The organism is Paralteromonas sediminis, assembly GCF_003820355.1.
Lineage (GTDB): Bacteria > Pseudomonadota > Gammaproteobacteria > Enterobacterales > Alteromonadaceae > Alteromonas_F > Alteromonas_F sediminis.
The window spans coordinates 634,386-692,056 of the sequence record NZ_RPOK01000001.1; the positions used below are offsets into that span (position 1 = coordinate 634,386).

Sequence of the window (57,671 nt, forward strand, 5' to 3'; positions counted from 1 at the left end):
GAGGGGATCATTCATGCTCGCCCGCTTGTTGGCATTGAGCAAAAAATATTGATCGATTACTTGCATACCAACAACATAGATTATATCGAAGACCCGTCAAACAGTGACCAGACCTTTGACCGCAATTTTGTGCGTCATTCTGTTGTGCCTTTATTGACCGAACGCTGGCCCGCTATCCGCCACACTGTGGCTCGCTCAGCAAGACTGTGTGCTCAGCAAGACAGCATGATTCAGGCACAAGTCGAACATTGGTTACAGACACATCTTACGCCGTTGGGATGTATTCCCATGGAGCCCTTAAGCCAGCAACCTCTGAGCTGGCAAAAAGAAATCGTCAGGCACTGGTGTCAATCTATTAGCAATCAGCTGCCTTCTGAAGCACAGCTTGAAACCTTTTTTAATGCGCTTAGTGCGGCGGATGACAAGCAGCCAGAGCTGCGTTTTGCAAAAGTGGCGTTGAGAAAATACAAAGCGCATTTGTATTTAATTTCAAACTACGCGACAGACCGCAAAGACGTGTCTGACTGTCAAACAGTAGACAAAGACATCGCGATCAAGTCGCTTAAACTGACGTTACAGAGGCGTGCGCGTGCGGCGGATGACAGCCCTTTGTTCACGTTACCACTTGAAGCTGATAGCCAGGTTACTGTGAAGGCGGTGCCCAAAAACGCTCGGATCACACTGCTTAATCAAACGCAGCCTCGGTCCCTTTCTCGCTATTTAAAAGACTGGGGCATTCCGCCCTGGACACGTGATGATTGTTACCTTTTATGTAAGGACGGCGAAGCTATGGCGTTATTGGCCTATGGCCAATGCGAGCCGCTTAAACGGGTTGATCACAGCAAGTGTGACCAACCTACAATCGCATGGATAAGTGTATCGCTGTTAACTGACTGACGGCTCCAATAGCGTTAGCGTTTGCGCATCAGCATTCAGCTCTGCTCGCAGGCCAACCGGCACAACCGTCTGGTCTTCGACATGTCCAATCATAAGTCCACGAACAGTAGGCACACCCATAGGCGTGAGCCTGTCTGTGAGGACTTTCTCCACACTAAAGCTGTTACCGCTTGACTTAGCACCGGTGAATTTTCCTAAAACGAAGCCTGCGCATTTTTGTAGCGCGCCCGCTAACCACATATGTGTGAGCATGCGGTCAATTCTGTAGGGGGATTCATCAACATCTTCTAAAAAGAGAATGGCGCCACTAAAATCGGGTTCGTAAGGGGTCCCCAGCATAGTCACTAACAGCGATAAATTCCCTCCGATTAATTTACCGCTAGCTTTACCGCCCACAAAGGTCGTTAAACGGTTCTTTTTCTCTACATAGCCTTCGCGACAGTCTTCACACGCTGGAGGCTGACCAATTTGCATTGATGACTTAGGGTTGACCAAAACGTTTTTAAATTGTGAAAGTGTGTAATCGGTGAAGTTCTGACCGGCAATAGGACCGTGATAGCAAATAAGCCCAGTTTCTTTATAAATAGCGTTGAGTAGAGCGGTGATGTCGCTGTAGCCCAACAAAACTTTGGGGTTTTTCGCAATCGTATCGTAATCGATATAAGGCAAAATTCTGGGTGTACCATAACCGCCTCGCAAACAGAAAATAGCATCTACCTCTTTATCTGCGAACAGCGTATTGATGTCATTAGCCCTTTCTTCGTCGGTACCTGCCAAGTATTGGTTGCGCTCAAAAAGGTGAGGCGCGGTTTTGACTTTAAAGCCCAATGAACGGACTACATCCATAGCAAAGCGAATATCTTCATTTTCAGCCATGTTACTTGCCGGCGCGACCAAACCTATGGTCATTCCTTTTACAAGGCGTTTGGGTAATAGTGTGCCACCGCTAGAGGCTACTGCTGAGGCGGGTAACAGGGTCATTGCACTCAGGGCAGCTAAGCTTTTCAGGGTTTCTCGTCGAGAGATATTCATGCTGTTTCCTTATTCTTATTTATTTGTAGTCATTATGCGGGGTACGCGAGGTCCAACACGGGTGACCAGTTCATAGCCAATCGTACTGCAGTGTTTGGCAATAGTCTCTACGGCAAGTTGCTTGCCCCATAGTTCCGCCTTGTCGCCGATTTTAATGGTTGTTAAGGCAGTGACGTCAACACTGATCATATCCATGGACACCCGGCCTGCCAATGGACATTCAACGCCGTTTATCAATACGGGCGTACCACTGGGTGCATGGCGTGGATAGCCATCTGCATAACCGATGGCAAGTGTGGCAATACACGATGGCTTTTGCGCTTGCCAGGTGCCGCCATAACCCACGCTTTCGCCCGTTTTGATCTTTCTGAGTGATATGACGGGGGCTTGTAAGGTCATCACTGGACTGAGCCCTTTAGGTTTTGCAACGTCGATATTAGGCGCTACCCCGTACAAGGCGATTCCCGCCCGATTCCACTCTACATGACTTTGCGGCCAAAATGTGATTGCGGGCGAGTTGGCCAGGCTAGCCTGGCACTGGAACTGTCGTTGCCAATCTAAAAACTGCGTCATTTGTGAAGGCGTGACAGGACAGTCAGCGTCATCAGCATCGCTAAAATGTCCACACAACACCGGTTTCACTGGGTGTAATGTGCACAAGGTTTGCCATGCTGTCGGGATGTCGTCAGACATAAAACCTAAACGATGCATACCTACATCAATTTTCATCCAGCAAGGTGGACGCATGGACGCGTCCAAGCGCTGATACTCGATAATTTGTTCGATACAGTGGATGACAGGGATAAAGCCGCCCTCATAACAGGCCTCAAAACCTGCTTTACAAAAAGCGCCTTCTAGTATCACTATGGGCTGAGTAACACCGGCAGCACGTAATTCTAACGCTTCTTCCACAATCGCCACGGCAAATTGAGCTGCCGAGGGTAATGCCTTGGCCACCGCTACGGCACCATGTCCATAACCATTCGCTTTGACAACAGGCATGATCTGGCCACAAGAAAGATAATCTGAGAGAGAAACAAAGTTATTGCGCAAAGCGGTGACATCAATAATGGCGGAAGTAGTGCGAAAAGCAGTCAGCGTCGTATCTCCTGTTTGTGTGATTTCAATAGCTTACCATTTTATGACGGCAGGCCAAGCTAAGAAAAAAAGATGAATTTATGGTCAAAACATGTACATTTTATATTTATGCCTATAATCAATTAGATAAATATAAGCGCATTACCCAGTGCGTTGTTGTAATTCTATCCAGAGGAAAAAACATAATGAGTGAAGATATCCGTATTCCCCGAGACGCCAATAATGATCACACCAACGAAATGGCGAAAAAGCGACGCGAGTTCTTAAAAGAAAAAACCGGGGTAGATTTAAAATACACGGGGGAATACACCATAGATCCAGCAGTATTGCCGGGCAATATCGAGAATTTTACCGGTATCGTGCAAATGCCAGTGGGGATTGCGGGTCCTGTTCAGATTAATGGCGAGCACGCTGATGGTTTGTTCTATGTACCCTTAGCAACCACAGAAGGTACTTTGGTTGCTAGCTATAGCCGAGGCATGCGAGTCATCAACGAATGCGGAGGTGTAAAAACCACGGTTGTTGAGGGCTTCATGCAACGTGCACCCGCATTCATTTTTCAGGATGCGCGGGAAGCGAGGGAGTTTGGTACCTGGGTCACCGAAAACTTTGATGGCATAAAAGCCGCCGCGGAAACCACCACATCGATAGGTAAACTTGAACATATTCATCAGTGGTCCGTATCGAAAACTCGCTATTTGCGTTTTAACTACACAACCGGTGACGCCGCAGGGCAGAACATGGTGGGTAAGGCGACGTTAGCAGCGTGTGAATGGATTAAGGCGAATTATCCGGTGCCTTGCCAGTATTTGCTCTCGGGTAACATGGATACTGATAAAAAGCATTCTCACCTCAATATGCTGCATTCTAGGGGTAAACGCGTTATTGCAGAAATTGTACTGAAAAAAGAAGTACTAGCACGCGTGATGAAAGTGGATACGCGGGTACTTGCAGGCGCAACCGTATTGGCAAATACAGGTGCTTTGATGGCTGGTGCAGCTTATAATGGACCGCATTCTGCAAATGGTATTGCGTCATTGTATATTGCCACAGGGCAGGACGAAGCAAACGTGGTTGAGTCTCACGCGGGTCTGCTTTCGCATCAACTTTTGGAAAATGGCGACTTTTATCTTTCGGTCACCTTGCCCTCTCTAATAGTCGCGACATACGGCGGCGGTACAGGTTTGCCCAGTCAAAGAGAATGTCTGGAATTATTAGGGTGTTATGGCAAAGGCAAAGCAAACAAGTTTGCTGAAATTGTCGCTGCCACGGTACTGGCAGGCGATATTTCTCTAGCCTGTGCGGTGATCGCAGGCCATTGGGTAAGCAGTCACGACCAAATGGGCCGCAACCGACCTTAATAAACAATTCCTATTAATAATTTTTTAACAGAATAAGGTATTCAGATTGAATACCTTGTTCTGTCAGTGTAAGGTCAAAGACATGTGTAATTACTGACGTTGTTTGTCGTTTATGTCTTGGATCTCCATCATTCCTCCCTTACTTGCCATTGCCGTTGTTTTATGGAAAAGGGAAGTCATTAGTGCGTTGCTTGTCGCACTGGTCGCCTCTGAATTTTTACTTTTGCTGGGGTCTGGCGATTCTCTGTGGATGACCTTTATTCACTCAACCGAACGCGTGGTAGATGTAGCCGCACAACCAGGCAATATGCGAATTCTGTTGTTCAGCCTGTTAATTGGTGCACTGCTGGCATTTATCAGAGATTCAGGCGGAGTGAGTGCCACAGTCAGTAAACTCATTTCAACAGGGGTTGCAAAAACATCAAGAAGAGCCAGTGGTCTCACTATGTTCACTGGTGTCGCCGTTTTTGTTGAGTCTAATCTCAGTGTACTCACATCAGGTATTTTGGCCCGGGGCTTGTTTGATAAGTTTGGCATGAGTCGCGCCAGGCTGGCCTACATTATTGACAGTACCAGTGCGCCTATTTGTATATTAATTTTGCTGAACGGGTGGGGCGCGTTTATTTTGGCCTTGCTGAGCAACTATGAATTGCCCGACTCTGCAGTATCCATTTTGTGGGGCTCAGTCGGATTTAACTTTTATGCCATCATTACGTTGTTGTTGGTCTTGTATACCGTCATTTCTGGAAAGGTATTTGGGCCAATGCGCGCTACTGAGTCCAGCGCAAACAGCGAGCAAAGCACAGAAGAGTTACCAGTAGCGCCAACGAAAGCGCGTTTTATGCTTGTTCCACTGTTCACGCTAATCGGTTCTATGATTGGTTTTATGTTGTGGACAGGCGATGGCTCACTGTCTCAGGGAAGTGGGTCTAAATCCGTATTGTATGCCACTATCTTAAGTGTGCTAGTGTCTTATGTGATGGCCGTAATGTCTGGCCGATACGATACCAGGCAGTTTGTAGATTTGTCGTTCAAAGGTGTAGGCGAACTCGTTCCCTTGGTAACCATCGTCTTACTTTCTTTGTGTTTAGGAGCAAGTTTAAAAGTACTGGGTACCGGTGCCTATGTGGCGGGACTGGTTGACAGTCATCTACCGGTATTTGCCGTCGTGCCTATGCTCTTTGTGGCTGGTGCGATCATGTCATTCACCACAGGTACTTCATGGGGAACGTTTGCCATTCTCATACCGATTGCTGTGCCTTTAATTGGAAGTACGGGATTACCGCCTGCGTTCGTCATTTCAGCTGTTCTGGGCGGCGGAATTTTTGGTGATCACTGTTCACCGATTTCAGATACCACTGCCGTGTCGGCGTTGGCATCAGGGTGTGATTTACTTGAACACGTAAGAACTCAGCTGCCTTATGCCCTGGTTGCCGGTGTATTGACGTTGCTGGTATATACTGCGTTGGGCCTGTTTTTCTCATAGTGGCTGCGATAAGAGAACGGCGCTTAGTGCTATACTGTTAGTCTTAATAAGTGGTGAGCAATAACTTATGAAGGTGTATTGCACTCTCATGATGCTGTTCTTGTGTGGTGCCTGTTTGGCGCAGGAGACTGTCTTGCCTGAAGAATGTGCATCGCCGCTCAAACTGTCACTCACCACTGATTGGTACCCCTATGTGCATTCTCAAAGTGATGCACCCACATCGGGCATTGATGTGACGCTTTTACGCCGTGTATTGTCGGATATGGGGTGCGAGCTTGAGATTATCCACTTTCCAGAAAGACGTACTCTGTTTGAACTTGAGTTGGGAGCATTTGATGTGGGTTTGGGTGCTAGTCGTGTAGCTGAGCGAGAGCTTTTGTTCCATTATTCCATACCCTATAGACAAGAAATCAATCGCTTTGCCTTTCGAGCAGAAGATCAAGATATCGCAGCATTTACGCGATTCCAACAGTTGATAGAAAACGACAATGTCATATTGATCAATCTTGCGGGTTGGTATGGCGAAGAAATTGAAAAAGCGAAACGTGAATTTAATGGCTTCGTGTTCTCAGATACTGTGGTTAAACGGCTTAAGATGTTGTCGTTAAATCGGGTTGATGCCGTTGTCGATGACGAGCTGGTTTTATGCAGTGAAATAGCGCGTGGCAACTATAAAGATATCCGCTTACACCCTATGCAGTTATCCACCGCAGACATTCATTTTATTTTTAACAAGCAGAGTATCTCTGCCCGTTTTGTTTCAGTATTCGACAGAGCGCTGAAAGAGGCCATAGAATCCGGGGTAAAATCCGCCCTTTATGCTCGCTACCTCAAGCCAGAGTGTTCGGCCGGAACGTCGGCTAGGGAATAATCGTCCAACAAAATAGCGAAAGAATGATAGATAAGTGCTTGGTTTTGCGTTGTTCTGTTATACTCATTATTGATAGGTTCATGTTCTTATCAAAACATGGCGTGTTTTACGAGCCCCATTGTGTTTCCATCACACTAATCGATTCTGGTCAATGAAAGCATTTCTTCAAAAAGCAAACGTTTTGTGCCTCACCTCATTACTCTATATTACGAGTTTATATAGTTATGCAGAAGAAGCAGACGCCCGTTTCGACGAGCTATTGGCGATGGATTTGGGTAACCTGCTTCAGGTGAAAATTGCTACAGGTACCGCAGTATCAGTTAAAAAAGCGCCTGCCATTGCTACAGTGATCACTGCAAGTGATATCGAGGCGATGGGTGCGAATGATTTAATTGATGTGTTGAATACTATACCTGGGCTACATATGTCTCGTACCTCTCAAGGAGGGGCTCCGAGTATTAATTTTCGAGGCATTGTGTCTGTTTTTGGACCCCATTCACTATTGATGGTAGACGGTGTTCCACTAAAAAGTGTTGTGAGAGGTGACAGTCTTATTCCATGGGGTGGGTTCCCCGTTCAATCAATAGAAAGGATTGAGGTGATCCGCGGGCCTGGCTCAGCGTTGCTTGGTGCCGATGCATTCTCAGGGGCCGTTAATATTGTCACAAAATCGGCAACGGACAGGGTTAAAAATACGGTCGGTGCAGCCGTGGGGAGTTTTAATACGCGAAACCTGTGGGGCAATTTATTTCATCGCATCGGTGACTGGTCGCTGGCACTTAACGTTGAATGGGTTGAATCCGACGGGTACAGCGGTTTCATTGAGCGAGATGAGCAAACCAATCTGGATGAACTGGGCGATGCCTTATTTGAATCCGGTGTGTTACCTTTTAATCCAGATGATGCTTCCAACGCGCCTGGTTACCAAAGCACGGGCTTTGAAGCTATTGATCTTTGGGCTAATGCTGAAAATGACAGCGTTAAGTTATCGTTGGGCGTTCAGGAAAGGAACGATTTGGGTGTTCATCAAGGCATTTTAGGGGCTCTCGATCCCACAGGAAGGCTGGGCGGATACAGACATATTTTGAAGGCGCAATTAAAACCACTACCACTTAGCCATGACCTCACCATTGAAGGAAATGTTAGCTTGTACCGAATGTCTCAGGAAGTCGACAGTGATTTGTTTTTATTTCCTAGCGGCGCGCTCTTTGGGGCATTTCCTAATGGACTCATTGGCAATCCCGAATGGGAAGAGGAAACCACAAGGGTAGAGGCCAAAGCGCTATATTCAGGTTTTAAAAACAATACCATAGTCCTTGGCGGTGGCTATATTCGTCAGAATCTTTATGAAGTCAGAGAAAGCAAAAATTTCAATGCAGATTTAAGTCCCAATCCACTTGGATTAGTTGATGTGACAGATACAGCTGATGTGTTTATTCCGGAAAAAGACAGGGAAAACGTCTACCTTTTTGTTCAAAATGTATTGGCAATAACCGATGCGGTATCAATAACCGCGGGAGCCCGACTCGATGATTACTCTGATTTTGGACAAACTATCAATCCTAGAGTGGCTGCAGTGTGGCTAGCGAATGAAGATCTCACCTTAAAAGCACTTTATGGTAGGGCTTTTAGAGCGCCGGCGTTTGCTGAAACCTCAGTCGTAAACAATCCGCTTGCCTTGGGTAACCCTAACTTAAATCCTGAAACGATTGACACTGTAGAGTTGGCTTTAGCCTATTCTCCAGATGAGAGAAGTCATATCGATATGAACGTTTTCTATTACAAAATAGACGATTTCATTACGTTTGTTCCTGACAGTGGCGCGACAACATCAACAGCACAAAACCTGGGTAAACGAACAGGATACGGTATGGAGGCGCAGTGGCGCTATGCATTGTCTGAACAATGGACAGGCCTGGTCAATATGGCTTATGTGAAAGCAAATGACGAGGTAGCGCATGATGATGTGGGTGAATACCCTGAATTGACAGGTTATCTTCGTATTAATTACACAGTAAATGATCAAGTTGATACGTCTTTGCAGTGGTTTTATGTGGGCGAGCAAAATCGTATTCCAGGCGACATTCGTGCGAATGTAAATAGCTATAACCGGTTGGACGCGGCTGTCACTTATACCTTTACACACTACCCCACGGTATTGGCCCTTAAGGTTGAGAATGCATTAAATGACGATATTCGCGAGCCCAGCAATGGTACGGCAGATAATGGAATAACCCCAGTTGCAATACCCAACGACCTTCCTCAGCCCGGCCGCGTATTGCGCTTAGAAGTCTCAACGCATTTTTAAAGGGGTAGATAAACTGTAGTGGCTCATATTTAACCTGACTCTTTTAAACGCGGGTTGAAACCTCATCTGATAGACCGCTCAAGACAAATCGCAGCCGTTCATCTACATTCAAAACACAACGTCTTGTTTAATCAGAATAAAGTGAAAACTTCTGTTAGAAAATGAGGCGGTAAGACTGAATTAATTCGGGTACCTACTCGAGTAATATTTCAAAGCCCTAAAAAGCCAATAGTATGCCCCCAGCTATTGGCTTTCTGCGTTTTAAGACTTTACAAATTTTATCTGGTTCCAATTTTTGATCACTGTTTGATAACAAATAATTAAAGCTTAAATTTATATATCTATCAGTCCTTTAAATGCATTTTGAAATTTTACATGCAACATGATGTTTACATTTTAAACAGTGACTGATATCGTTTACTTAATCGATTAAGAAAGTGTTTGAACAGATACATCTATATTCCATACTTTTCCTGTAGTCGGTAGAAATGTATGGAGCACACTGAAGCGTGGAGAATACTATGTTGGAAACTTACAAAATGAAAACCCTAGCAATTGCTATTGCCTGTGGACTTGGAACTACTGCTTTAGCGCAAGAGGAAACCGATGTTGACAAGCAGGTGTATGAACAAATTGTCGTAACTGCGTCACCTTCAGGAGCTACTGCACAAGAAGCGAGTGTATCGGTAAGTTCATTGAATGACATTGCTATACAGAAGCTGGCACCGCGCTCAACGGCAGAGGTGTTTCGCGCACTACCTGGAATTCGCGCAGAATCATCCGGTGGTGGTGGTAACGCCAATATCACTATTCGCGGTATTCCACTTGCGACCGGTGGTTCAAAGTTTATGCAGATTCACGAAGATGGGTTACCCGTACTAGAGTTCGGTGATATCAACTTTGGTAACACGGATAACTTCTTGCGTTATGACTGGTCTGTCGGCACTGTTGAAGCTGTGCGTGGTGGCTCAGCTTCGACCTTTGCCAGTAACTCACCTGGCGGCGTTATCAACTTGATCAGTAAAACTGGCGAAAGTGGCGGTGGTGCAATTGGCACATCTTTTGGTGTGGACTATGATGAATTCCGCTTAGACTTCTCTTATGGTGGTGAAATCAACAATGACTTGTATTTCCACATCGGCGGTTTCGCTCGCGGTGGTGAAGGTACGCGTGATACTGGTTTCAACGGCGACCAAGGTGGTCAAGTAAAATTCAATATGACGCAGTTGCTCGACAAAGGCCATGTGCGTTTCTATTTCAAACATTTAGACGACCGCGTAACAACTTATCTACCTGCACCAGTTTTAGTTAACAGCAATGGTGACTATGGCCCTGTACCTAATTTTGACGCCAGCAGCGAGACGTTGCACTCGGCTTATACCACTAATGTCTCTACGTTCGACTCATTTGGTAACCCGCGCAATCGCGACCTGACTGACGGGATTGAATCCCAAGTGACCTCGTTCGGTTTTGAGGCGGACTTAGAAGTTGCGCCAGATACTGTATTACTCAACAGATTTAGAATTTCTGATGTATCGGGCGGATTTATTTCGCCATTTACTGATACCTTTGGCGCGTTCGGTCCACAGGGAGCACAACAAATGGCTGGCGCAATTTGTGATTCGGCACTCGACGGCGATGGCAACCCGTTTAACTGTGCCAGCACTTCAGTGACTTTGGCCAATGGTCCCAATGCCGGTAGCGAGTACACAGGCCTAGCCTTCCTAAATCTGTTGTTCGACACGTCAATTAATGATTTGGGGAATATGATCAATGACCTCAATGTTCGCAAAGAATTCGACAATGGTATGTCACTAACGGTTGGTTACTACTACTCAAAACAAGATATCGCGACCAGTTGGAACAGCTGGAATACCTTTATTCAAACCGTAGATGGTACCGATTCTCAATATCTGCACATCACTGATGCTGACGGTAATGCTCTGGTAAACAACGGCTTATGGGCACCGAGTTTCTTGTCCTGGGAGTGGGATCTAAACTACACCACAACAGCGCCATATATTAACTTTGGTTTCGAAGTGGGTGACGACTGGTTATTCGATATCAGTGCGCGTCGCGATAGCGTCGATGCTAATGGCGAGCTCATTAGCGCTTGTTGTGGTGGTAATACCGATTTTGACTTAAATGGCAATGGCGTTATTGACGGCAACTCTGAAGATGCATCGGCGTCAAATGGCTTCGGATTCGGTGGTGGTGTAATCAACCTGAACCGTGCTGGTACCGGCAGCCAAATCATCAATTACGACGCGAGTAATACCTCATTCTCTTTGGGGGGCTCATATCTGTACAGTGACGAAATGACATTCTTTGCTCGTTACAGTGAAGGTGGCCGTGCCATCGCTGATCGCTTGTTACAAATCGCGGGAACCTTAAATGGTGATGGCAGTTTAACCAGCACAACGTCGGGTTTTGATGAAACTGATCAATTTGAATTGGGCTTAAAATACGGTACACCGGATTTACAGTTCAATGCCACATTCTTCAATACCGTTACTCAAGATACCCAAGCCGAATTAACCAGTGGCTTAACCTTTATCCGTGAGTACGAAGCAACGGGTATCGAGCTTGAAGGGCGTTATGACATTGGTAGCGGGTTCTCAGTTACCGGTAACGCCACTTGGACCGATGCAGAGATCAGTGAAGACCGCTTTAACCCTGCGTTGGTAGGTAATACACCACGTCGCCAAGCAGACTTGATCTATACTATCGTACCGCAATTCGATACCGACAACTTCACAGTAGGCGCCGCGTTACAAGGCTCAACTGAATACTACGTGCAAGATAGTAACGAATTAAAGCAGGATGCATATATGCTGGTTAATCTATTTGCAACCTATTACATTTCTGATGATTTCTCAGTCAGTTTGAATATCAACAATGCGACTGATGAGTTTGTTATTACCGAATCTGAAGAAGGCAATGCGATGGCGGGCGACATTATCCGCGCCAGACCTTTGAATGGACGCACTAGTTCAATCTCAGTGAAGTACTCGTTCTAATCAAAGCTAGGCAGAGGGGAACCTCTGCCTATTAATCTTCAGGTTTAGTTTTTATGACAACTGCAGCAAATACACGAAATTTGGCGCTGATTCGCTGGCTGACCTATCTGATGTTTATGATGTTTGCAATGACATCAGATTCGGTTGGCGAGATCATTAAAGAGGTCAAAATCGAATTTGGCGTAAACAATACTCAGGCCAGTCTGATGCACTCACTTTTTATGGTGGGCATCGCATTTTCAGGCTTGTTTCTTGGCTTTTTAGCCGATCGTTTTGGGCGTAAACCTTCGTTAATTCTTGGGCTTGGCCTATTTGCAGCTTCTTGTTACTTATTTTTGGTCGGTGAAACCTTTGAGTTTATTTTGGGGCTAATCACATTGTCTGGTTTGGCTGTTGGTATCTTTAAAACTGCAGCGCTTGCGCTAATCGGTGATATATCAACCTCGACCAAGCAGCACACCGGAACCATGAATGGTGCCGAAGCATTCTTCGGGGTTGGTGCCATTATTGGGCCGCTTCTGGTTGCCTATTTAATTCGCTCTGGTGTGCACTGGATGTGGTTGTACGTAATCGCTGGTGGTCTGTGTACGATTTTGATCGTCATGGCATTGCTAGTGAAGTACCCCGAGTATCAAAAACCTAAAACGCGCGGGTCGGCCAGCTTGCACGAAAGCTTGAAACTTCTTAAAGACCCTTATGCTATGGGATTTTCAATAGGTGCATTTTTATATGTTGCCGCTGAAAGTGCGATTTATGTGTGGATGCCAAGTTATTTGATTTGTAACGCTGGCACAGTTGAGGACGTCTTCGCATGTTACAGCAACGATACAAACAAAGTGCTCGCCATGTATGCAGTGTCGATTTTCTTCTCACTGCGTGCGCTGGGCCGCTTTGTCGGGATTTGGATGATGCAGCGATTCGAGTGGAGCACCGTGCTAGTGCTGTTCAGCTTTTGCATTTTGGTCTGTTTTGTTGGCGGTTTGTGGGGCGGTAAATCGGTTGCTCTGTATTTATTCCCGCTAAGCGGCATCTTTATGTCGGTGATTTATCCGACGTTCAACTCTAAGGGAATTAGCTGTTTTCCCAAGTATCAGCACGGCGCTGTGGCCGGTGTGATTTTATGCTTTACCGCCGCTGGCGCGGCAGTTGGGCCGTTGGTCATGGGTATCGTCAGTGACATGTATGGCGGCGATGCCAAGTATGGCTTTATCGTTGCCACCGGGTTTGCTGCTTTGTTGTTCTTAGGTTTGGTATACAACTACCTGAAACGACCAACAGAAGCTCGTTTGGCACAGGTTGAAAAGTCCGAATACAATGTCTCCGGAGAGCCCGCATGACCGAATATTATGGCGCTATTGAAGCAGGTGGCACAAAGTTTAACTGTGCAATTTGTGATCCTTCGGGAGCAATTGTTCAGCAAACTCGGATTGCAACTACTACCCCTGATGAGACGCTTGAAAGTGTTGTCCAATGGTTTAGCCAGCAGCGCCAGCGCGGTGTTCTGATGGGCTTAGGTATAGCAAGTTTTGGCCCCTTAGATCTTAATCCTTCCTCAGCACGATACGGTTGGATCACCAACACACCTAAGCCTCATTGGTCCGATACGCCTTTGCTACCAAAGCTGGCATCAGCGTTAAACGTGCCTGTGGTGATCGACACTGACGTTAACGGCGCTGCGCTCGCCGAAGCTACTTTGGGAGCGGGTAAAAACCAACAAGTCGTTATTTACATCACAGTCGGTACGGGTGTGGGTGGTGGCGTCGTGATCAATGGTGCGCCATTGCATGGCACGGTGCACCCTGAGATTGGCCATATGCTAGTACCCGGCCATCCGCAGCTGAAAGGGCAGTGCCCATTTCACGCCAACTGTGTAGAAGGTTTTGCCTCGGGTACTGCGATGGGAAAAATCTGGGGGCAACCTGCAGAGACTCTACCTGATGATCATATTGCTTGGGAGCTTGAAGCGTTAATTCTTGCGCAACTTTGTCACAACTTAATGCTGAATTTTTCACCCAATACCATTGTTATAGGTGGCGGGGTGATGGCAAAGCCTGGACTGTTAACAAATGTCATTGCTCAAACGCGCATCAGTCTTAATGATTATTTAGTACTACCGAGTAATAAATCCTTTGAAGACATCATAGTGGCTCCACAGTTGGGGCAAAACAGCGGATTACTCGGCGCATTTTTACTCGCTAAACAGAGCAATTTACAGCTCGGTGAGTAACTTGAATTTTTTTGGAGAGCTATATGCCAGTTAACAATGGCGTTCAATTAATCACCTACGCAGACCGCTTAGGTAATGGTGCATTGGGTGATTTGCAGTCACTATTAGAGCACGATCTTGCGGGCGTATTTACCGGTATTCATCTGTTGCCGTTTTTCTATCCGTTTGACGGCGAAGACGCGGGCTTTGACCCGATCGATCATACTATTGTCGACCAGCGCTTGGGTAATTGGGATAGCATTAAAATGCTCGGTGAGAGCTTTGATATTATGGCCGACCTTATTGTCAATCACATGTCAGCGCAGAGCGTGCCGTTTAAAGATGTATTGGAGCATGGTAAAGATTCGCAATTTTGGCCTCTATTTCTGACTAAACAATCCGTTTTTAGTGACGATGATGAGGAAGGTATTGCTAAAGTTTTTCGGCCGCGACCAACACCATTTTTTACCGATTACACCTTAGCCAATAACGAAACGGTGCCATTTTGGACGACCTTTACCGCCAATCAAATCGACATCGACGTTGAGTCGCAGCCTGGCCAGCATTATCTCACTTCGATACTGGATACCTTTGCTGATAACAAAGTTGACCTGATTCGACTTGATGCTGCGGGTTATGCAATCAAACGTGCCGGAACCAATTGTTTTATGCTAGAGGAGACCTTTGCCTTTATCGAACAGTTGAGCCAACGGGCACGCGATTTAAATATGCAGTGTTTGGTCGAAATTCACAGTCATTACGAAACGCAGATCGAAATCGCTAAGCGCTGTGATAGTGTTTATGACTTCGCATTACCGCCTTTGGTTTTACACACGTTGTTTAGTCGCGATGCCACCGCATTGGCAGAGTGGTTGGAGATTTCACCGCGCAACTGTTTTACGGTGCTTGATACGCATGATGGCATCGGAATTGTCGATGTTGGGCCTTCGGGTGATAAACCAGGATTGTTAAATGCCGCTGAAATAGATGGTTTGGTGGAAACCATTCACAGCAATTCAAATGGCCAGTCTCGCCTCGCAACAGGTGCTGCGGCGAGTAACGTTGACCTCTATCAAATCAACTGTACTTTCTACAACGCCTTGGGTGGAGATGATGAGGCCTATTTGTTAGCACGTGCGATACAATTTTTCTGCCCTGGGATCCCTCAGGTGTATTATGCGGGGTTACTCGCCGTCGAAAACGATATGGAGCTGTTGGCGCGCAGTAATGTTGGGCGGGATATCAATCGGCCTTATCTAGATAAGGCGGCAGTCAGACACCACTTACAAAAACCTGTGGTACAAGGTCTATTGAAACTTATCAAGTTTCGCAACAATACGCCTGCCTTTGGTGGCGACTTTAGTGCCAATTATCAACAACAAAGACTTGTATTGTCATGGCAAAATGACGATTCAAGCGCAGAGTTAGCGATAGATTTGGATACTCTACAAGCGACGATAACCGTTCACGATGCTACACAAAGCCAATCCTTTGCTATTAACAGCTTATTAGAATGATTGATCTTTTCCCGCCATGCGGTAGTGTGGCGGTATGAGCAATATCAAACTAACAATAAAAGAAGTTGCCCGTCGCTTAGATGTTTCTACAGCGACTATTTCCAACGCCTTTAATCGTCCGGACCAACTCTCCGCCAAGAAACGTGCTGAGGTATTAGCCGCATGTCAGGAAATGGGTTATGCCGGACCGAATAAAGCTGCACGCTCACTGCGTCGCGGAAAAACCAATATTATTGGTCTGGTCTTGCCCGATAGCTTGGAATATATGGTAACTGACCCAGTGGCCAGTCAATTAATGCAAGGGGTAGCCAGAGTCACTAGAGAATCAGAGGCCAATTTATTGTTGTTCTCGGGTAACAATGATTCGGTCAATGAGGTCGTCGACTTTGTCGATGGCTTTATTTGTTATGGCTCACCGCGTAGTCAAGTGTTGTTACGACAATTAAGTCAAATCAATAAACGCGTCGTAACCATCGATTTCGATATTGAGAACGCTCCCTCAGTTAATATTGACAATACCCAAGCGGCATACCAATCAGCGCTTTTGGCACTCGATAAAGCGGCTAAAAATCCAGTGATTTTAGGCTTGCGCTTGGTCGATGATGTGCACACTTGTGTGGTGGGTGATAATCAGCTGTTCGACAGTGAATACTCAATTTCTCACCGGCGTTTGGATGGTTATTTAAAAGCCATTGAGCATGTGGGTCTTAGCATAAGTAATAATGCTATTTGGCACATACCTGAAAGTACGCACGAGTGCGCGATTATTGCTGTTCAGAACGTGTTGAATGCACCACATCGCCCCGATGTTTTGCTCTGTATGAGTGACATCATTGCTCTCACTGCTATGCAAGAGGCATTACGATTAGGCATGCGGATCCCTCAGGATATTCGGGTGGTTGGTTTTGATGGTATTGATATTGCTAAACGTTATCACCCAACCCTTACAACAGTTCAACAGTTCAGCGCCAAAAAAGGTGAGATTGCAACGCGTATGTTTCTCAACGGTGATACACAAAGCCAAATGCTCGACTTTGAATTGGTCACGGGCGGCAGTACTTTACGTTCGTAGCGATTGTGTTAGCGATGTCTGAGGAAATAGAGGCATCAAACCGTTGAACATCCCTTCGGTACAATAAACAATGGGCAGATGGCAACCAACTACTGACAAAACCACTTAAACATGTGAAAACAAAAGTGAGTCTGCATATCTTGGCTTATAACTTCAAAAGAATGATGAATATTATAGGTGTTAACGGACTAATAACCGCATGGAAGACGTGAGCGTTACGGCAACACTCAGTCAAAAATTATAGAGGCCCAAAATTCACTGCGTCGAGCAATTGAAAACGTCATTGATAAAAGCGAGTTTTCACACAACCTGTGTACACAAGGGACTATCACTTCTAAACGCGCTATGCGTTTAAAAATGTTAAATTAAATGGTGCTTAGTTCAGATAAACGTCCGTTGGAATTGAAGCAAATGGGCATTTCCGGTACTATCCTCGCTCTTTTTTATTGATCATAAAGCGCTCGTCAACACTATGTTTGAAGTTAATCCCGTCGTAAACGCTATCGCTGATATTCGCTCTCGTGCTGATGCACTTAGGGGGTATCTTTGACTACGATGTCAAAGTAGAACGGTTAGAAGAAGTCAGCAGAGAATTAGAAAGCCCCGATGTTTGGAATGAGCCCGAAAGAGCACAGGCGTTGGGTAAAGAGAAAGTCAGTCTGGAGCAGGTTGTAGAAACCATTCAACAGCTCGTTCAAGGCGCTGAGGATGTCGAAGGATTGGTCGAGCTCGCCGTAGAGGCTGAAGACGAAGATACCTTCAATGAAGCACAGGCTGAGTTAGAAGAGCTTCTGGGCAAACTAGAACTTCTCGAGTTTCGTCGTATGTTCTCCGGTCCAAACGATACCTGCGATTGCTACATTGATATACAGTCAGGCTCGGGTGGCACAGAAGCGCAGGATTGGGCTAATATGCTGCTGCGCATGTACTTGCGATGGGGTGAAGCAAACGGATTTAAGACCGAGCTCATCGAAGTCTCCGACGGTGATGTTGCAGGTATTAAAAGTGCCACCATTCGCTTTCAGGGCGAGTACGCATTTGGCTGGTTGAGAACGGAAACCGGTGTACATCGTTTGGTAAGAAAGTCGCCATTTGATTCGGGTAATCGCAGACATACCTCTTTTGCTTCAGCGTTTATCTATCCCGAAATCGATGATGATATTGATATTGAAATTAACCCGGCTGACTTGCGAATAGATACTTATCGGGCGTCTGGTGCAGGTGGACAACACGTTAACCGAACCGATTCCGCTGTGCGTATCACACACGAACCAAGCGGCATAGTGGTGCAATGTCAAAACGACCGTTCACAACATAAAAATAAAGATCAGGCCATGAAGCAGTTAAAAGCAAAGCTTTATGAGTTTGAATTGCAAAAACAAAATGCGGAAAAACAAGCACTGGAAGAGAGCAAGTCAGACATAGGATGGGGAAGTCAGATACGTTCGTACGTATTAGATGACTCGCGCATTAAGGACTTGCGTACTGGTGTTGAAACCAGAAACACTCAGGCCGTATTAGACGGTGATTTAAACAAATTTATTGAAGCCAGCCTAAAGTCTGGCCTCTAACCGCTAGGATCATGCATAGATGAGCGAACACAACCAAGACGAAAATAAATTGATTGCAGAGCGCCGCGCCAAATTAGTGAGTATTCGCGAAAACTGCAAAGCGAATGGCTTCCCTAATGATTTTAGGCGTGACGATTATGCACAGGATCTGCAAGATAAATTCGGCGAATTAGATAAAGAGACGCTCGCTGAGCAAGGCAATGCAGTGAGTATTGCGGGTCGAATCATGGCAAAGCGTGGCCCATTTTTGTTGCTTCAGGACATGACAGGACGCATACAGGCGTATGCTGACAAAGACACACAAAAAGCCCTGAAAGCACAATACGGTCAATTAGATATTGGTGATATTATTGGGGTTGCTGGTGCGTTGCATAAATCAGGTAAGGGTGACTTATATGTCAATATGGAGAAGTATGCGCTCCTGACTAAGTCCCTCAGGCCGCTCCCTGAAAAGTTTCACGGCCTAGCAGATCAGGAAACCAAATACCGTCAGCGTTATGTGGATTTGATCACCAATGAAGCGTCTCGCAAAAATTTCAAAATCCGTAGCCAGATTGTCAACGGTATCAGACATTACCTCGCTTCCAGAGATTATATGGAAGTAGAAACGCCTATGTTGCAGGTGATTCCGGGCGGTGCAACGGCAAAGCCTTTTGTCACCCATCACAATGCCTTAGACATCGATATGTACCTGCGAATAGCCCCAGAGTTATACCTGAAGCGATTAGTGGTTGGTGGTTTTGAACGGGTGTTTGAAATTAACCGCAATTTCCGCAATGAAGGCTTGTCCACTCGTCACAACCCAGAATTCACTATGCTTGAATTCTACCAAGCCTACGCTGACTACAAAGACCTGATGGATCTGACTGAAGACATGCTGCGAACGCTTGCCGAGGAGATTTTGGGTACCACCACAATCATCAACACGGTAAAAGATAGCGAGGGCAATGTAACAGAAGAGATTGAGTATGATTTTGGTAAGCCCTTCGACCGCTTAAGCATGGGCGAGGCTATTCTGAAATATTGGCCAGAGGCTAACGAGGCGGCAATACGCGACCCTGAGGCCCATCTTGATGAATTAAAAGCCATGGCTAAGGCGCTGCACATCAAAGAACCAGAAGTTGATGGCATTTGGGGAGCGGGTAAATATCTGTGTGAGATTTTTGAAGCCACCGCTGAAGAAAAGTTGATGCAGCCTACCTTTATCACTGAATACCCATGGGAAGTCTCGCCATTAGCTAGACGCAATGACAACAATCCTTTCATTACTGATCGGTTCGAGTTTTTTGTAGGTGGCCGTGAACTGGCTAATGGGTTTAGCGAGCTTAATGATGCAGAAGACCAGGCTGCGCGCTTCCGCAAGCAAGTGGAAGAGAAAGATGCTGGCGACGATGAAGCCATGCACTTTGATGATGATTACATCAGAGCATTGGAGTACGGCTTGCCGCCTACTGCCGGAGAAGGTATCGGCATCGACCGTCTTGCTATGCTATTTACTGACAGTCCAACAATAAAAGATGTGATTTTGTTCCCGCATATGAAGCCCGAAGAAAGCACAGAGAAAAACGCCGCTGAGTAGTTTTCGCAGTAGTCCCATTGAAAAGCACGGAGTTCCCGTGCTTTTTTTATGCCTGGTGTTATCATTTCAAAGAACACACTCCTATTTCACTTTTTTATACCGTTGGACGTACCTGAATGAAGGCAAAGGTTGCATCGCTAAAAGCGGAAGACGCAGTAAAAATTCAATTGATGAGGCCAGGCATGTGGGTGGATATTCAGGCTGACACCCCAACCGCGACTAAACGAGCCAGAACCGACCTCATCGGTATTGATCAACAAAAAAACGTCTTTATTGTGCGTATGCCAGACGAAAGCAAATATGGCAATTTACGCGATGCCATATACGCCACCAATGACGTCATCATGCGTCTTATTCTCGAAGACGAAACCGGTGACGTAGTGGCGTTTAAAAGCGTGATCCGCAGTGTTATGGCGCAGCCGTTTAACTATGTTGTGGTCGACTTTCCTGAGTTGATGCAAAGCCAGTCCCTGCGAAGCGAAGACCGTTCGCGTATCACCTTGCCCGTGCAAGTGAGTATTGATGGGGTTGAGGGAGAATCTTTTTCCGGCCATATCGTAGACATATCTGCAAACGGTTGTCGCTTGGCCGTGCCTGCGGAGCAAAAAATGGCAGTGATGAAAAACCGCCAATCGATAGCGATGCGCGTTAAACAGGCAGACAACAAAATGGTGACGTTACGGGGCGTGGTAAAAAACCTTAAACAGGCGCCATTACAGCACTTTTATGGTGTTAAGTTTGATGAAGAAAATCAGGACGCGCTAAAGGCCATTTGGTTGCCACTCGCTCTGAAAAGCTGAGTACTGCGCGTTATTGGTTACAGATACTTGGCTTCCATTTGTCGAATTTTCAACATGGCATCTTGATGCGCCGATACATCGACACCCGTTTTTAACCCTTGCTGCACGACATAACCATTGATGAAGTCTATTTCTGTGGGCCGCTTGTGTTTGATATCTTGGTACATAGAAGAGTGATTATTGGCAGTTTGCTCAATAACCGTATATACCGATTGCCTAAGCTGTGAGAGTGAGGCTGTCATCTGCAATGCTTGCATCACATTAAAACATTGCAAAATCAATTGCTCCACAGCAGGTTGATAGACGCTATCCAGTAAACCGCCGTTATTGACCTTATAAATCGCCGTAAGCGGATTAATACAGGCGTTTATCACCAGTTTTTGCCAAAGTATTTGCTCTATATCATGACAATAAGTAACCGGCGGTAAAAGTGCAGAGAGTATGTCTTCGACCTGCTTCCCTCGTTCGATATCCTGTTGTGCTAACGCAGTTGCCGGCCCAAGATAAGTCTGACCATGGCCTGTAACACAAACCTGTTGTTTATCTTTTTTTGCTGCATAGGAAGTGGTGGCATAATAAATGGCGTGATGGGGTAGCAGTTTACTCACCAATGTCTGGCTACCCATGCCATTGTGCATAAGCACGGCTGTGTGGTTGTGTGTAATATGCTTTGCTAAGTCGTTAAGCACGGCCTCAACCTGATAGGCTTTTACAGGCACAACAATAATACAGTGCTGGGGCAGAGGCGTAACACGCAATACCGGGGAGGGCAGGCTAACAATTTGTTGGTCGAGGGTGACAACTGTTTTTGTTACAGACGACGCATTGCGCACGTATGCACTCATGGCCATGTTTTGAAGCTGACCATTGGCCAACATCAGGCTGCCAATCGCTCCATGGCCGATAACGTGAACGGGGGGCATGGTTACTTCGATTCCGACGAAACTTGATTGCCTGGCCATTTCAGCGTTTCAGGGGCCGGTGCGCGTTCCAACCAGGTATCAAAAGACTGCAGCGAAAACAGGTCACCGGCTAAGGGTTTGGCGTAGCAGGTTATCGTTTCGTTTGCATACTCAAAGCGCAAATGCCATGCATGCAGATAGAGTCTGTCTGCCGCGGCACCGCCATACCTGTCATCACCAATAATGGGGCTGCCTAAGCTTTTCATCGCCACCCTGATTTGATGTGTTTTACCTGTGATGGGTTTGACCAGAGCCAGTCTTAACCCCGGTTCGATGGATTCGCTCAAAAACTGAGTCACTGCAGGGTTATCTTTACTGTGGGTAAGTGCACGCTGACCGCTCCTGCGGTTGATCATGTCGCCAATTACACTGCCTTGTTTCTTTTTCGGTTTGTTCGCCAGCAAGGCGATATAGTATTTATCGATTTGATGATAAGAAAACATTCTGGACAGTGTGGCTGCCGCTTTTTTATTGGTAGCGAGGATTAGACACCCTGAAGTAGGGGTGTCAAGACGATGGACTAAATGAAGGTTCGCGATACCCGTTTGTGCGTGGACCTGTTGAACAATACCGCTATCTTTATCATGCATTGGCACACCAACAGGTTTGTTCACAACCAGAAAGTCTTCGTGCTCCAGCAAAACTGAGAGGGTATCAGACATGCCTTTTAGTTAACCAGAATCGCAAGCGCACGATGATAATCTAGCGTGTTAATCGCTTGAGCCAGAGCCTCTTTTTGTGGTTCATCAAGGTCAAGTTCAGCCATGCAGGCTGACAGGTGATCAGGTGCCACAAATTCATTGTTATTCAGTGCTGAGACCAGTTTCTTAAGGTTGTCAGACAGCGGCAGTTTTTGTCCGGCCTCGCCTTCTGAAGAGGACTGTTCAGGCGGTGGAACCTGGCCCGAGGCAATAACTCTGGCCAATAAATCAATAGTCTGTCCAAGTGCGTCGGTGAAGGCTGCTTGGGTGTTCGCTGAAACAGAGCCGTTTTTAATTTCTTCGTCATACTCACGGCTGATTTGATGCAAACGCTGACAGCCTAAATTTCCTGCAACACCTTTGAGTGTATGGATAAGCGTTTTTGCCTCATCCAATTTACCCTCTGCTTGCAGTGTCGAGAGCTGTTGGTCTGCCTCTTTATATTCATCGTGCAAACGTGTGTAGAGCGTAATGAGTAACGCCTGATTACCACTTAACTGTGATAGTCCAAATTCATAATCAATCAGCATGTTTGGTCCCACTCCTTTCATCGTTTATGAGTGTAAGGCAAACTGAGGGTAAATCCCAATTTTGTTACCAACTATCTCATGCAGGTTGACAGTCAGTCGCTACTTTTAAGACACTGCTCGTCTACTCAATTTCAATACAACACGGATTCGCTTTTATGAGCAGTAGAAGGGTGCGACCATATATCATGGCCAGTGTGGGCATGTTGATTTGTACCAGTCTTGTTTCATGCCAAAACGTGTCTCGTCTGTCTTTACACGACGCTTCTGAACCTCAATTACAGCTAGCCCATGAAAAATATCAGCTGGATAACGGACTCACGGTCATTTTACACCAGGACAACTCTGACCCCTTAGTACACGTTGATGTGACCTACCATGTTGGCTCTGCGCGTGAAGTCCCTGGGCGTAGTGGTTTTGCACATTTCTTTGAACATATGATGTTTCAGGGTTCAAAGCACGTGGCCGATGAGCAGCATTTTAAGCTCATTACGGAAGCAGGTGGAGAGCTGAACGGCACAACCAACAGTGACAGAACCAATTACTTTCAGACTGTGCCCGCTAATCACTTGGAACGCGTGTTGTGGTTGGAATCGGACCGTATGGGCTTTTTATTAGATGCGGTGGACCAAAAAAAGTTTGAAATTCAGCGAGAAACAGTGAAAAACGAGCGCGCTGAATTGATAGACAATCAGCCCTATGGCCTGCGCGATGAGCGTATTGCGCAGGCGCTTTATCCGCCAGAACACCCTTATTCATGGCCGACAATTGGCTATGTTGAAGACTTAAATCGGGTTGATGTCAGTGATCTTAAACAATTTTTCCTCCGCTGGTATGGCCCAAACAATGCTGTCTTAACCATTGGGGGTGACATTCACATCGAGCAGACTAAAGCGATAGTTGCTCGTTATTTTTCCGATATTCCGGCGGGTCCTCAAGTGGAAAAAGCAAAGCCTGATGTGGTGTCATTACAAGATGACCGCTACATCACATTGCACGATCAGGTACACCTTCCGTTACTACAAAAAACCTATCCAACGGTTTATGCACGACATCCTGATGAAGCGCCGTTGGATGTGTTGGCAGATATCCTCGGTGGGGGCAAAAATGCATTGCTATACAAAAATTTGGTGAAAACAGGTCAGGCCGTTCAAGCCGTTGTTGCGCATCCGTGTCGAGAGCTCGCCTGTGAGTTTCAAATCATTGTACTGGCCAACCCTGAAATCGTGCCAAACTTAGCGTTAATTGAAAAAGCGATCAAAGAAACGCTTGACGAATTTGAGCAAAGGGGCGTGGTGGCAGACGACCTTAACCGGGTGAAGGCCGGTATAAAGGCCAATGCAGTATTTGAGTTGCAAAGTGTTGAGGGGAAGGTCAGCCTTTTAGCTGCCAATGAGACGTTTTATGGCACACCGGATTTGCTTGATGAAGACGTAAGACGATACCAGAGCGTCACAAAAGATGATGTGATGAGAGTCTTTCATCAATATATTAAAGACAATGCCAGCGTGATTTTAAGTATAGTGCCTGCCGACCAGGATGATATGGCTGCAAGAACAAGTAACTATCGCGTTCCTGACAGAGTCATTAAAGCGCGTGCTTCTGAGAGGCTAACCACACGTAAGACAGTCAGTGAGTTCGACCGCACAACTGTGCCTGAACCCGGCCCAGCCCCAGTGGTCGAGGTACCTCCTTTCTGGCGTTCACAGCTTGCAAATGGCGTTGATGTCATGGGGATTTACTATGATGAAACCCCCACGGTAACCCTGTCTATTGGCTTTGAGGGTGGTGTGTTGCTGGAGCCCATCGAAAAAGCAGGGCTGGCATCATTAACCGCTATGTTGATGAACGAATCGACCCAGCATTTTGGTAATGAAGAAATTGCCAATGAGCTGGAAAAACTCGGAAGTCAGGTGTCGGTAACGGCAAGTGGGCGTTTTATTCAGGTTGAGGTGTCGGCATTGACGCGGCATGTCGAGAAGACCATGGCCTTAGTGGAGGAAAAATTACTCAGACCGGCATTTAATGCCGACGAATTTGAGCGTGTAAAAGCGCAGTTGCTGGAAGGAAAAAGGCAACAAGCTCAGGATGCAAGTGCCATGGCTTTACAGGCCCGGGATACGTTGCTTTTTGGCAGTCATAACAGAGTGAGCTTACCCGATGAAGGCACGATAACGAGCATTCAGTCTATGACGCTGGCAGATGTAAAAAGCTTCTACAAGCGCTACCTGACGACACATAGAGCACATGCGGTAATCGTCGGCAATGTCAGTGAAAGAAAAGCAAAAGATCTCCTTTCATTTCTTGAAGGTCTAAGTGATCAAGCCTATGACATTCCTCAATATCTGGATTTTCCTGAGTATCAGGAACAGGCTATTTATGTGATTGATAATCCTTTGGCCTTGCAAAGTGTGGTGATGCTGGTCAAACGAGATAGGCCCTTTGATGCAACAGGCCCATTTTTTAAGTCTCAATTGATGAACTTTTCTCTGGGCGCTGCGTTTAACAGCAGGATTAATTTAAACTTGCGCGAGGATAAAAGTATTACCTATGGTGCATCGGCTAATTTTATTGGCGGTAAAACATTAGGGTGGTATGAAGTCAGGGCTGATGTGCAGCGACAGAGTACGGCACTTGCTATCAGCGAAATACTGCAGGAAATTAAAACGTTTAGAGAGCAGGGGATAACCGCAGAAGAAATGCGGTTTATGCGTAGCGCCTATTCGCAGTTTGACGCGCTGAATTATGAAACACCGGTGAGCAAGGCATTTTTCTTGAGAAAAATGATGGGTTTTGATTTGCCAGTTGATTACAGGCGTCAGCAACTTGCTATTATTAATTCCATAACAGAAGCAGACATCAATACCATCGCTCAAGTAGGATTGCAGCCTGATGATTTACAAATCATTGTGGTTGGAGACAAACAGCAACTGGCCGCTCAGCTTAACGCCTTGGGCTTGCCTATAAAAACGCTTGAACTTCCTCAGTGAAGGAAAGTTAAGACTAAAACGAGTACATCATTTTGACAAAACCAAATGCAACATTCCAAGAACGACTTGAACGCTTAATTGCACATCAGCCATACCAGGCGTTAAAGGAAATAAAGCACGGGGTCGAACGAGAGGCCCTGCGCATTAATCAAAATGGCTCCCTCGCGTTAACAGGCCACCCTGAAAAGCTCGGCTCGGCACTAGAACACGAATATATCACTACTGACTTTTCAGAGTCTTTGCTTGAGTTTATTACGCCACCTGAGAGCAACACTGATAAAACGTTAGAGCAGCTTGCAGATATCCATAAGTTTGTTAATGAAAATATCGGTGATGAGCGTTTATGGCCGCTGAGCATGCCGTGCTACATTGACGACGAAAACAGTATTCCGCTGGCATTTTATGGTGAGTCGAACATTGCCAAAATGAAGCGTGTGTATCGCGTTGGCTTAAAAAATCGTTACGGCAGTATGATGCAGGTGATTTCCGGTGTGCACTTTAACTTCTCATTGCCAGATACTTTTTGGGCTATTTGGGGGGAGGTGACTGGTCAGCCGGTCGATCAGGATATGGTCTCAGCACAGTATTTTTCGTTACTTAGAAATTACCGTCGATATAGCTGGCTTATCCCATACTTGTATGGGGCTTCACCGGCTATTTGTGGATCTTTCATCAAGGATAAGCCCCATAACTTGCCCTTTGAAAAAGTAGGGGTCGGGTCTTATTACTTGCCCCATGCAACATCGCTCAGGCTCAGTGATTTGGGGTATACCAACAAAGAGCAGGCCAAATTACAGATTTGCTATAACGAGCTGGACAACTATGTAGCCCTGCTTCGTGAAGCCATGTTAACCAAGTCAGAGCGCTTTTCGCAGTTTGCGTCTGGAGAGGAAGGGAACTGGCAACAATTGAGCCCTAATATTCTGCAAATTGAAAATGAGCTGTATTCCTCTATTCGGCCTAAACAGCCAACGCAATCCATGGAAAAACCTACTGATGCGTTGGTGCGCCGTGGCGTTAATTACATCGAGGTGCGAGCACTGGACGTCAACCCGTACTCACCCGTTGGAATAAATAAAACGCAGTTTGCTTTCCTCGATGTATTTTTACTGACCTGTTTGATTAAACCCAGCATGAAACTGGATTCAGCAGGTGTTCAGGAAACACAGGCTAACTTCAAATCAGTGGTATTAGAAGGGCGTCGACCTGGTCTCATCCTGCAAAAAGACGGGCAAAGCTTTGCGATGCAGGTGTGGGCAGAGCAGCTGTTTGAGGAGTTCAGACAAACAGCTTCACTACTGGACACCGCCAATGATACCCGCAGATATACAGAAGCAGTGGACGAGGAGTGGGATAAAGTGCTTGATCCAAGCAAAACCTTCTCTGGACGCTGGTTGAGTAATTTGTTGGCGCACAACAAGGATAATGGTGAACTTGGACTGGATCTGGCAGAGCAATATCGTGCCCAACTAAGGGATCATAACTACGTGCACCTTAACAGTGACATGTTCAAGCAACAGGCTGCCGCATCATTGCAGTCGCAAAGAGAAAAAGAACAGATAGAGGACGTGCCCTTTGATGATTTTATTAAGCAGTATTTTGCTGAAGCGCCGGCAAAAAAAAATGCCTGACTACCACAATCAGGCATTGAAATGTTCCAGGGAAACACACATTTTGCTAGAACTATAAAGTCAGACCGATGATTTGCCGAAAGTTCATCCTGATGCTGCTCATCGTACCAGTTGTTTTGGCGGGCTGTGCCACTGCGCCCCCTAAAAATGTGAGTAACCTTTGTGACATTTTTTACGAAAAGGATGATTGGTATGATGCGGCGGCAGATGCTCGGGACAAATGGGGGGTACCTATTCACGTGCCTATGGCCATGATGTACCAGGAAAGCAGTTTCCGCCATGACGCTAAACCGCCTAAAAAGCGCATTTTTTTCGGGCTTATCCCCTGGGGACGTGTGTCGTCGGCATACGGCTACTCGCAAGCCAAAACGCCCACGTGGCAAGACTACATTCGCGAGACCGGTAACCGCGGCGCTGATCGAGATGATTTCGACGATGCCATCGATTTTATGGGCTGGTTTATTTACAAAACGCACACGGTTAATCGTATCTCTAAATGGGATGCCTATGCTCAGTATTTGAATTACCACGAGGGCTGGGGTGGTTACCGTCGGGCTACATACAACAATAAGGCGTGGCTGAAAAAGGTTGCCCAGCGAGTCAAAGAGCGTTCTTTGCGTTATGCCACACAACTGAAGCGTTGTGAGGATGATTTGCAGAAAGGCTGGTTTAGAAAACTTATCGGTTGGTAATTCGCCCTCAGCTTTGATCCACATCAGGATAGCATTTTCATTTCTTCAGTAACCTGTATACAACAGTTTAAAGAAGGAGAAATACCATGTTATCCCTGTTTGCCGATCCTGTTGTGTGGGGCTCTCTACTGGGTATCTTTATTGTGATAGTGATGGGGGCATATTATACCTATATGTTTGTTCACAATAGTGCAGACCCTGAAAAATAACTCTTTATTGTTCTGTTGAATACTCGAGTAATACCAAGAGTGCGCCGTGGCCACCATATTCCAACGGCGCCTGATGGAATGCCCGCACTGCAGGGTGCTGAACCAAATAATTGGGCAGTGCATGTTTGAGCACGCCCCCGCCAATCCCATGCAGGATGTTCACACAAGCAATATGCGCTTTGTTTGCTGCATGTAGCATGGCCAGCAATTCTTGCTTCATTTGCTCGCGTGTCATGCCATGGCAATCCAGTACCCATTGTGGGGCGTATTCGCCTCGGCGAAGCTGTTTGAGCACATATGTGGGTACATCATCACGGCAGTAGCGAAGTGGGCCTGTTTCATCAAAATGTGCCTGATAAACATCAGAAAAAGCAAAGCTGGCAGCGGCCTGTCTGTCGCCCTGCGCATTTTTTTGTCTGAGCTTTGCCTGCGCAGACTTTTTAGCGTTTGCTTTAAAGGTATGCTTGTCTTGTTCTAATGGTGTAACACCCATGACATGCTGTCTGAACACGTCAGCATCGTCTTCACTCATGTATATTTTGCCCTTGATTATTTTGAGATGTAATTACTACTCGCATTGGGTATGATACCCGCTGTTCGTTCACCTGCACACCTCCAAAATGACAGATAAAATCTACCTAGAAGAAGCCATCGACGATCTGCACTCCGTGCTGGACTTTGTTCGTTGGTCAGTCAGTCGCTTTGTCGACGCTGATCTCTATTTTGGTCATGGCACCGATAACCCTTGGGATGAAGCGGTTTCCCTGGTATTTCATGCACTGCATATTCCCCATCAATTGACGCAAATAACAGGTGACAGCTTGTTTAATGCACGTTTGACCCGCAGTGAAAAACACAAGGTGTCGGAATTGGTGCTTAAACGGGTACAGACACGGTTACCGTTGCCTTATATCACCCACCAAGCTTGGTTTGCTGAGCTGCCATTTTATGTCGATGAACGTGTATTAATTCCCCGTTCACCGTTTGCCGAAATGATCACAGAGAAGTTCTCACCCTATCTCGACCATGAGCCTACGCGTATACTTGATATGTGCACTGGCGGTGGATGTATAGCTATTGCACTGGCGCTTACTTATGACGAGGCTATCGTGGACGCTGCTGATATCAGCCAAGACGCACTGGCTGTAGCCGACATGAATATTCAGGAATACGGATTGAGCGACAGGGTTTTTCCATTACAGTCAGATTTATTTGCTGCGCTAAAGGGGCAGGAGTACGACCTTATCGTTGCTAACCCGCCTTATGTGGATGCTGAAGACATGGCAGATTTGCCGGCGGAATTTCAGCATGAACCTGAACTAGCCTTGGCTTCTGGTGAGGATGGACTCGATTTAGTCTCCCAGCTACTCAAGCAGGCTCACTCTCACCTAGCGCCTGATGGCTGGTTATTTGTTGAAGTGGGCAATAGCCTGGTACATATGGAAAATCGGTTTCCTGGGCTTAACATTGAATGGGTCAATTTACAGCAGGGTGGACACGGTATATTCGCCGTTAGTGCGAAAGATTTATTGCATTATTTTGATGAGTAAGGGTTTTTGAAGTATGGCTGGTAACAGTATTGGGCAACTATTTCGTGTCACGACATTCGGAGAAAGTCACGGTATCGCGATCGGCGGTGTGATTGATGGTTGCCCTCCAGGGCTCGCGCTCCATGAGTCTGACATGCAGGGTGATTTAGACAGACGCAAGCCTGGTACATCTCGATACACCACAGCGCGCAGAGAGGGCGACGAAGTGCAAATACTCTCCGGTGTATTTGAGGGCGTCACTACTGGCACCAGTATTGGTCTGGTCATTCAAAATACAGACCAGCGAAGTCAGGATTATTCTAAAATTGCTGATCGTTTCCGTCCAGGACACGCTGATTATACCTATCAACAAAAGTATGGCACCCGAGATTATCGAGGGGGCGGACGGTCTAGTGCCAGAGAAACGGCGATACGAGTGGCCGCAGGCGCCATCGCTAAAAAATACCTGAAGCAAGAATTTGGCATTGAGATAGTGGGCTATTTATCTCAGCTCGGCCCCATTAGCATGGCACTTGAGGCACCTGACAGTATCAATGACAACCCCTTTTTCTGTCCCGAACCTGGCAAATTAGAAGCTTTAGATGCCTACATGCGGGATTTAAAGAAAAGTGGTGACTCCGTGGGCGCGCAGGTTTCTGTTTACGCAACTAATGTTCCCGTAGGCTTGGGAGAGCCTGTGTTTGATCGCCTTGATGCAGACATTGCACATGCCATGATGGGCATCAATGCAGTTAAAGGGGTGGAAATTGGCGATGGATTTGGTGTCATCGAACAACTTGGCAGTGAGCACAGAGATACCCTGACGCCCGACGGATTTGAAACCAATCACTCTGGCGGCGTGTTAGGGGGAATTTCGACCGGTCAGCCTATCACTGTCAACATGGCACTTAAGCCTACATCAAGTATCTCGGTGCCGGGAAAAACGATTACCGTAGAAGGCAAGGAAACTGATATTGTCACTAAAGGTCGCCACGACCCCTGTGTCGGCATAAGGGCAGTACCCATCGCTGAAGCTATGCTGGCCATTGTACTTATGGATCATTGTTTGCGTCACCGAGCACAAAATGCACAGGTGCAGTCACCAACACCCACTATTCCTGGTCAGGTAGGACAGTCTTAACGTGGCAGGCATACTGCCACGTATTTCCCGACCTTTGATAATCTTATCGCTAACCTATTTATTGTATTTTGGTCAGTTAGGCATTCTGACGCCGTATCTTGGTATTTTTCTCGATGGCCGTGGCTTTAGTTCGGCGGATATCGGTACGCTGTTTGCGCTGATCACGCTTACCCGTATTATTGGCCCCAGTTTATGGGCAGGGGTCGCGGATAAACATGGCAACCCACTTCAGGTCATGCAATTAGGCAGTTTGCTGACCGTGGTGCTGTTTGCTGGCGTGTTTTTTGTGCAGGGATTTTGGTGGCTTACCCTGGTGTTTGCACTGATGATGATGTTCTGGACTGCTGTTCTACCGCAATTAGAAGTCATTACATTGCAGCATCTTAAGCCCACATCGGTGTCCTATGGCAAAATCCGCCTTTGGGGCAGTGTCGGTTTTATTGTATTTGCCGTCATCGTCGGTCAAAGTATTGATGTTTTTGGTAGTGAAACGCCTATCTACGTGAGTACGGCTGTCTTAGCCTTGTTGTTTATTGCAACCTTGTACATAACACCTGTCGACACGCCACAGCAGCATGATGACGTGTCAGGTTCCTGGACGCTAGCACTTAAAAAGCCGTTTGTTGTTTTCATTGTTTCTTCACTGCTTCTGCAAATGAGCTTTGGCACTTTTTATGGCTTTTTTGCCCTGTATATGCGGGATCTCGGATACGATGGCACGCAAACAGGGCTACTGATTGCACTGGGCGTACTGGCAGAAGTGGGTATTTTCCTGGTCGCCTCTAGGATAATAATTCGTTTTGGTGTCAGACTCACACTCTTTATCAGTTTAGCGCTCACTGCTATCAGGTGGTGGGCACTGGGCTTTGCAGGAGAACTCTGGCTGGTAGTTATCGTCACTCAGTTGCTTCATGCTTTGAGTTTTGGCCTGACTCACGCTACCTCGGTCCATTTCATTCATCACTTTTTCCCGCATAAGTTTCAATCGCGCGGGCAAGCCATTTATATCAGTCTTACTTTTGGTATCGGCGGAGCTGTGGGTCATTTTCTTTCTGGCCAGCTCTGGCAAGATGGAGCTGGAGCCGAACTAGCCTTTGGCATGGCAGGGGCATTCGCAATGGCAGGCGCGTTATTGCTGTTCCTTGCGCCCAAAAAGGCATTTGGTTAAATCGGTGTTGCCTTATTCATTATAATTCCGCTAAGCTGATTTTTCAGCATGCAGTCTAAGAACAGGTGATTATGTTTGTTTTTTCCGCCAAATACGAAGAAGAAAAACAAAAAAACGACGCGTTAAATGCCAAAATTGCGCAACTAGAGCAGGACAACGCACAGCTAGAGCAGGAAAATAAAGCGCTACAGCAATCGTTGTCTGAAAGTACTGATAGCGGCACGAATGAGTCACAACTTGTGCGCTGTTTGGTAGAGTCGATGTCACAGGTTGAGGGCATCCGCCAGACCGTCTTTGAATCTTTCCAGCTTATCGAAGAAGAAGCCCGGTCAGTCGCAAAAATGAATGAGTTGTTTACTGTTTCCACTGAATCTCTTGAGCGCATTGTGGGATCCATGAATAACATGGGGGCAAAGATGTCTGGTATGTCGTCGAGTATAAACGGCTTGTCAGAGAAGGCTGACAGTATTAACAAGTTCGTGTCGACGATTACCAACATCTCCGATCAAACCAACTTGCTTGCACTCAATGCTGCTATCGAGGCCGCGCGTGCCGGTGATGCGGGTAGGGGGTTCAGTGTGGTTGCTGACGAGGTGCGTTCTCTGGCTACTGAGACAAATAAATCCGCCAGTGAGGTGGCTGACCTAGTGAATACCATCATAGATTCAACAAAAGGTGCAGTAAGCTCGGTGGATGAGATTAAAGGGAATAACGATCTGCTATCTGAAGGAGTCAACCAGCTTAATGCGCATTATGGGGGGATTATCGAGCGATGTGAGGCGATGAAGCTGACCATAGATGCCTCGTCACACCGGTCGTTTATTCAAACCGTCAAGCTTGACCATATCGTGTGGAAAGGCGACGTTTACGCTGTTCTAATGGGGAAAAGTGCCAAGCGCATTGAAGATTTTGCAGACCACACCATGTGCAGACTGGGGAAATGGTATCAGCAAGATGGTAAAACGAAATTCGCAGGAAATAGTGCTTTTAGAGAACTGGACGGTCCGCACGCAAAAGTCCACAAATACGGTGTGGATGCCATGCGCGCGTTTCAGCAAGGCGACCAGGAAACAGGCATTGCACACCTGCTCGAAATGGAGCAGGCCAGTGAGCGTGTGATGGCGATACTTGACCAGCTGACTGAACTGGCAACCTAGCTAGCGGCCTGTGTAGGTTTTCTGACAGATGCAAACCCTGCTCCTGTCGGCACGTTAGTGAGCGCAATTTCTAAACCAATAGATCCATCATCTAAGGAGTCTCAGCAACAACTGCAATTGCGTTTGTGTTTATCCATTTTACCCACACCGGGATTAAAACGGTTGGTCGGGTCTAGCGAACGATAAAACGCTTTTACCTGAGGCTCTGCATCATACAGGTGCCCCACGTTATGTTCAGCGGGGTACTTAGCCCCTCTGGCGTCAAGCAACGCCAGTATTTCGGCTTTCACGTGGTCGGGATTAACGCCTTTTTTGATAATGTAATCTTGATGAAAGACATGGCAGAAAAAGTGGCCGTAATACAGGCGTTTTTCAATTTTTTCGTGTAATTCTGGCGGTAATGTTTCTACCCAGTGTTGCGTATTTCGGGGCAAGGCGATATCCAGGGCAAGAATATCTCCCACGTGCTGCTCATGTATAATTTGATAACGCATAGCGGCACCTGCCGCTGCGAACCTGTGCAGATAAGCACTACTGGCCTCGCGTTCAGAGCATTCAAAATATTCACCTTTTTCTGCATCGGCAAAAAAAGCAGGCAAAAATGCGTCGGCTTCTTCGATACCGGCATCACTCATTTTTACAATAAGGTGGTGCTCATACTTGCGTTCAAATTCACGTAACCGTTCGGGCAAGTGCTCAGGGAAGAGTTTGGCCCCAAATTGCATGACTTTATCCGTTAGATAATTCGGCAGCCAGGGCGTTCGCTGACAAAATGCATCAATTTTTCCCTTTGCCGCAAACAGCTTTGGCAAACTGTCTGTGCCTAGCTTAGCCACACTCAAAAAGGTGTCTTTGCCGTATTGGTGGGAGATATTAAAAATGTCCCTGTGCATGTATTCACCGACTTCAGGCAGGTGGGTGAAGTTTGATAAAATATGCCGCCTCAGGGTGTTGAGTGTGCCAGCCTTGTTGGTGCCAATATAATACGTTTTGACTTTTTCTGGTTGTTCAAAGGTGTCTAATCTAACGGCAAATACAGCCAGTTTTCCAGCACACCCACTTGCCTCGAAAAGTCTGGATGTATCGGCGTTAAAACGCGCGGGAATCGGAGACTCGATGTCTCTGATGATATCAACATAATCGGTAGCTGATGCTTTTTCTGTGTGAGGTGTAATGCTTTTATCAAACGACCCGTCTTCTAGGTTTTGCAGTATGGCTTCAGGCGAGTCACCTAACTCGATACCCAAGTGATTAACCAGTTGCAGCTCGCCATTTTCATCTACTTTTGCATAGAGTGACAACTCAGTATACGCCGGACCGCGTTTGACCAAGGCACCGCCGGAATTATTGGCGATCCCCCCGACAATGGATGCACCAAGACAAGATGAGCCAATCACAGAGTGTGGCGCGCGCTCGTATCCAGCCAGCGTTTTTTCTAGTTTGTGTAAGGTTGCTCCAGGCAAGCTCACCACTTGCTCGCCTTCTCCCAAAATATGTAAACCGTCCATGGCAAGTGTATTGATCACTACGATATCGCGATCATACCCATGACTGGCTGGCGTAGATCCCTCCGTTAACCCAGTGTTAGCAGCTTGCATAATGATAATGCAGTCAGCCTCCACACACGCTTGCAAGACACGCCAGTACTGCAAAAGTGATTGTGGAAAAACGACAGCCAGTGCATCGCCTTGCCCAGAGCGCCAGCCCTTTACATAATGAGATTTATCCTGAGCGTGAACCGCAACGTTCTGCTCTCCCAACAGGCTAATTAGTGCATCAATAAGCGAATTACGGCTCAAGACTACCGCTCCTTAAACGTGAAAAGTAGATGCCAAAATAGAATAATATATTCTCAGGCTGATGTTTTACACTAATAACTAATCAAATTTGACTTTTTTTCTCAGGCTTTTTTTGTCACCGCGTTTCTTTTTGTCATCAACGCGCCTGCGCTTAGCGGCCCGGCTCGGTGACGTCGCTTTTCGTACCTTTTGCTGCTGGCCAGCGACAGAAATTATGTCAATAAGCCTGTGGAACGCCGCCTGACGATTCATCTCTTGTGTGCGATTAGATTGAGATTTAATGATTAATATGCCGTCTGCTGTGATTCGGCTGTCGTTAGCATCAAGCAATTTCTTTTTCACGTAATCAGGCAATGCTGATGCACGAATGTCAAAACGCAAGTGAATTGCAGATGACACCTTGTTGACATTTTGTCCGCCAGCCCCTTGGGCGCGTATGGCGCTAATGTCGATATAGGGGAGTAGTTGATCAAGGTTCGGCTGATACATACTTTAACCTGAGAGTAACAAAGAGATTTACCTTGTGATAAGTCACTATACCAAGCCTGACTGTGAAAGACATGGTCTAACCACAAAGCACAAGCGAAAACTGCATTTATGGTGTAGCCTGTTCATCTGCATAACAACTTCCGTTTAATGGATGCTATGAAACGATTCTTTGTTTGCCTTGTATACTGGGTGTCTATTCAGACAATGGCACAGCAAACCCAAAATATTTGGCTCATTGATGTGTCGAAAGCGCAGGGTGATGCCATATTAGCCAGCGTAAAAGTGAGCGACAATGCCTCATATTCGAATCAGCCACATTTTGTAGACGGCAAAAATATTCTTTTATATACCCAGTCGTTCACCCAAGGTGAAGCTGACCAAACCGATGCGATGGCCTATGACATTGAGGCAGGCAACACCGTAAATTTAACGCAATCAGCGACGTCTGAGTATTCTCCCACTCCTTACAAGGACGGCTTTAGTACCATTTTGGTTGATTCTGCGGGGAAGCAATGGTTATGGGCTTTTGATGAAAAAGGTGAATCCATTGGCAAATTGAGTCACGCAGAACCCGTTGGGTATCATGTATGGCTAAATGACACCGAGGCACTCGCCTTTATTTTAGGTCAGCCGCATACGTTACAACGCCTCAATTTAGGCGGCTCTGACACAGTAATTGATGAAAATATTGGTGCGAGTCTATGGGCCGTACCGCAGTCAGACAAATTTAGCTATTCGAAACAAGATCAGGGGCAAACGTTGCTAATGGCTTTTAGCCCAGAAACGGGTGATAAAACTCAACTTACGGTGATGCCTGCTGAAACCGTTTATTATGCTTGGTTACCTGACGGCAGTGCAGTGGCAGGAAAAGGCAGCAGTGTGTTGCGTTGGTCACCAAATAGTGCGCAAAAAGAGTGGCAAATCTGGCTAGACTTATCAGAACAGTGTGGTGAGATAAGCCGATTGCATACGAGAGACTTGGACGACAGGATTCAAGTCGCCGTTGTTTGTACTGATATTTAATACGAAGAAGGAAAAAAAATGGACAACAGACCATGGGGTATGGAACAAGGCACTTTTTTAACACTTATGCATTTAAGTCAACTGGCAGGGTATCTTATCCCCTACGCTGGGTTAGCGTTACCGGTTATCATGTGGGCAACCAATAAAGACGACTCTGAATTGATTGATCGTCACGGTAAAGTGATCCTGAACTGGATGATAACCATGATCATCGCGTCCGTGGTGTGTTACATCTTAATGTTCGTGCTGATTGGTTTTTTAGGCTTTGCTATTCTTGCTGTGGTCAATTTGGTGTTTGTTATTGTGGGTGCAGTAAAAGCCAGCCAGGGTGAACTCTGGACTTATCCTTTTAGTCTCAAAATAATAAAATAAGGCCCTCGTTAGGGCCGCGTTCACTCTGATTCATGCTGCTCAAGCAGTTGTTCGCGAGCCAGTGCAAGCGCTTCGATAGCACTCGCTCGTGCTGCAATCATGTCTAGGTGCTCAGTGTTGTGTGTGTCACCCATCTCTAAAAAATATCTTTCCAAGTCCATATAAGGTCATATCGGTTGATTATTTGTAGAGTTATTATACGTGGTTTGACCAGTTCGGGATCGGATAATAGATCTTAACCTGCTTGTTTTTGAACCAATTGGAAAGAAATTGTGCATAGCCGGCACTATTGCTGTTGCACTCAGCCACGAGGCTTTTTATCCTTTAAGCATCATAAAAACGAAAAAAGCATGCCGCCCATGCAGTCTTCAGCACTGAATATACTCAATCAACATTTCGACCATATTTACGTTTTGACACTAAAACAGGCTGAAGCCAGGCAGCATAATATCCGTCGTATTCTCAACGGTTGTAATTGGTCTTTTTTTTACGGGTGTGACAAGCACAACCTGGATCCCGAAAACCTCGAAGCGAAAGGGCTTTATGATGATATAAAGCATAAGGCTACCAAGCGCACAAGCCGTTCTATGAAACTCGGTGAAGTGGCGTGCTCAATTTCTCATAAAATGATGTATCAGGACATGTTGGATAACGGGTATGAGCATGTGCTTATCCTCGAAGATGACGTGTTGCCCTTGCCTGAGAGAATAATGTGTTTAACGCAAGAACTGGAACAGCTGCCGAACGACTGGGAAGTACTTATGCTGGGTTATTATGGAGCAAAGCTGCCGCAGTTAAAATATCGTATCCAGCAGAATGTCTATAGGCTGTTTCGCACCCTTAAGCTATTTAATTGGCATCATGTTTCAAAAGCGTGGATTGACAACATATGCATGCAACCTGTTTCTGAATCCTGGTACGAAATCGGTAAGGTTTTAGGTACCCATGCCTATGCCATTAATCGCAGTGCGGCACAAAAGTTTTTGGATTATCAAAGCCCGGTTATTTTGCAGGCCGACAGAATATTTAATTATTATAAAGCAGCACATCCATTAAAAGCTTATGCACCCAAGCAGGTCTACTTTACGTTGTCTGAGCTCAGTCAGGAGTCCTTTATTCAGTAGCCGCATTGAGCTATTCAAGGTAGAATAAAGGCATGTCAATTATGCAGTGACGCCTGTGTTACCTCGCACGTTTTATTTGTTTTTTTCTCTTCTACTTTCTCCGGCTCGCTGCAAGCCTGCACCCGCATTTTTAACTACATATTGGACCTGTAATGAAAAACATCGTAATCGTAGGTGGAGGTGCTGGCGGCCTTGAGTTAGTCACAACACTGACAAAAACCCTCGGAAAAAAGGGGCGAGCTAATATTATTCTGGTGGATAAGAGCCGCACTCATGTGTGGAAACCACTTCTGCATGAAGTGGCTGCGGGTGTTATCAACAAGAGCAGTGATGGCGTTGATTACCCGATACATGCTGCGCGTTGTGGTTACCAGTTTCAACTTGGCACACTGACTAGCGTTGAACCGACCAGTAAGACTATTCATCTCGCGGAAGTGATGGATGATGAGGGTGAGGTGTTACTACCTGCTCGGACGTTGTCTTATGATATTTTGGTGCTCGCCTTTGGTAGCGTTAGCAACGATTTTGGTACACCTGGTGTGCAAGAACATTGTTATTTACTTGACTCTTTGGTTCAGGCTGAGCGGTTTCACAAAGCACTGTTGAATCAGTTGCTGAAAATCAATCAGATGCCTGAAAGCCGCAGTGCTCTAAACGTCGCCATTGTCGGCGGCGGAGCCACAGGTACTGAGCTGGCCGCGCAGCTGCACCATATTGCAAATCTGGCGCGCCATTACGGTATGCCAGAGATGTCCGCAAAACGCCTGCGGTTGTCTATCATTGAAGCGGGGCCGAGAATTTTGCCGGCGTTACCAGAACGTATCAGCAATTCGGCCCGTCGTGCACTGCATAAACTCGGCATAGATGTACTGGAAAATACGCGTGTCGCTGAAGCGACCGATAAGGGATTTATCACCAGTGATGGTAATCGCATTGAGGCCGATCTTATGGTGTGGGCTGCTGGTGTTAAAGCACCTGACTTCGTACAGCAGTGGGGCGTTTTTGAAATCAATCGCGCGCAACAAATCATCGTGAATCCTCACCTGCAAACATTGCTGACCGACGATATTTACGTGATTGGCGATGCATGCGGTTTTCAGCAGAATGATGGCTCTTGGGTACCGCCTCGCGCGCAATCTGCCCATCAAATGGCCAGTACCGCAGCGAAAAACATCCGCAATCAGCTATTAGGCAAGCCCCTAGAGCGATATCGTTACTTAGATTACGGTTCACTCGTGCATTTGAGTAAATACAGCACAGTAGGCAGCTTAATGGGGAAGCTGACGAACAGTGCCATGTTTATTGAAGGTAAGCTGGCCCGGTTTGTTTATGTGTCGCTTTACAATATGCATCAGTTTGCAGTGCATGGCTGGCTGAAAGGTACATTGGTACTGTTGGGCAGAAAGGTAGGCAATATAGTAGGCCCTAAACTGAAGCTCCACTGAGCCCCAAAAAGGGCTCAGTACCCGCATATTTTTCTATTTGAATTGTTATTAGAATATAAAATTCTTTACAAGAATTTACATTGTGGTAGTTTATTTTTTGGGGTGATAATTTATTTGTACTCAAAATGCCTCTAATTCGAACTACTCAACAAGGTAACAGCAATGACATCTAGGAAAAACATAGGAACTCGTGGCTTAACATGGAGGTGGAGCCTTTATATAGGATTGCTGCTAACAGGCCTTCTATTTGGAATGAAGGCGATGGCACAACAAGTGGGTGAAATCGTAGGTAAGGTTACTGGGGCAAATGGTGCTCCACTTGCAGGTGTAACTGTAGAAGCTAAGGGTGATGTGTTACCGAAAGCACGTGTAGCGACATCACGGGAGAATGGTAGTTTTAGGCTACAGTTATTACCCCCCGGTAATTATGAGGTGACATTTACCTCTACTAATGGTGTAAGTCAGACATTTGCTACGTCTGTTCTTCTCGATCAGAGAACGCCACTTAATGTGCAGTTGGGTGCTTCAGATGTAGAAAAGGTTGTGGTTTACGGCGAAGCGTTAACGACAGCAACCAATGCAGCGTTAGGTAATTCATTGAATGCCGAAGCATTGAATTTACTTCCTACCGCAGTTGAATACAGTTCACTCATTCGATTAATGCCTGGGGTTCAGGTAACGTCTGATAGCGTTCGTGGTCCTAGTGCGGGTGCCAGTGGTCAGGATAATGGCTATAAGTTTGACGGTGCAAACCTGTCAGTTCCTTTGTTCGGAATTTTGGCATCATCACCTTCTACGCACGATGTGGCGCATGTTTCAGTAGAACGTGGTGGCGCAAGAGCGGTCGGTTTTAACCGTAATGCTGGTGTTACATTGAATACTGAAAGTAAATCAGGTACCGATGAATTTAAGGGCGACGTAACCTATCGTTTGCAGAAAGGCTCATGGCAAGCAGATGATGAAGACGGCTTGAGTACCGAAGATGATATTGCGTTTATTACAGCGGGCTTCGGTGGTCCTATCATCCCTGAGCAACTTTATTTTTATGGCTCTTACTACACGCGTGATGATTCCAAAGAAAGTGGCACCAACGCACGTGGTCCTTTACCTGATATCACTAACGAGCGTGAAGAATATTTTGGTAAGTTCACCTGGACGCCAACAGAAGATATCCTGGTAAACGCCAGTTATCGTACGTCAGAGGTAACGACAACCAACCAGGGAATTGGTACTAATAACCCTGTTTCTACAGCCTTAAACGGAGTTGACGAGTTTGAAGTGTTTGTGTTTGACGGCTCATGGTTAATCAACGATGATACAACGTTCAACATCTCTTATGCCGATACCAAACAATCAGCAGGTTCGTTTCCTATTAACAACCTTGGCTTTAGTGGTCAGTCGGGCGACTCATTAAATGTTGCTGACTTGCCTTCTCAAGGTTACTTTGTTGTGCCATCTCTTGAAATCAGAACACCTGCAGACGCCGCTGAGCAAGCACTGATTGACGCTTACAACGCAGGTGCACAACCGCTTATCGATGCTTATGGTATCAATGGTGAAGCCCTAGGTGGCGTGGGTGCAAATTCAACAATTAATGACAATGCGTACCTTGGTGAAACGCTTGAAATTTCACTTGAGCACATCATTGAAACTGATAACTTCACCCATGAACTGTACTTTGGCTATCAAGAAGAAGAAGGTTCGGAAGAACTGTTCCGTATTTCTAATGGTTGGGGAACCATCGCCTACTGGGGCGGTATTGACCAAGAAGACGGTAACATCGTTGCACCTACAGGTGACCCTACGCCAATTGGTACGGTTTATCGTGCGACTGTGCAAACTCGTGGTTTTAGCGCTGGCGGCCTAACGGGTCCACTTGTCTCTGCGTCTAAGTCAAAAACGTTTGCGTTCAATGATACTATTTACTGGGATGACTGGATTTTTGATGCGGGCTTCCTTATCAGCCAAGATGAAATACTTGGCCAGGGCCTGCGTCCAGCCAACACCAGTTCGGGTTATGAAGAGGCGCGCGGTGAAACATACGTAATGAAGAAGGTCGATTTTAAAGACACTATTCAGCCGCGTTTTACGGCAACCTGGAACTACAGTGATACTGCGTCAGCATTCGCAAGTTTTGCGCGCTACAATCCTGCGGTTAGTTCACTTGCGCGTGCGGCGAGCTGGGACCGTAACACAGGTGGTAGTACTACTTGGGTATATTTTGATGGAAACGGCAATTTCCTAGATTCACAGACTAACGTTTCTTCAACCGGTAAATTGTTTGTTGACGGCATTAAGCCAAGAACCATGCAAGAATTGATGCTTGGTCACCAAATGGAGTGGAACGATAACTGGACCATCCGCAACCACGTCAGATATCGTCGCACTTGGAATTTCTGGGAAGATACGCCTAACAATTCGCGTATTGTTTATGATGCAGAGAGCTATCAAGGACGCGTAGCAAGCTTTGCTGATACTTATCCAGATCTTGTGGCAGCAGCAAATGCTGGTGATTTTGATTCTCCTGATCCTAAAGAGCTGTATATGCCAGTTAATAACTTAATCGGTGAAGGCAGCTACATCATTGCTCAGCTGGCAGGTGCATTTAATAAGTACTTAGAAGCCAGTGCAGAGATTGACTACAAGTCTGAAAACTTCTTCTCAACTACCTCTATTGTCTGGAGCCATTACTACGGTAACTTTGACCAAGACGGCACAACACGCTTCAATAACGATGCGGGTACGTTTATTGGTTCTTCAAATATCGCAGACAGCTGGTATGGGCAATTATGGGGTAGCTTTACTGAAGGGAACATGCGTGCTGATCGCCGCTGGCAGGTAAAGAGCTTTGGTGCATATCAGCTTCCTTGGAACGCATCACTGGGCTATTTGGCCTATTGGCAGGCCGGTCATACTTGGGCGCATCAATGGGCAAGTACTTTCTACCTTGAGCCTCGTGGTAGCAGAACGACACCGAGCCACTGGCAGTTAGATATTAACTACACGCAAAACTTTGCACTCACTGATGATCTAGATCTGAAACTGCGTGTTGATGTATTTAACTTGTTTGACAAGCAAACGGGTTATAATCCACAACCTCGCTACAACAGTTCAGAGCTAGGTGTTTATCGTAGCCATGAGAACCCACGCAGAATACAAGCGACCGTGTCGCTAGCGTTCTAAGTCGTGCTTTAAACACAACAAAAACCTCGGCTTACCAGCCGAGGTTTTTTTTATTAAGCGCTAAACTTTTCTATAGACTAGCGTCAGTATTTGATTGGCAGCTGGCCAAATGAATGACTGATCCGTCGGCATTTTCCTGTTCTAAATGAACGTCAAATTTCCACAATTGATGTAGGTGTTTAAGTACTTCTTCTTTGGAATTAGCCAGGGGCCTTTCGTTTTGAGAGTAGTATCTCAAGGTAAGTGAACGGTCGCCGCGAACATCAACATTGTAAACCTGAATGTTGGGTTCAAGATTACTCAAATTATATTGTGCTGAGAGCTGTTCCCGAATATCTCTGTATCCTAATTCGTCGTGTATTGCAGACACACTGATGAAAGATTGTTTAGTATCGTCTTCAATAGAAAATAATTTGAAGTCTCGAATAATTTTTGGCGACAAGAATTGGCTCACAAAGCTTTCATCCTTAAAGTTTTCCATCGCAAAGTGCAGCGTATCAAGCCAGTTAGCCCCAGCCATCTTACCGAACCAAGCTTTGTCTTCCTCGGTGGGATTCTCGCAAATACGTTTTATGTCCATAAACATATTAAACCCAAGTGCGTACGGGTTAATCCCGGAAAAATACGGACTGTTGTAGTCGGGCTGCGCGATTACTGCACTATGGGAATGTAAAAACTCAAGCATGAAACGATCTGTTACTTTGCCTTCGTCATAAAGGGTGTTGAGTAAGTGATAGTGCCAGAAACACGCCCAGCCTTCGTTCATGACCTGCGTTTGTTTTTGCGGATAAAAATACTGGGATACTTTGCGTACAATACGCACAAGTTCGCGTTGCCAAGGTTCGAGCAATGGAGCGTGTTTTTCTATGAAATAAAGAATGTTTTCCTGAGGCTCTTGTGGAAAACGACTTTTTTGATGATGCGCTTGCTTTTGGCCTTTAGGCAGAGTTCGCCACAGGTCATTCACCTGTGATTGCAGGTATCTTTCCCGCTCTTCCTGACGGTGCTTTTCCTCTTGAATGGAGAGTTTGGGCGGCCTTTTATAACGATCAACGCCATAGTTCATGAGCGCGTGACACGCATCCAACGTATGCTCGACTTCATCAACGCCATGCTTTTCTTCGCATTTGGCCACATAGTCCCGGGCAAACACTAAGTAGTCAATAATGGCCTTTGCATCGGTCCAGGTCTTAAATAGATAGTTGTTCTTAAAAAATGAGTTGTGGCCATAACAGGCATGCGCTATCACTAAGGCTTGCATAGTGATGGTGTTCTCTTCCATCAAATAGGCAATACAAGGGTCTGAGTTGATGACAATCTCATAGGCCAAGCCCATGTTGCCGCGCTTATAGTGTTGTTCCGTATGAATAAACTTTTTGCCAAAAGACCAGTGCGAATAATTAATTGGCATACCGATGCTTGCATAGGCATCCATCATTTGTTCGGCTGTAATTACCTCAATTTGGTTTGGATAGGTGGTAAGTCTAAAACGTTCTGCAAGCGCTGCAATTTCTAAATCGTACTCTTGTAATAGCGCAAAGGTCCACTCTGGACCATCATCCAAAAGGCTCACGCTGTTTTCTCCGTGTTTGCTGTAAACAACTCTCTGAATACGGGATAAATATCGTTGACAGACACTATGTGTTTGCAGACGAAGCTGTCCCACTCTGACTCAAGCTTCTGATATTCACGCCATAAACTTTGATGCTGCCTTTCAGTGATTTCTATGTAGGCGTAGTAACGTGTTACAGGCAGAATGGCTTGCTCCAGTATTTGTTTGCACAGGGGTGAGTCATCTGCCCAGTTGTCACCGTCGGAAGCCTGTGCAGCATAGATGTTCCAATCTGCAGGGCTGTAGCGGTCTTTTACAATCTCATCCATCAACTTCAGTGCACTGCTCACAATGGTGCCACCCGTTTCCTGAGAATAAAAAAAGGTTTGTTCATCGACTTCTTTGGCTTGGGTGTGATGGCGAATATAGACGACGTCCACATTTTCATAGCGCCGTGTTAAGAACAAATAGAGCAAAATATAGAAGCGCTTGGCCATTTCCTTGGTCGCCTGATCCATAGAGCCAGACACATCCATTAGGCAAAACATCACCGCCTGGCTGCTTGGAACTGGGCGCTTGGCATAGTTCTTAAATCGCAGGTCAAAGGTATCAATAAAGGGCACTTTATCTATGCGTTTATTAAGCTCAGCGATGGCTTCGTCTAGTTGTTCAATGGCCAGTGCATTGTCATGAGGATCGTCGATCAGTGCCTGGCGCTTTTCTTCTAATTCACGTAATTCACGGCGCGAGCCAGCCGTCATGGCGATTCGCCTGGCCATAGCACCTTTCAGCGAACGAACAATGTCAAGATTACTGGGGACACCTTCGGTTTGATAGCCTGCACGGTACGTTTCGTATTGCGTGAGGGTATCAAAGTGGGTGGCCTGAAGGTTAGGCAGTGCCAAGTCGTCAAACAGCAGGTCGAGGTATTCGTCTTTACTGAGAGAAAAGACAAAATCATCTTCGCCTTCTCCACTGTCACTGGCATCGCCGTCACCGGAGCCTTGTCCTTGCCCGCCAGGAGGGCGCTCAATTTTGTCGCCTCGCGTAAACTGGTCATTGCCGGGGAGCACCCGTTTTTGCACGCCACCCTGACCGGTGTGAAAAATGGGCTCTGAGATATCCCGTTTAGGAATACTGATCTCTTCACCAGAATCAACATCGGTTACTGAGCGTTGGCCAACACCTTCTGATACTGAGCGCTTTATCTGTTGTTTATAACGGCGAATAAAGCGCTGCCGGTTGACGGTTGATTTACCTTTGCTGTTCAGGCGTCTGTCTATAAAATGCGACATACCGCAGCGCCTCTGTTATGACGCTTTGCGAACGCGTAAATACCATTCACAAAGCAAACGTACCTGACGACTGGTGTAGCCTTTTTCCGTCATTCGTTTTACGAAGTCGTCGTGTTTTTTCTGATCTTCTTTTGAAGATTTTGTATTGAATGAAATAACAGGCAACAAATCTTCTGTGTTAGAAAACATTTTCTTTTCTATGACAGTTCGCAGTTTCTCATAACTGGTCCACGCGGGGTTTTTGCCTGCATTATTTGCTCTAGCACGCAGTACAAAGTTGACAATTTCATTCCTGAAGTCCTTGGGGTTGCTAATGCCCGCAGGCTTCTCTGTCTTTTCGAGTTCGGCGTTTAACGCGGCACGATCGAACAGCTGGCCCGTTTCGGGGTCGCGGTATTCCTGATCCTGTATCCAAAAATCTGCATAAGTGACGTAGCGGTCAAACAGGTTTTGACCGTATTCTGAATAAGACTCTAAATAGGCAGTCTGGATTTCTTTGCCGATAAACTCTACATAGCGTGGAATTAAATACCCTTTCAGGTGTTCACGATAACGCTCAGCGAGATCGGCAGGAAACTGCTCGCGCTCGATTTGCTTTTCCAGCACATAAAACAAATGTACGGGATTGGCTGCCACTTCCTGATGATCAAAGTTAAACACCCTCGACAGTATCTTAAATGCGAAGCGTGTAGATAGGCCTTCCATGCCTTCGTCAACACCCGCATAGTCGCGATACTCCTGATAGGACTTGGCTTTTGGGTCGGTGTCTTTCAGACTTTCGCCATTGTATACCCGCATTTTAGAGTAAATGGACGAGTTTTCAGGCATTTTTAAACGCGAGAGTACGCTGAATTGCGCAAGTAGCTCCAGTGTATCTGGTGCACAGGGCGCGTTGTGTAATTCACTGTTTTCCAAAAGCTTTTCATAAATGCTAATTTCTTCCGATACCCGCAAACAATAGGGCACTTTTACAATATAAACACGGTCCAGAAAGGCTTCGTTGTTCTTGTTATTTCTAAATGTTTGCCACTCAGACTCATTGGAGTGCGCCAGAATTAAGCCATCATAGGGCAGGGCAGCAAACCCCTCTGTTGGATTGTAGTTACCCTCTTGGGTGGCGGTAAGTAATGGATGTAGCACCTTTATGGGGGCCTTAAACATTTCAACAAATTCCATTAAGCCCTGATTCGCTTTACACAAGGAGCCTGAATAACTGTAGGCGTCGGGGTCATTTTGTGCATACGTTTCGAGTTTGCGGATGTCGACTTTACCCACAAGGGAAGAAATATCCTGGTTATTTTCGTCACCCGGCTCCGTTTTGGCTATGCCCTGTTGATCGAGCACTGACGGATAGATTTTAACTACCTTAAATTTGCTAATATCACCTTGATACTCATGCAAGCGTTTTCTTGCCCAAGGTGACATGATGGTTTTCATGTAACGACGTTCAATACCGTATTCTTTCTCAAGTATCTTACCGTCTTCATTAACATCAAACAGGCACAAAGGATGGTCGTTAACCGGTGAGCCTTTGAGTACATAGATAGGTACTTTCTGCATCAATTCCTTTAGTCGCTCTGATAACGATGACTTACCGCCTCCCACTGGGCCTAACAAATACAAGATTTGTTTTTTTTCTTCCAGCCCCTGCGCGGCGTGTTTGAGATAAGCGACAATTTGCTCGATGGCTTCTTCCATACCATAAAACTCGTGGAAGGCAGGGTAGCGAGCGATTACACGGTTTGAAAATATTCGACTTAGCGTCGGATCATTGGCAGTGTCTACCATTTCTGGCTCGCCGATTGCTTCTAACAAGCGTTCAGCGGCGTTTGCATAAGCCATTGGGTCGGACTTACACAGGTTGAGAAACTCCTGTAATGTATATTCTTCTTCTTGCCTTTCCTCGTAACGTTGTTGGTAGTGATCAAAAATACCCATGAATGCTTCCCCTTGAATTTAACGGTCTCCCGTTAATTTAAGCGTAGACGCTATCCGTAAAATTTCGATGGTATTTAGCGCAAATAATTCATTTTTAATGTGAAAAACTTGTACGTGAATCTATACGAGTGCTTTTAATACAGGCTTTTAAGAGGTGCGCTTTGAGTGAGAGGATGTGGCATCAGCTTCCCGTTTTACCCAAATAAAAGTCAGGTACATTTTGGTTGGGATAGACATAATCATGCCGATGGCGACAAAGGCTGCGCTGACGATAATACCGGTTACCCCTAAATCTTCCATGGTGTCACTGAAGTTGTGAAGATAAATACCAATTAAAATAAACGCTATACCGGTACACATGACCAGTTTCAGTGTGAGAAGCAAAGATTTATTATTCATCACAGAGTTGTTTACTAATGAATATAAAATCATCCTACCCCAACAGTGATAGGATGCTTTGATCAGGATCAGTGTGCTCTTCGACAGTGTCTAATGAGGCAAAAAAAAGAGCACATGATGCGCTCTTTTTAAAGGTTTGTGTGCAGATTAGGCTGCGAAGTTCTCGTTGGCAAAGTCCCAGTTGATCAAAGACCAGAAGCCTTCCAGGTACTTAGGACGTAGATTGCGATAGTCGATGTAGTAGGCGTGCTCCCATAAATCAACAGTCATGAGTGGCGTTACGCCTTCTTCTGTTAGTGGGGTAGCAGCATTGCTGGTGTTTACAATATCCAAAGAACCGTCTGCAGTTTTTACTAACCAAGTCCAGCTTGAGCCAAAGTTGTTTACCGCCTTATCGTTGAAGGCAGCCTTAAAGTCTTCAAACGAACCCCACTTAGCATTGATAGCATCGGCGATAGCACCTGTAGGTTCACCGCCACCGTTCGGGCTAAGGCTGTGCCAGTAGAAGGTGTGGTTCCAGATTTGAGCTGCATTGTTGAACACACCGCCCGAAGAAGTTTTTACTATCTCTTCCAGGCTTTTGTTTTCCATATCAGTACCTTCTACCAAGCCATTTAGCTTGGTCACATAGGTATTGTGGTGCTTGCCATAATGATACTCGAGGGTTTCCGCTGAAATATGCGGCTCTAGCGCGTTTTTTTCGTACGGTAATGCTGGAAGTTCAAAAGCCATAATGGTCTCCATGATGTTTATAAAAGGTACAACGTCGATCCGTAGTCAACGCCTTAGCGTATTGTTGCATTAGGATATAGGGACTATTACTGGTTTATGCAACAAGAAGATCGGTATTTTTGTTGATTTTCTTTTTTCTTATCCTTGAAAATGAAAGTACTTAAACCCACTTTATTAAAATTGTAAGCAGTTACGAGGCCACCATGGAACAAACAGATACACAAAGTACCGTAGACAGAATTAAACAGCAAATCAGTGAGAACCCTATTCTGCTTTATATGAAAGGGTCCCCCAAGCTGCCAAATTGTGGTTTCTCTGCGCAGGCTTCTCAGGCCATTATGTCTTGTGGAGAGCCCTTTGCCTATGTCGATATTTTGCAGAATCCAGACATTCGCTCAGAGCTGCCAAAATATGCGAACTGGCCTACGTTTCCACAGCTGTGGGTTGAAGGTGAACTGATTGGCGGATGTGACATTATTCTCGAAATGTTCCAGCAGGGCGAATTGCAGCCTTTAATAAAAGAAACCGCTGAAAAACACAAAGTGGATGAAGACAACGCTGAATAGCGTTCATCCTCGACCAAATCAAACCCGATAACATGATGTTGTCGGGTTTTTTTTGCATAAAAATAACTTGCAAATAATGCTGTATAAATATACAGCTTTTACGCTGTTTATGCTAATAAATTAACGTAAAAAGGAAAAGTTATGATTGGTTATGTCACAGTTGGAACGAATGATTTGCCAAAAGCAGTAGCGTTTTATGATGCGCTGTTCTCCGATATCGGTGCCGGGCGTTTTATGGAGTCAGAAACCTTTGTTGCCTGGGCCAGTTCGCCGGATAAGTCTGCTTTTAGCGTCACTAAACCTTTTGACGGCAATGCTGCTTCTGTGGGTAATGGTGTCATGGTGGCCTTTGAACTGGATGCGCCAGAAAAAGTAGATGCAATGTATGCTAAAGCAATATCTTTGGGGGCCGCTGATGAAGGAAAGCCGGGCCCAAGAGGGGATGGCTTTTATGCTGGCTATTTTCGTGATTTAGACGGCAATAAACTAAATTTCTTTTATATGCCTCAACCTGTTTAAATTGTATTGTTGAGACAGAGACGATGCAGCAGTGTCGTCTTTTATTCAGCTGACTTCTTTAAAAAGACTATCGTCGATGATAGTGGTGTCGATGACTTGCTGTGCCATTTGAATGCATTTTCCGCACTGAGAACCCACATTAAGATGCGCGCGCAGCTCCCGAAGGTTTCCTACGCCCTGTGTATTAACCGCCTCGCGGATTTGTGAATCTGTTACGCCGTAACACATACACACATACATATACGTCAGCTCGCTCAGTAATCATTTCTCAACTGCAAATGATAATAGTTGTTATTAACGGTTAATGCAAGTTAAAAAATTGAGCAATCAAACGGTTTTTTTCTTTTTTTATCTTGATAATCCCGCCTTCGTACCAATATTCATTTCAGACACCTTGCCCCTAGGGGTATAACCTATAAAAACTGGAGAATAATATGAGTGTATTGGTCGGTCGTAAGGCGCCAGACTTCACTGCTGCTGCGGTGCTTGGCACAGGTGAAATCGTTGATGAGTTTGTGTTGAGTGATGCAATTAAAGGAAAAAAAGCGGTTATCTTTTTCTACCCGTTAGACTTCACTTTTGTGTGTCCGTCAGAGCTTATCGCGTTTGATAAGCGTTACGAAGATTTCCAAAAGCGCGGCGTAGAAGTCATTGGTGTGTCAATCGACTCTCAGTTCTCGCACAATGCATGGCGTAACACGCCTGTTAATGAAGGTGGTATTGGGCCAGTTAAATACACCTTGGTGGCAGACGTTAAACACGAAATCTGTCAGGCATATGATGTTGAGCACCCAGAAGCTGGTGTGGCTTTCCGTGGCTCTTTCCTTATTGATGAAAACGGTGATGTGCGTCATCAAGTTGTGAATGATTTACCGCTTGGCCGCAACATAGACGAAATGCTGCGCATGGTAGATGCACTGGCATTCCACGAAGAGCACGGTGAAGTATGTCCAGCAGGTTGGACTGAAGGCAAAGCCGGTATGGACGCTAGCCCTGAAGGCGTAGCCAAATACTTGTCAGAAAAATCTGACGAACTATAAGCACGTTTGTGAAGCAGGAAAGCCGCCTTATGGCGGCTTTTTTATTTTTACTACGAAAGTGGCCACCCACCTAGCGTCTTGTAACGGTTTACCATAAAACAAAACAGTTCTGCGGTTTTCTTAGCATCATATAAGGCACTATGTGCCTCTTTTTGGTCAAAGGGGATCTGAGCAGCCTGACAGGCTTTTACCAAGACAGTTTGCCCCAAAGCCAATGCAGCAAGACTGGTCGTGTCAAAAGAGACAAAGGGGTGGAAGGGCGTCCTTTTAATACTGCTTCGTTCTATTGCAGCATTCACGAAGCCCTGATCGAATGCTGCATTGTGTGCAACTATCACAGAGCGCTGACAATCTGCTGCTTTTTGCGCTTTTCTTATGCTTTTGCACAGGTTTTTCATGGCCTCAGACTCACTGATAGCGCCACGTAGGGCACAATGTATGTCAATGCCATTGAAATCCAAAGCAGCTTGCTCAATATTGGCGCCGTCAAAGGGTGTAATATGATGATGAAAGGTGTCGGCTGGTGCAATGATCCCATCTTCGTCCATGTGCACTGTGACTGCTGCTATTTCCAGTAATGCGTCTGTGCTGGCATTAAAGCCCGCCGTTTCTACGTCTATAATAACAGGAAAATAACCGCGAAATCGCTGGTTGAGTTGTTGTACTGAGTCGCTCATACTTGCCAAATTAGAATTGCTTTAGTCGAATGATAACATTATCAACTGCTAAAGCATTCAGACGATTGGACGATAAATTCAAATAGAGCTGTATGTGCGCTTTCTGTGGGGGAATTAACATGTTGCGACTGAGTGTGTTGTGTTTTGGTTTGTTGTGTGGGTCGTCACACGCCGCCATGCGACAATATGCTGCGCCGGTTGAATCATCTGCATGGATGTTACAAGAAAGCTCACGCTTAACCTGTGCCCTAGCCCACACCTTACCGGGTTATGGCAGTGCTACATTCACCAGTATGGCGTCTAAACAGCTCAATATGGAATTTGAGTTAGACATGAAACTGTTGCCGAAACGATTTGGCACCGCCGCTGTGTATTCTGTTCCGCCTCAATGGATGCCTGGTAAAGCACAGCGCAAGCTAGCCGATATGACAATTCGTACACAGTACAATGGTGACTTGCCAGAAGATGTGGCCTGGACTATGTTGTCCGAGTTAGAAAAAGGCCACTGGCCAACCATTTATTATCAGGACTGGTACAACCAAGCCGATAAAGTAGCAGTGAGTCTGAACGCCAGTAATTTTTATAACGAGTATCAGTCTTTCGTCAATTGCGTCTCTAATTTATTGCCATACAGTTTTGAAGACATTGCCTATACGGTGCTGAGTTACGAAAAAAATTCCACCAAGCTGACACGTTATTCGCAGCGTCAGTTAGAAATGATTGGTGAATATCTCAAAGAAGACACAGCCCTTGAGCTGGTTTTGATAGATGGTCACGCTGATAGCTGGGGCGCGTCTGGGCGTAATGAGCAATTGTCTATTCGACGCGCTAATGTGATTAAAGACTACTTTACTCAAATGGGGGTTGAAGCTGATAGGATTGACATCACAGGCCATGGCGAACGCCGTCATATCGCCCCCAACGACACGCCAGAGTCCAGAGCGTTGAACCGTCGCGTTATCGTGCAATTGAGTAAAGTTTAAGGTGTCACTGGGCGTGCATCGCGCCACGCACTAACCGGTGGTACCTGATCAGTAAACACGCCGTCTACCCCGGCCAATGCTAAGTTATTCAGCAAGGTTGTTCCGTTCATGTTTTCAGGTAACGCATCTTGTCTGTATGTGTATGCATGAATAGATAGGCCTGCTTCTTTGGCCTGTTTTACCCACGTGTTTACAGTGACATCGCCTCGCGGCATGGCCTGGTCAAACAACTGCGGGTACCAAGGGCCTATGCCATCTACATAATGCGCGAGAGTTGCCATTCCTTCTGATGTCCTAAGCCAGTCATAATCAGTGTCTGATTCGCCCCAGCTGTTTTCTCCCAATAGCTGTACTAACCTGGTCTGTAAGCCCAGTGCAGTGCGCAAGCGTTTGATTTCGGAAAAGTCAAAACACTGCACAATAATATTGGCCGAGGCATTGTTGAGACCAAGACTCTCTATGTGCTTTACGAAGGCGGCAGAAATGTCTATACCATGACGTTTGTGGAACGCGGGCGACTTAATTTCTGGGTAGAGACCGACGCGTTTCCCTGTGCTGCGATTTAATTCCTGAATCAGCGCAACCTGTTCTGAAAAAGTAGCAATAGAAAAGCTGTGATCACCTTGATAGCGCTGTGAGAATACCTGTTGTGATTGCCTGTTTTGACGTTCGTGTACGGTTAGCTGTTTCAACTCTTCAAGTGTGAAATCGATAGCATACCAGCGGCCATCGTCTCGCGCGCGGTCTGGAAATATTGCCTCAACGTTGGTGACGGTCTCTAGATGAATATCGTGCAGCACAATAAGTTCACCGTCCTTACTCATCACCAGATCCTGTTCAATATAATCCGGTGATTGTGCATGGGCCAATATTGCAGCTTCTAATGTGTGTTCTGGCAAATAGCCAGAGGCACCTCTATGTGCAATGATGTCAAAGGCAAACACCGGAAAACTACAGCACAAAATAGGCAAAATCAGACGGCTTAAAAAACGCATACTCACAAAGTCTCGTGTGACATTAATAGCAAGCGAGTCTATGGCGGCGATTTAGCGATGGCAAGTGACAATATGGTTACAATGCGATGTCTTTTCTAACCCTGCTTTTGAATGAGTTCAATGGCATAACCATCAGGATCCCGGACGAATGCAATGACAGTATCACCACCCAAAACAGGACCGGGTTTGCGATAGACATCAGCACCGTGTTGTTCCAGCTTGTCACAAAATTGGTAAATGTCTTCTACGGCGAATGCCACATGTCCAAATGCAGTGCCCATGTCGTATTCATTGTCTCCCCAGTTATAGGTGAGTTCTAGTACTGCTTGGTCTTCCTCTGAGCCATAACCGACAAATGCTAGCGTATATTTGTACTCGCTGTTCTCACTGGTTCGGAATAGTGACATGCCCATGGTATCAACATAAAACGCCAACGAGCGCTCTAGGTTTGATACTCTTAGCATGGTATGGAGCATTCTCATGGTAGTTTTCCTTTTTTGGCTATCTATAAAGCTAGTATGCTAACGTTGTTAGGTTCTGCGACCAATCTTTTTTGTGGTTGCCGCGTACATTTTCACAGTAGAAGCACAGACTTACCATGACGATGAAAATAATAAAAACAAATGAAAAAAAATTAGGCAAACACGCTGCCACCGTCTACCACTTACAGTCGCCACGCGAGGGTTATCTCGCGGTCACACACTTGCCTGTGGAGGATGCTAAAGGCGCTATCGTGATGCTGCCTGGTATGTTCAGCAACCGAAAGTTCTGGATTTCTGACAAAGGTATTGGACTTGCCGGATTTTTGGCTGATGCGGGGTATACCTGCTGGATAGTTGATCGCCGAGGAATGGGGGACGCCGCGCAGGCACTGAGAGACCAGCAAACCCTGTTTAATGCCATGGAAGTCGATCTCCCAGCAGTACAGACCCTGCTGAAACAAAAGGGGCATGATAGCGCCTATTACATGGGACATTCATTTGGTGGCGTTATCAATGGCATAAGTATCGCAAATGGCTATTTAAAAGCTGACGGCGTAGCAGGATTGATCAATTTCAGTTCACAGCTGACAGTGGGGAAGACCTTCCTTAATAAACCCTACAGTGCACTGATCTATGGGATTACAGGGATCATCGGTTATTGGCCTTCCCGGTTTTTTAAAATGGGACCCGAAAACGAAAGCAAGCATGTTATGCGGGACAGTTGCCGTCTAGTCGAATGGGCAAAAGGTCAGGACAAAGCCAGTTTCTGGCGCGGTTTTGAGCAAATAACCTGTCCCGTACTCGCGTTTGGTTCCGTGGGAGATAGCGTTGATCCGCCAGCGGGGTGTGAAGCCTTTATTGCGCCAATGGGCAGCAGCAACAAACAGTTTACGCTGTTAGGCAAAGCGTATGGGCATCGCAAGGACTATGATCATGTGGGCATGCTGGTAAGTAAAGAGGCGCAACAAGAAGTCTGGCCAATGGTGCTCGCCTGGCTGGATAAGCTAACGGAAAAATAAACGTTTACAAAAATAGCCTGATTTTTCAGTGCATTATTTTGCTACACTGCAAGCTGGTTTAGATAACGTATTTAAAACGGGCTGACTATTGCAATTCATACGCGCAGACAAGGTGTTGCGAACATCCAAGTCCATTGTGCTGTCAGGCTTTTGTATTGGGCTCTTCCTTAGTGTGGGTGTGCTAAGTGGAGATCCGCAAGGGCGAGTTAACCTGTTGTATTTACTTGCGATATTCATGCTAATACCAGCGTTGGGTGCAGGGCTGTCCGCCTTGTCATTACTGTCTGCCAGTGGTCTCAATCTGGCTAGGTTGTTACTCCTGATCCCTTTGTGGACACCTTCGCAGAAACAGTTCTTACACACGCTTAGGCAACATCAACTCGATAAATACTGGTGCTTTGTGCAGAGTCAGATGGCTGGATTAGCCTATGCCTTTGCCACATTGCTGGCTTTTCTGGTGTTGTTGCTCTTTACTGATATGCATTTTGTCTGGCGTAGTACCTTGTTATCCGCTGAGCAATTGCATCCTGTGTTGGTTGCTATTGCTACACCATGGTGGTTTTGGGAAGCCGCACAACCCTCCTATGCACTGTTGCAGGCAACCCAGGACTCGCGTTTGGCAGCTGACTACGCAGACGCACACGCTTATGCGCAGTGGTGGCCCTTTGTATTTGCTATTCTGATTGTTTATTCCTTTTCTCTCAGAGTCATACTATGGGGAGTGGGCCGTTGGTGCCTATCCCGTCAGTTGCGCCAGATAAACCGAGAGCAGCAGTTTGTTAGTGACGAGCGAGACCTCACCCAAACCCACGATACGTTATCTGAGATTCATGAGAACAGTGTTGAGATATTGCCTACTGACTATTGGCTGGCCAACTGGGGCCGGTTTGATCAAAGTGGTATTGCCACATTGTCGCTACAACCCAAATCTGTCATTCAGGTTAACGCACACACCCAGCCCGAGGATTTACCGGCTGAATGCCGAACAATGAAGCAGCTTTTGCTGGTAAAAGCGTGGGAGCCCCCTTTAGGCGAATTGGCCGATTATATGAATCAATTTAAAGGCTGGGTGTTACCAGTAGACAGTAAGCAAGGCAGGTTGTGCCCCCCTAAACATGCACATTTGCAAGAGTGGCAACGTTTTGTTTACGAACAGCAAGGGTGGGCATTGTATCAACCAACATCCTGGTCAAGGTACCCAACAACAAAAAAAGAGGGGTAACATGCAAGCAAAATTTGCAGTAGTAGGGCACCCTAACAAGGGTAAGTCTTCTATCGTCTCTACCTTGTCTCACAATGACCAAATCAGTATTTCAAGTAGAAGTGGAACGACAGAAAAAGCAGAAGCCTATTTAGTGAAGACCACGACAAGTGCGTATGCGCTTATCGATACACCGGGCTTTCAGCGTCCTACCAAAGTACTCCAATGGCTACAGCAACACGCAGCCAATGCCAGTGAGAGGGCTGCTGTGGTTGCACAGTTTGTCGCTGATGATACGTGTCAGAGACAGTTTCCAGATGAGGTCGCGTTACTCAAGCCCATTATCGATGGGGCAGCCATTTTATATGTCGTGGATGGTTCAAGGCCTTATGGCGCTGAATACGAAGCTGAAATGGAAATCTTACGGTGGACTGGCCAACCCTCAATGGCATTGGTGAACCCCATTGAAAGTGAGGATTGTGTTGATGAATGGAAGTCGGCATTGGCCCAATTTTTTAAAACCGTCCGAGTATTCAACCCGTTTGACGCCGATTTTGATAAGCAGGTTGAGCTGTTACAAACGTTTTCCTTTCTTAACCCTGACTGGCAACCGAGTTTAAGCCAAGTCATCGAAGACTTGCGTCAATCCCGGCAGCGTCAACAGCAGGAAAGTGTGCAGATATTAGTGCGGCTATTGCTGGACGTCTGTAGCTATCAATATTGTCAAAAAGTACTCACTCATCAACAAGCAAAAGCCTCAGAAGCACTACTGCATAAGCACTTCAGCAATTGGGTCGCGCAACGCGAGAAGGAGGCAATCAGTGAATTGTTGTCAGTGTTTGCGCACACGACGACCTCCTTTTCACTAGACCAGATAGACACACCACCTGATTTGTTCGATGTGGATCAGTGGTTTGCCTGGGGGCTAAATAAAAAACAGTTAGTTTCTGCTGCTACACTGGCCGGCGCTATGGGCGGCGCCGCGGTAGATATGGCCGTTGCTGGGCACAGCTTTATGCTAGGTGCAATAGGTGGCGGTCTGCTGGGCGCTGGCAGTGCTTGGTTTGGTTCAGGTAAATTACTCGACCTGAAAGTGAAAGGCCTGCCAATGGGCGGTTTTCAGGCTTGCGTGGGACCGATAAAAAATCGCAATTTTCCCTATGTGGTTATAGGCCGGTATGTGTACCTATATCGTCAAATTGCACGGCTTAATCACGCCGACAGACGGGCACTAAATGTCAATGCAGACGACTTTCAAACTGCCGTGGATAATCTCGAAAAAAATGCACAAAAAACATTGCACAAAGCCTGCG

General features: G+C 46.1%; 51 protein-coding genes and 1 pseudogene (2 of these 52 cut by a window edge). 34 read left to right on the forward strand and 18 right to left on the reverse strand.

From position 1 onward, the window contains the following. Positions 1-897, forward strand: the 3' portion of a protein-coding gene (tilS, locus tag DRW07_RS02925; protein WP_165870375.1) for a tRNA lysidine(34) synthetase TilS. It extends 420 nt beyond the left edge of the window; only the last 897 of its 1,317 coding nucleotides appear in the window; its start codon lies beyond the left edge, outside the window; its stop codon occupies positions 895-897. Here the strand turns inward: tilS and DRW07_RS02930 are convergent. Then, the gene (locus DRW07_RS02930) at positions 886-1,929 is read right to left on the reverse strand and encodes a S66 peptidase family protein (RefSeq protein WP_124026381.1); all 1,044 of its coding nucleotides are present in this window, start codon (positions 1,927-1,929) and stop codon (positions 886-888) included. The genes tilS and DRW07_RS02930 overlap by 12 nt on opposite strands. A 15-nt stretch (positions 1,930-1,944) precedes the next feature. Continuing rightward, positions 1,945-3,057: an alanine racemase gene (gene alr / locus DRW07_RS02935; protein ID WP_124026382.1), complete on the reverse strand. Its 1,113-nt coding sequence runs from the start codon at positions 3,055-3,057 to the stop codon at positions 1,945-1,947. Between the two features lie 155 nt (positions 3,058-3,212). Here alr and DRW07_RS02940 point away from each other — a divergent pair, with 155 nt between their 5' ends. From DRW07_RS02940 to DRW07_RS03000, 13 genes and pseudogenes are all read left to right on the forward strand, one after another. Continuing rightward, complete coding sequence (locus DRW07_RS02940; RefSeq protein WP_124026383.1) at positions 3,213-4,388, forward strand: hydroxymethylglutaryl-CoA reductase; 1,176 nt, start codon at positions 3,213-3,215, stop codon at positions 4,386-4,388. A 112-nt stretch (positions 4,389-4,500) separates the two neighbouring features. Continuing rightward, positions 4,501-5,874 (forward strand): Na+/H+ antiporter NhaC family protein, encoded by a 1,374-nt coding sequence (locus DRW07_RS02945; RefSeq protein ID WP_124026384.1) that lies wholly within the window; start codon positions 4,501-4,503, stop codon positions 5,872-5,874. A 67-nt stretch (positions 5,875-5,941) separates the two neighbouring features. Further along, the gene (locus DRW07_RS02950; RefSeq protein WP_124026385.1) at positions 5,942-6,745 is read left to right on the forward strand and encodes a substrate-binding periplasmic protein; all 804 of its coding nucleotides are present in this window, start codon (positions 5,942-5,944) and stop codon (positions 6,743-6,745) included. A gap of 151 nt (positions 6,746-6,896) precedes the next feature. Further along, positions 6,897-9,053 (forward strand): TonB-dependent receptor plug domain-containing protein, encoded by a 2,157-nt coding sequence (locus tag DRW07_RS02955; RefSeq protein ID WP_124026386.1) that lies wholly within the window; start codon positions 6,897-6,899, stop codon positions 9,051-9,053. Between the two features lie 521 nt (positions 9,054-9,574). After that, positions 9,575-12,073 (forward strand): TonB-dependent receptor, encoded by a 2,499-nt coding sequence (locus DRW07_RS02960; protein WP_124026387.1) that lies wholly within the window; start codon positions 9,575-9,577, stop codon positions 12,071-12,073. A 110-nt stretch (positions 12,074-12,183) separates the two neighbouring features. After that, on the forward strand, positions 12,184-13,410 hold the full coding sequence (locus DRW07_RS02965; protein ID WP_124026833.1) for an MFS transporter: 1,227 nt from the start codon (positions 12,184-12,186) through the stop codon (positions 13,408-13,410). After that, positions 13,407-14,300 carry an ROK family protein gene (locus DRW07_RS02970; RefSeq protein WP_124026388.1) on the forward strand — a complete coding sequence of 298 codons (894 nt, stop codon included), beginning with the start codon at positions 13,407-13,409 and terminating at the stop codon, positions 14,298-14,300. Before DRW07_RS02965 ends, DRW07_RS02970 begins: the two co-directional genes overlap by 4 nt. Before the next feature lie 23 nt (positions 14,301-14,323). Beyond that, entirely contained in the window at positions 14,324-15,796 is a 1,473-nt protein-coding gene (gtfA, locus tag DRW07_RS02975) for a sucrose phosphorylase (protein WP_124026389.1), read from the forward strand. Positions 15,797-15,830: 34 nt separating this feature from the next. Then, positions 15,831-16,868 carry a LacI family DNA-binding transcriptional regulator gene (locus DRW07_RS02980; RefSeq protein ID WP_124026390.1) on the forward strand — a complete coding sequence of 346 codons (1,038 nt, stop codon included), beginning with the start codon at positions 15,831-15,833 and terminating at the stop codon, positions 16,866-16,868. Positions 16,869-16,898: 30 nt separating this feature from the next. Then, positions 16,899-17,080 (forward strand): annotated as a pseudogene (locus DRW07_RS18415) (IS5/IS1182 family transposase); the annotation flags it as partial. Between the two features lie 260 nt (positions 17,081-17,340). Next, positions 17,341-18,439, forward strand: a protein-coding gene (gene prfB / locus DRW07_RS02990) for a peptide chain release factor 2 (RefSeq protein ID WP_124026391.1) whose coding sequence is annotated in 2 segments (ribosomal slippage) — positions 17,341-17,415 and positions 17,417-18,439 — 1,098 coding nt in all. Because the reading frame shifts where the segments join, the coding sequence is not laid out codon by codon here. Positions 18,440-18,458: 19 nt separating this feature from the next. Beyond that, positions 18,459-20,018: a lysine--tRNA ligase gene (lysS, locus tag DRW07_RS02995; RefSeq protein WP_124026392.1), complete on the forward strand. Its 1,560-nt coding sequence runs from the start codon at positions 18,459-18,461 to the stop codon at positions 20,016-20,018. A 116-nt stretch (positions 20,019-20,134) separates the two neighbouring features. Continuing rightward, on the forward strand, positions 20,135-20,818 hold the full coding sequence (locus DRW07_RS03000) for a flagellar brake domain-containing protein (protein WP_124026393.1): 684 nt from the start codon (positions 20,135-20,137) through the stop codon (positions 20,816-20,818). Between the two features lie 17 nt (positions 20,819-20,835). On the opposite strand, the gene DRW07_RS03005 is transcribed toward DRW07_RS03000, so the two are convergent. From DRW07_RS03005 to DRW07_RS03015, 3 genes are read right to left on the reverse strand one after another with little or no spacing between them, the layout of a single operon-like run. After that, on the reverse strand, positions 20,836-21,741 hold the full coding sequence (locus DRW07_RS03005; protein ID WP_165870377.1) for a ketopantoate reductase family protein: 906 nt from the start codon (positions 21,739-21,741) through the stop codon (positions 20,836-20,838). A 2-nt stretch (positions 21,742-21,743) separates the two neighbouring features. Further along, positions 21,744-22,442: a TIGR01621 family pseudouridine synthase gene (locus tag DRW07_RS03010; protein WP_124026395.1), complete on the reverse strand. Its 699-nt coding sequence runs from the start codon at positions 22,440-22,442 to the stop codon at positions 21,744-21,746. A 5-nt stretch (positions 22,443-22,447) separates the two neighbouring features. Next, a complete protein-coding gene (locus DRW07_RS03015; protein WP_124026396.1) occupies positions 22,448-23,011 on the reverse strand; it encodes an Hpt domain-containing protein in 564 nt (187 codons plus the stop codon). A gap of 155 nt (positions 23,012-23,166) precedes the next feature. Here DRW07_RS03015 and DRW07_RS03020 point away from each other — a divergent pair, with 155 nt between their 5' ends. The 4 genes from DRW07_RS03020 to DRW07_RS03035 all read left to right on the forward strand — a co-directional run bounded on the left by DRW07_RS03020 (position 23,167) and on the right by DRW07_RS03035 (position 28,530). Beyond that, positions 23,167-25,998, forward strand: coding sequence for a M16 family metallopeptidase (locus DRW07_RS03020; RefSeq protein ID WP_124026397.1), 2,832 nt, complete (start codon positions 23,167-23,169; stop codon positions 25,996-25,998). A gap of 32 nt (positions 25,999-26,030) precedes the next feature. After that, positions 26,031-27,629, forward strand: coding sequence for a glutamate--cysteine ligase (gshA, locus tag DRW07_RS03025; RefSeq protein WP_124026398.1), 1,599 nt, complete (start codon positions 26,031-26,033; stop codon positions 27,627-27,629). A gap of 92 nt (positions 27,630-27,721) precedes the next feature. Continuing rightward, complete coding sequence (locus tag DRW07_RS03030; protein ID WP_240630487.1) at positions 27,722-28,321, forward strand: transglycosylase SLT domain-containing protein; 600 nt, start codon at positions 27,722-27,724, stop codon at positions 28,319-28,321. A gap of 86 nt (positions 28,322-28,407) precedes the next feature. Further along, positions 28,408-28,530, forward strand: coding sequence for a DUF3149 domain-containing protein (locus tag DRW07_RS03035; protein WP_124026400.1), 123 nt, complete (start codon positions 28,408-28,410; stop codon positions 28,528-28,530). A gap of 4 nt (positions 28,531-28,534) precedes the next feature. Here DRW07_RS03035 and smrB read toward each other — a convergent pair whose 3' ends face one another. Further along, on the reverse strand, positions 28,535-29,062 hold the full coding sequence (smrB, locus tag DRW07_RS03040) for an endonuclease SmrB (RefSeq protein WP_124026401.1): 528 nt from the start codon (positions 29,060-29,062) through the stop codon (positions 28,535-28,537). Positions 29,063-29,150: 88 nt separating this feature from the next. On the opposite strand from smrB, the gene prmB reads away from it, so the two are divergent. From prmB to DRW07_RS03060, 4 genes are all read left to right on the forward strand, one after another. Next, positions 29,151-30,080 carry a 50S ribosomal protein L3 N(5)-glutamine methyltransferase gene (gene prmB, locus DRW07_RS03045; RefSeq protein ID WP_124026402.1) on the forward strand — a complete coding sequence of 310 codons (930 nt, stop codon included), beginning with the start codon at positions 29,151-29,153 and terminating at the stop codon, positions 30,078-30,080. 13 nt (positions 30,081-30,093) lie between these two features. Continuing rightward, entirely contained in the window at positions 30,094-31,200 is a 1,107-nt protein-coding gene (gene aroC, locus DRW07_RS03050) for a chorismate synthase (RefSeq protein WP_124026403.1), read from the forward strand. Position 31,201: 1 nt separating this feature from the next. Continuing rightward, a complete protein-coding gene (locus DRW07_RS03055; protein ID WP_240630488.1) occupies positions 31,202-32,368 on the forward strand; it encodes an MFS transporter in 1,167 nt (388 codons plus the stop codon). A gap of 71 nt (positions 32,369-32,439) precedes the next feature. Next, on the forward strand, positions 32,440-33,525 hold the full coding sequence (locus DRW07_RS03060) for a methyl-accepting chemotaxis protein (RefSeq protein WP_124026404.1): 1,086 nt from the start codon (positions 32,440-32,442) through the stop codon (positions 33,523-33,525). 101 nt (positions 33,526-33,626) lie between these two features. Here the strand turns inward: DRW07_RS03060 and dld are convergent, their stop codons facing one another. Continuing rightward, a complete protein-coding gene (gene dld, locus DRW07_RS03065) occupies positions 33,627-35,324 on the reverse strand; it encodes a D-lactate dehydrogenase (protein ID WP_124026405.1) in 1,698 nt (565 codons plus the stop codon). Positions 35,325-35,402: 78 nt separating this feature from the next. Further along, positions 35,403-35,813, reverse strand: a complete 411-nt coding sequence (arfB, locus tag DRW07_RS03070) for an alternative ribosome rescue aminoacyl-tRNA hydrolase ArfB (protein WP_124026406.1) — start codon at positions 35,811-35,813, stop codon at positions 35,403-35,405. Between the two features lie 156 nt (positions 35,814-35,969). On the opposite strand from arfB, the gene DRW07_RS03075 reads away from it, so the two are divergent. Next, the gene (locus DRW07_RS03075) at positions 35,970-36,836 is read left to right on the forward strand and encodes a hypothetical protein (protein WP_165870378.1); all 867 of its coding nucleotides are present in this window, start codon (positions 35,970-35,972) and stop codon (positions 36,834-36,836) included. An 18-nt stretch (positions 36,837-36,854) separates the two neighbouring features. Beyond that, complete coding sequence (locus DRW07_RS03080; protein ID WP_124026408.1) at positions 36,855-37,208, forward strand: DUF4870 domain-containing protein; 354 nt, start codon at positions 36,855-36,857, stop codon at positions 37,206-37,208. Positions 37,209-37,228: 20 nt separating this feature from the next. Here the strand turns inward: DRW07_RS03080 and DRW07_RS18240 are convergent, their stop codons facing one another. Then, positions 37,229-37,369 carry a hypothetical protein gene (locus DRW07_RS18240; protein ID WP_165870379.1) on the reverse strand — a complete coding sequence of 47 codons (141 nt, stop codon included), beginning with the start codon at positions 37,367-37,369 and terminating at the stop codon, positions 37,229-37,231. A gap of 198 nt (positions 37,370-37,567) precedes the next feature. On the opposite strand from DRW07_RS18240, the gene DRW07_RS03085 reads away from it, so the two are divergent. The 3 genes from DRW07_RS03085 (at position 37,568) to DRW07_RS03095 (ending at position 42,960) form a co-directional block, all read left to right on the forward strand. Then, positions 37,568-38,332, forward strand: a complete 765-nt coding sequence (locus DRW07_RS03085; RefSeq protein ID WP_165870380.1) for a glycosyltransferase family 25 protein — start codon at positions 37,568-37,570, stop codon at positions 38,330-38,332. 152 nt (positions 38,333-38,484) lie between these two features. Further along, positions 38,485-39,777, forward strand: a complete 1,293-nt coding sequence (locus DRW07_RS03090; protein WP_124026410.1) for an NAD(P)/FAD-dependent oxidoreductase — start codon at positions 38,485-38,487, stop codon at positions 39,775-39,777. Between the two features lie 261 nt (positions 39,778-40,038). Next, complete coding sequence (locus DRW07_RS03095) at positions 40,039-42,960, forward strand: carboxypeptidase regulatory-like domain-containing protein (protein ID WP_165870381.1); 2,922 nt, start codon at positions 40,039-40,041, stop codon at positions 42,958-42,960. A 70-nt stretch (positions 42,961-43,030) separates the two neighbouring features. Here the strand turns inward: DRW07_RS03095 and DRW07_RS03100 are convergent, their stop codons facing one another. The 5 genes from DRW07_RS03100 to sodB all read right to left on the reverse strand — a co-directional run bounded on the left by DRW07_RS03100 (position 43,031) and on the right by sodB (position 48,876). Further along, positions 43,031-44,533, reverse strand: coding sequence for a SpoVR family protein (locus DRW07_RS03100; protein ID WP_240630489.1), 1,503 nt, complete (start codon positions 44,531-44,533; stop codon positions 43,031-43,033). Next, on the reverse strand, positions 44,530-45,807 hold the full coding sequence (locus tag DRW07_RS03105) for a YeaH/YhbH family protein (protein WP_124026412.1): 1,278 nt from the start codon (positions 45,805-45,807) through the stop codon (positions 44,530-44,532). The genes DRW07_RS03100 and DRW07_RS03105 overlap by 4 nt, the downstream gene beginning before the upstream one ends. Positions 45,808-45,822: 15 nt before the next feature. Next, positions 45,823-47,745, reverse strand: a complete 1,923-nt coding sequence (locus tag DRW07_RS03110) for a PrkA family serine protein kinase (RefSeq protein ID WP_124026413.1) — start codon at positions 47,743-47,745, stop codon at positions 45,823-45,825. Positions 47,746-47,892: 147 nt separating this feature from the next. Continuing rightward, positions 47,893-48,144 (reverse strand): hypothetical protein, encoded by a 252-nt coding sequence (locus DRW07_RS03115; protein ID WP_124026414.1) that lies wholly within the window; start codon positions 48,142-48,144, stop codon positions 47,893-47,895. Positions 48,145-48,291: 147 nt separating this feature from the next. Beyond that, positions 48,292-48,876, reverse strand: coding sequence for a superoxide dismutase [Fe] (gene sodB / locus DRW07_RS03120; RefSeq protein ID WP_124026415.1), 585 nt, complete (start codon positions 48,874-48,876; stop codon positions 48,292-48,294). A 203-nt stretch (positions 48,877-49,079) separates the two neighbouring features. On the opposite strand from sodB, the gene DRW07_RS03125 reads away from it, so the two are divergent. Beyond that, positions 49,080-49,442, forward strand: coding sequence for a Grx4 family monothiol glutaredoxin (locus DRW07_RS03125; protein WP_124026416.1), 363 nt, complete (start codon positions 49,080-49,082; stop codon positions 49,440-49,442). Between the two features lie 141 nt (positions 49,443-49,583). Then, positions 49,584-49,961: a VOC family protein gene (locus DRW07_RS03130; RefSeq protein WP_124026417.1), complete on the forward strand. Its 378-nt coding sequence runs from the start codon at positions 49,584-49,586 to the stop codon at positions 49,959-49,961. A 45-nt stretch (positions 49,962-50,006) separates the two neighbouring features. Here the strand turns inward: DRW07_RS03130 and DRW07_RS03135 are convergent, their stop codons facing one another. Further along, positions 50,007-50,201 carry a bacterioferritin-associated ferredoxin gene (locus DRW07_RS03135; protein ID WP_124026418.1) on the reverse strand — a complete coding sequence of 65 codons (195 nt, stop codon included), beginning with the start codon at positions 50,199-50,201 and terminating at the stop codon, positions 50,007-50,009. Positions 50,202-50,395: 194 nt separating this feature from the next. On the opposite strand from DRW07_RS03135, the gene DRW07_RS03140 reads away from it, so the two are divergent. Beyond that, positions 50,396-51,001, forward strand: a complete 606-nt coding sequence (locus DRW07_RS03140; protein ID WP_124026419.1) for a peroxiredoxin — start codon at positions 50,396-50,398, stop codon at positions 50,999-51,001. A gap of 50 nt (positions 51,002-51,051) precedes the next feature. Here the strand turns inward: DRW07_RS03140 and rnt are convergent, their stop codons facing one another. Next, the gene (gene rnt / locus DRW07_RS03145; RefSeq protein WP_124026420.1) at positions 51,052-51,678 is read right to left on the reverse strand and encodes a ribonuclease T; all 627 of its coding nucleotides are present in this window, start codon (positions 51,676-51,678) and stop codon (positions 51,052-51,054) included. A gap of 119 nt (positions 51,679-51,797) precedes the next feature. Between rnt and DRW07_RS03150 the strand changes: the two genes are divergently transcribed. Continuing rightward, positions 51,798-52,661, forward strand: a complete 864-nt coding sequence (locus tag DRW07_RS03150; protein WP_124026421.1) for a flagellar protein MotY — start codon at positions 51,798-51,800, stop codon at positions 52,659-52,661. On the opposite strand, the gene glpQ is transcribed toward DRW07_RS03150, so the two are convergent. Both glpQ and gloA read right to left on the reverse strand, forming a co-directional pair. Continuing rightward, on the reverse strand, positions 52,658-53,656 hold the full coding sequence (gene glpQ, locus DRW07_RS03155; protein WP_124026836.1) for a glycerophosphodiester phosphodiesterase: 999 nt from the start codon (positions 53,654-53,656) through the stop codon (positions 52,658-52,660). The genes DRW07_RS03150 and glpQ overlap by 4 nt on opposite strands. 95 nt (positions 53,657-53,751) lie before the next feature. After that, positions 53,752-54,138, reverse strand: a complete 387-nt coding sequence (gene gloA, locus DRW07_RS03160; protein ID WP_124026422.1) for a lactoylglutathione lyase — start codon at positions 54,136-54,138, stop codon at positions 53,752-53,754. A 116-nt stretch (positions 54,139-54,254) separates the two neighbouring features. Here gloA and DRW07_RS03165 point away from each other — a divergent pair, with 116 nt between their 5' ends. The 3 genes from DRW07_RS03165 to DRW07_RS03175 form a co-directional block, all read left to right on the forward strand. After that, positions 54,255-55,157 carry an alpha/beta fold hydrolase gene (locus DRW07_RS03165; protein ID WP_124026423.1) on the forward strand — a complete coding sequence of 301 codons (903 nt, stop codon included), beginning with the start codon at positions 54,255-54,257 and terminating at the stop codon, positions 55,155-55,157. Positions 55,158-55,245: 88 nt separating this feature from the next. Beyond that, positions 55,246-56,379, forward strand: a complete 1,134-nt coding sequence (locus tag DRW07_RS03170) for a DUF2868 domain-containing protein (RefSeq protein ID WP_124026424.1) — start codon at positions 55,246-55,248, stop codon at positions 56,377-56,379. Between the two features lies 1 nt (position 56,380). Continuing rightward, positions 56,381-57,671: the 5' portion of a GTPase/DUF3482 domain-containing protein gene (locus tag DRW07_RS03175; protein WP_165870382.1), read on the forward strand. Its footprint extends 71 nt past the window's final position; only the first 1,291 of its 1,362 coding nucleotides appear in the window; the start codon lies at positions 56,381-56,383; its stop codon lies beyond the right edge, outside the window.

Coding starts and splice junctions, on each gene's coding strand:
- DRW07_RS02930 (WP_124026381.1), bottom strand. CDS start 1,929: ATGAATATCTCTCGACGAGAAACCCTGAAAAGCTTAGCTGCCCTGAGT.
- DRW07_RS02940 (WP_124026383.1), top strand. CDS start 3,213: ATGAGTGAAGATATCCGTATTCCCCGAGACGCCAATAATGATCACACC.
- DRW07_RS02945 (WP_124026384.1), top strand. CDS start 4,501: ATGTCTTGGATCTCCATCATTCCTCCCTTACTTGCCATTGCCGTTGTT.
- DRW07_RS02950 (WP_124026385.1), top strand. CDS start 5,942: ATGAAGGTGTATTGCACTCTCATGATGCTGTTCTTGTGTGGTGCCTGT.
- DRW07_RS02955 (WP_124026386.1), top strand. CDS start 6,897: ATGAAAGCATTTCTTCAAAAAGCAAACGTTTTGTGCCTCACCTCATTA.
- DRW07_RS02960 (WP_124026387.1), top strand. CDS start 9,575: ATGTTGGAAACTTACAAAATGAAAACCCTAGCAATTGCTATTGCCTGT.
- DRW07_RS02965 (WP_124026833.1), top strand. CDS start 12,184: ATGTTTATGATGTTTGCAATGACATCAGATTCGGTTGGCGAGATCATT.
- DRW07_RS02970 (WP_124026388.1), top strand. CDS start 13,407: ATGACCGAATATTATGGCGCTATTGAAGCAGGTGGCACAAAGTTTAAC.
- gtfA (WP_124026389.1), top strand. CDS start 14,324: ATGCCAGTTAACAATGGCGTTCAATTAATCACCTACGCAGACCGCTTA.
- DRW07_RS02980 (WP_124026390.1), top strand. CDS start 15,831: ATGAGCAATATCAAACTAACAATAAAAGAAGTTGCCCGTCGCTTAGAT.
- lysS (WP_124026392.1), top strand. CDS start 18,459: ATGAGCGAACACAACCAAGACGAAAATAAATTGATTGCAGAGCGCCGC.
- DRW07_RS03000 (WP_124026393.1), top strand. CDS start 20,135: ATGAAGGCAAAGGTTGCATCGCTAAAAGCGGAAGACGCAGTAAAAATT.
- DRW07_RS03005 (WP_165870377.1), bottom strand. CDS start 21,741: ATGCCCCCCGTTCACGTTATCGGCCATGGAGCGATTGGCAGCCTGATG.
- DRW07_RS03010 (WP_124026395.1), bottom strand. CDS start 22,442: ATGTCTGATACCCTCTCAGTTTTGCTGGAGCACGAAGACTTTCTGGTT.
- DRW07_RS03015 (WP_124026396.1), bottom strand. CDS start 23,011: ATGCTGATTGATTATGAATTTGGACTATCACAGTTAAGTGGTAATCAG.
- DRW07_RS03020 (WP_124026397.1), top strand. CDS start 23,167: ATGAGCAGTAGAAGGGTGCGACCATATATCATGGCCAGTGTGGGCATG.
- DRW07_RS03030 (WP_240630487.1), top strand. CDS start 27,722: ATGCTGCTCATCGTACCAGTTGTTTTGGCGGGCTGTGCCACTGCGCCC.
- DRW07_RS03035 (WP_124026400.1), top strand. CDS start 28,408: ATGTTATCCCTGTTTGCCGATCCTGTTGTGTGGGGCTCTCTACTGGGT.
- smrB (WP_124026401.1), bottom strand. CDS start 29,062: ATGAGTGAAGACGATGCTGACGTGTTCAGACAGCATGTCATGGGTGTT.
- prmB (WP_124026402.1), top strand. CDS start 29,151: ATGACAGATAAAATCTACCTAGAAGAAGCCATCGACGATCTGCACTCC.
- aroC (WP_124026403.1), top strand. CDS start 30,094: ATGGCTGGTAACAGTATTGGGCAACTATTTCGTGTCACGACATTCGGA.
- DRW07_RS03060 (WP_124026404.1), top strand. CDS start 32,440: ATGTTTGTTTTTTCCGCCAAATACGAAGAAGAAAAACAAAAAAACGAC.
- arfB (WP_124026406.1), bottom strand. CDS start 35,813: ATGTATCAGCCGAACCTTGATCAACTACTCCCCTATATCGACATTAGC.
- DRW07_RS03075 (WP_165870378.1), top strand. CDS start 35,970: ATGAAACGATTCTTTGTTTGCCTTGTATACTGGGTGTCTATTCAGACA.
- DRW07_RS03080 (WP_124026408.1), top strand. CDS start 36,855: ATGGACAACAGACCATGGGGTATGGAACAAGGCACTTTTTTAACACTT.
- DRW07_RS18240 (WP_165870379.1), bottom strand. CDS start 37,369: ATGGACTTGGAAAGATATTTTTTAGAGATGGGTGACACACACAACACT.
- DRW07_RS03085 (WP_165870380.1), top strand. CDS start 37,568: ATGCAGTCTTCAGCACTGAATATACTCAATCAACATTTCGACCATATT.
- DRW07_RS03090 (WP_124026410.1), top strand. CDS start 38,485: ATGAAAAACATCGTAATCGTAGGTGGAGGTGCTGGCGGCCTTGAGTTA.
- DRW07_RS03095 (WP_165870381.1), top strand. CDS start 40,039: ATGGCACAACAAGTGGGTGAAATCGTAGGTAAGGTTACTGGGGCAAAT.
- DRW07_RS03105 (WP_124026412.1), bottom strand. CDS start 45,807: ATGTCGCATTTTATAGACAGACGCCTGAACAGCAAAGGTAAATCAACC.
- DRW07_RS03110 (WP_124026413.1), bottom strand. CDS start 47,745: ATGGGTATTTTTGATCACTACCAACAACGTTACGAGGAAAGGCAAGAA.
- DRW07_RS03115 (WP_124026414.1), bottom strand. CDS start 48,144: ATGAATAATAAATCTTTGCTTCTCACACTGAAACTGGTCATGTGTACC.
- sodB (WP_124026415.1), bottom strand. CDS start 48,876: ATGGCTTTTGAACTTCCAGCATTACCGTACGAAAAAAACGCGCTAGAG.
- DRW07_RS03125 (WP_124026416.1), top strand. CDS start 49,080: ATGGAACAAACAGATACACAAAGTACCGTAGACAGAATTAAACAGCAA.
- DRW07_RS03130 (WP_124026417.1), top strand. CDS start 49,584: ATGATTGGTTATGTCACAGTTGGAACGAATGATTTGCCAAAAGCAGTA.
- DRW07_RS03135 (WP_124026418.1), bottom strand. CDS start 50,201: ATGTATGTGTGTATGTGTTACGGCGTAACAGATTCACAAATCCGCGAG.
- DRW07_RS03140 (WP_124026419.1), top strand. CDS start 50,396: ATGAGTGTATTGGTCGGTCGTAAGGCGCCAGACTTCACTGCTGCTGCG.
- rnt (WP_124026420.1), bottom strand. CDS start 51,678: ATGAGCGACTCAGTACAACAACTCAACCAGCGATTTCGCGGTTATTTT.
- DRW07_RS03150 (WP_124026421.1), top strand. CDS start 51,798: ATGTTGCGACTGAGTGTGTTGTGTTTTGGTTTGTTGTGTGGGTCGTCA.
- glpQ (WP_124026836.1), bottom strand. CDS start 53,656: ATGCGTTTTTTAAGCCGTCTGATTTTGCCTATTTTGTGCTGTAGTTTT.
- gloA (WP_124026422.1), bottom strand. CDS start 54,138: ATGAGAATGCTCCATACCATGCTAAGAGTATCAAACCTAGAGCGCTCG.
- DRW07_RS03165 (WP_124026423.1), top strand. CDS start 54,255: ATGACGATGAAAATAATAAAAACAAATGAAAAAAAATTAGGCAAACAC.